Source organism: Stenotrophomonas sp. STEN035 (assembly GCF_056759935.1).
This window is the reverse complement of record NZ_JBRRDY010000028.1, coordinates 1-55,920: the sequence shown is the minus strand read 5'-3', so window position 1 is coordinate 55,920 and position 55,920 is coordinate 1. Positions and strand designations below refer to the sequence as shown.

The window sequence follows — 55,920 nt, the reverse complement described above, 5'->3', positions numbered from 1 at the left end:
GCTGTTCATGGCCTTCGGCTCGGGCAAGGATGCCGCGATCGTCTTCAGCGGTGTGCCATTGGCACTCACAGGCGGCGGACTGGCACTGGCAATGCGGGGAATCCCGCTATCCATCTCAGCGGGCGTTGGCTTCATCGCTCTATCCGGCGTCGCGGTGCTCAACGGCTTGGTGATGATCAGCTTCATCAAAAAGTTGCGCGAGGACGGCGCCTCTCTGGAACACGCCGTACATGAGGGGGCGATTACCCGCTTGCGGCCGGTGCTGATGACGGCGCTGGTGGCCAGCCTTGGATTCCTGCCCATGGCCCTGAACGTCGGCGCTGGCGCAGAAGTGCAGCGCCCGCTGGCCACAGTCGTTATTGGCGGAATCGTGTCATCCACTTTGCTGACCCTGCTGGTGCTACCGGCGCTCTATCGCCTCATCCATCGCGATGGGGACCTCAACAACACGGAGCGCGCATGAGCGCTCCTTCAATTCCGAAAGTAAAGGAGAGTTTCTTGCGCAACATCAAGCTACCTGCGGCCGCACTCGCAGGCCTTGCGCTGCTGACCACAACAGCAGCTGCGGTGGCCCATGGCGTCAGCGAGGGGGACGCCGCCTTCCTCGAAGAAAGTTCCGGCCGCAATCTGCTGGCATTCACCTATCTGGGTGCCAAGCACATGTTCACCGGATACGACCACATCCTGTTCCTGCTGGGGGTGGTGTTCTTCCTGTACCGCATGAAGGATGTGGGCATCTACGTCACGCTCTTTGCCATAGGGCACAGCATCACGCTGCTGCTCGGCGTGTTGGGCGGCTTCCACGTCAATCCATACATTGTGGACGCCCTCATCGGCTTTTCTGTTGTCTACAAGGCGTTAGACAACATGGGTGCTTTCCGGCGTTGGTTCGGCTTTCAGCCCAACACGAAGGCTGCAGTGATGATTTTTGGTCTGTTCCACGGCCTCGGCCTTGCCACCAAGCTGCAGGACTTTTCACTGTCCCCGGAAGGTCTCGTCGCCAACATGTTGGCGTTCAACGTTGGCGTGGAGATCGGCCAGATCCTTGCTCTGGCGCTCATCCTGATCGTCATGGGCTTCTGGCGCCGCTCGCCGATGTTTGCCCGCCAAGCCTTTGGTGCCAACGCCGTGTTGATGACCGCTGGTTTCCTGCTCATCGGCTACCAGCTCACCGGCTACTTCGTTTCCTGATCGAGATAATTCAATGTCCATTACTGCAAATCAGCCTCTTCCCAGCACCGGCCGCCTGGTCCGCGCCACCTTCATCGCCGCAGCCGTAGCATCTGTGCTGCTGGTCACTACCGTCATGCCTGCCGAGTACGGCATTGACCCGACCGGTGTCGGTCGGGCGTTGGGCCTGACCAAGCTGGCCGAGACTACTGAGGACAATGCGCCAGATGCCGCGGCTCCGGTCACGGGTTCCAACAACCAGGCCAACCAGACCTTGGCCGAAAAAGCCAAAGCCGCTTTTGGTGAGAACAAGGGGCAGACGTTGGATGCCGCTGCAAACTCACTTACCGCAGGTCCAATGCGTACAGACGCACTTACCGTGACATTGGAGCCGGGCAAGGGCGCTGAAGTAAAAGCACATCTTAAGCAGGGTGCCGGCGCTATCTACCGCTGGAAAGCTACCGGCGACGTGGCGGTGGATATGCACGGTGAGCGCCCGGAGGTGAAGGGCGCTTGGACCAGTTATTCAGTCGAGGCCGCGCAGACCCAAGCCGAAGGCACTTTCATTGCCCCCTTCGATGGGACGCACGGCTGGTACTGGCAGAACCGTGGCACCACACCGGTGGACGTTTCGGTCGAAGTCGTCGGTTTCCAAGCTGACCTGTATCGCCCTTGATCTCCCTACACTTGATTTCAACCCGCGGTGTGTACACCGCATTTTCCGGAGTGTTACCCATGAAGATCCGCAATGTTCTCGTAGCTTGCTTCCTCGCAGCAGCCTCCACCTCCGGAGCTGCAGTCGCGCATGACCCTGCCCTGCATGAGTCCACCCCGGCTCCCGCAGCGGTAGTGAAGAAGCCCAAGCCCACCACCTGCGAGCAGTTGGCTGATGCATCCAAGTATGACGTCAATCACAATGACTCGGCCACCAAGGCGCTGAAGACCTCCTGTGATGCTCAGAAGGCGGGTGCGGCAAAGAAGTAATCTGTTTGAAAGAGCGAGCGGGACCCAACTGGTCCCGCTCTATCTCCTTGCATGCACTTCTCGAGATTCCTTCCATGATCGACGTTCTGAAGAACTCAAGCTTCCGGAACCTGTTTGCCGCCCAGGTCGTAGCTCTGGTGGGCACAGGCCTGGCTACGGTTGCATTGGCCTTGTTGGCCTACGACCTGGCCGGTGCCGAAGCTGGCGCCGTGCTGGGGACAGCACTGGCGATCAAGATGATCGTCTATGTGACACTCGCCCCAGTCTCAGCGGCCGTAGTACCTCCAGCATTGCGAAAGACCGTCTTGATCGCACTTGACCTGGCCCGAGCCGCGGCTGCTCTTACCCTGCCGTTCGTCACCGAAATCTGGCAGGTCTACATCCTGATTGCACTGTTGCAATCCGCCTCCGCATGTTTCACTCCCCTTTTCCAGTCACTCATTCCAGAGATTCTCAAGGATGAGAAGGACTACACCAAGGCACTATCGCTCTCCCGCTTGGCGTATGACCTTGAAAGTCTGTTGAGCCCTGCGTTGGCTGCGGCGTTGCTTACTCTGATCAGTTTCCATGGGTTATTTGCCGGGACTTCTGTTGGCTTCGTACTCTCCGCGATACTAGTTTTCTCAACCGTCTTTCCCTTGATCGCGGACAAGCGAGGAAATGAGGGACCGTACACGCGAGCCATTCGAGGAATGCGCATCTACCTGCACACACCGCGTCTGCGTGGTTTGCTGGCGCTAAACTTGGTCGCTGCTGCGGGCGGATCGCTGGTATTCGTCAATACCGTGGTTGTGGTGCGCAGCGTCCTTCATGGCGGTGAGCGTGAAGTGGCCTGGGCCCTGGCTGCGTTCGGTATCGGGTCGATGACGATCGCCATGCTTCTACCGAAAATCCTGGGAAAAATCTCGGACCGACTGGTCATGCTCGCAGCAGCTGGCCTGATGTGCACAGTACTAGCGGGCCTGCTCGGCACCTGGATTGGATTGAACGGAGTCGTCACCTGGGCCGTAGTCATTCCAGGCTGGGTACTTCTCGGGATGGCTTATGCAGGACTTGTCACCCCCGGAGGTCGCTTGCTTCGCCGTTCCGCTGATTCTGCTGATCTACCATTTTTGTTCGCTGCGCAGTTTTCGCTGTCTCATGTTTGCTGGCTAATCGCATATCCACTTGCTGGCATGGTTGGAGCTCGCTGGGGAATCCCCGTGGCGATCAGCGCGCTGACCGGCCTGGCTGTTTCCGGGCTGATCGCTGCCTGGTATTCGTGGCCGCAACTTGATCCTGATGAGATAGAACATCGTCACGATGATCTACCAGGCGAACACCCACATTTGACGAATCTGGACGGGAACGAAAAGACGCATTCACATCGATTCGTCATCGATGAACTGCACCGTCGATGGCCATCATGATGAACGCACGCCGGTGCCACATAGCGCTTACGTCTTGGATGGCTAGCGACTTCAGGCAGTTGGAATAAGCTAGCGGCCGGCATATGCCCAGAGGGATTTGCTACCGCTGTCGTGCGAACTCTAGATCTCGAGAGAGGGTCTCGCGCACTGGGCAGCTATCAGCAACAGCCTCCAACTTAATGCGCTCTGCGTCACTGATGTCACCGACAATTTCGATTTCGTAGTTGAAGCATGTTCTCGTCTGATCAGGCTTGCTGATCCACACCGTTGTGGAAACGTGATCAAGCGCTATCGAATGCTGATCGGCGTACATCCGGATCGCCATGTTGATGCAGGTGGCGAAGGCTGCCTCCAGCAACTGATGGGCGCCGAATCCAGCTCCGCTTCCACCTTTCGCGGCGGGTGCATCGCAGACAATAACCTGGGTCTCGTTGCTGACTTCTGATTGGTAAGGAGCCGGTAAGCTGTTGACCGTGATCATCAAAACACCTCTCTACAGCATATTTCAGTAACGTCGTGCGACAGACTATCTCGCGTCTATCAGGCCTGGGGGGCCGATACGCCAGATCTAGTCTGTGACGACCTCGAGTCCCGCTGCCTTCCACTCGGGAAACCCCTCCTCCAAACGACGAATGCGGTAACCCTTCATCCGCAATGCGGACACGACCTCGAACGACATCACGCAGTACGGGCCTCGGCAGTAGGCGATGATCTCCTGATCCTTGGGCAGCTCCGCCAGACGGTCCTCCAGTGCCTCGATAGGCATGCTGACGGCTCCAGGTAGATGGCCGAGCGCGAACTCAGCTTCTGGACGCACGTCAAGCACGGTGACCATCCCGCTATGCATCCTCGTGATCAGCTCCTCCCGAGACACCGGCTCCAGTGCGTCGCGGGCGTCGAAATAGTCTCGAACGATTCGATCAACTTCCGCGACATTGCGTTCAGCGAGATGGCGCAGCGTTTGAAGGACGGACACTACTTCAGCATCGCCGGCCAAACGATAGAAGACCTGCTTACCTCGACGCTCGGCGTCCACCAAACGGGCACGACGTAGAAGCTGCAAATGGCGGGACGTGTTGGCAACACTCATACCCGTCAATTCCGCTAGAAGGTCGACACTACGGCGGCCTTGGGCAAGGTGCTCGAGCAGTTCGAGACGGTTGGCGTGCCCGAGTGCCTGAGCCACTTCGGCCAAATGCTCGTAGATCTCGTGCTTCGGAGTGCTTGACATTCCCTACCCCTCCAAACAATCATTCAATTCATTGATTGAATGATGCCATTGTACAAAGAGGGTGGCAAGCCATGGTCCTTGGACAGCACCTGCGAGCAAACCTGGCGTGTCGCTTGCGCGGCAAGCGCGTGGCCGCGCCCGGTTTCGAAAGGCATCACAGCATGGCTACCAGTGCCGTTAACGCCGGTCATCCGGAAGCTGAAGCGATATGAGTACGACGTCGGTGGCGGTTCCCGTTCGGCTTGGCCTCAAGGAGAACTGGCGGCAGTTTTCTTTGCTTGTACTGATCAATGCGTTTGTTGGTGGCATGGTTGGTATCGAGCGCACCGTCGTGCCGTTGATTGGCACAGAAGAATTCCGCGTCGCGTCGACCACGCTGGTCACCTCCTTCATCGTCAGCTTTGGCCTGGTCAAGGCGTTCGCCAACCTGATCTCCGGTCACCTTGCGGACACTTGGGGTCGCAAGCGCGTTCTGATTCTTGGTTGGCTATTGGGCTTGCCTGTGCCCTTCATGATCATCGCTGCACCCACCTGGGAATGGATTATTGCCGCGAACGTGTTTCTTGGCTTGAGCCAAGGATTTGCATGGTCGATGACGGTGATCATGAAGATCGACCTTGTTGGGCCGAAGGGACGCGGATTGGCGGTTGGCTTGAACGAGTTCGCAGGCTATCTGGCCGTTGGCATTACCGCCTTCCTCACTGGCTATCTCGCCAGCCGCTATGGCCTGCGTCCGGCACCAATCTACCTCGGTGTCATCTATGCGATCACAGGCACGCTGCTGTCGATTCTCGTTGTTCGAGACACTCGCGGTCACGTACATGCGGAAGCGGCCGCCACTGAGACCAACTCGCCAACATTGAGCTTTCGGCAAGTATTCGCGCTTACGTCGTTCAAGGATCGGAACCTGTTCGCCGCATCGCAAGCCGGACTGGTGAACAACCTCAACGATGGCATGAGCTGGGGCATATTCCCGCTTTTCTTCACCACACTGGGTTTGGGTGTGGAGCGTATCGGGCTTCTGAAGGCTATTTATCCAATCGTCTGGGGCGCAGGCCAGGTTGTGACTGGGCCACTGAGTGATCGCTGGGGACGCAAGGGCCTGATCGTAGCCGGCATGTGGGTGCAGGCAGTAGGTCTGGTGCTGACGGCCGCTACCGGGCAATTTCGGTGGTGGTTCGTCGCCAGCGTGCTACTGGGCCTTGGCACGGCCATGGTCTACCCGAGCCTGATTGCAGCAGTATCCGATGCCTCTGCCCCCTCCTGGAGGGCGCGATCGCTTAGTGTCTATCGCTTCTGGCGTGACATGGGCTACGCGATCGGCGCGCTGTCGGCAGGACTCATTGCTGATCGTTTTGGTTTCGCGACAGCGATCTACTCAATTGCAGTGTTGACCTTCCTGTCTGGCCTGGTGGTGGCTTTCGCAATGCGCGAAAACTCTGCTGGCCGTGAAGCTGTTACATCCATAACTACGGGTGAGCCATGAATGTTCTTTTCATCATCAATGATCCACCCTACGGCACAGAGCGCATGTACAACGCCCTTCGACTCGCCGGGTCAATCCTGAAGAGTGGGAAATCCACAGTGAATGTTTTCCTGATGGCCGATGCAGTACTTGGAGCGAAAGCGGGGCAGAAGACGCCTAACGGGTACTACAACATCGAGCGCATGGTCCGCCAGGTTGTGATGGCACGTGGTGAGGTTCTGCTTTGCGGTACATGCATGGATGCCAGGGGGATCACTGACAATGAAGTCATGCAAGACGCTCGACGCAGCACGATGGAGGAGCTGACAACCGCCACCCTTGCCGCAGACAAGGTCTTGGTGTTCTGACGTGCCTCAGATGCATCTCGATTACGACGCCACCACATCAGCTGCCTCTTCCGTTGAAGCAACGAGAAATCGCCACGCATTGACATCCGAATCCGTCTATTTTGCACGAGCATAAGTACGCACACATGAAGAACCACGCACACCGCCAAGTGCTGATCCTGGCTAGTGCCCAGGCCTTGTTCCAGATCGTTTCCGTGATGGTGATGACGATCGGTGGGCTGGCCGGCGCACAATTGGCTGATTCGCCCAAGTGGGCAACGCTTCCGATCGCCACCATGTTCCTCGGAACGGCCATCGTGACCTTTCCGGCCTCGATGTGGATGGCTCGCGTCGGACGCAGAACCGGCTTTCTGTGCGGAACTGCGATGGGCCTCGTTGGAGGCCTTATCGCGGCTTTCGGCATCTGGAAGCAATCGTTGCCGATTCTGGTGTTCGGTACCTTCTTCATTGGTGCCTATCAAGCCTTTGCGCAGTTCTATCGTTTCGCCGCCGGCGAAGTGGCTGATGATGCATTTCGACCGCGCGCGATATCTTTGGTACTGGCCGGCGGCATCGTCGCAGCTTTGGTAGGACCGACGCTCGCTCGTGCTGGCGGACCACTATTGGCGCCCGAGTACCTGGGTTCGTTCCTGATTCTGGCGGTTGTATCCGTGGTAGCGAGCGGCGTCCTGCTCGGCTTGAGGATTCCCCCTGCTGTGGGCCACCTCATAGAGCCAGAGAACAGGCGACCCTTGCGTAAGATCGTGCTGCAGCCCACCTATCTGGTGGCTTTGTTTGGTGCGGCGACTGGCTACGGCATCATGATCCTCGCAATGACCGCTACGCCCATTGCGATGATCCACCACCATCATGAGCTGGCGAACGCAGCTACCGTTATCCAATTGCATACGTTGGGTATGTTCCTGCCCTCTTTCTTTACAGGCTCGTTGATCGCCCGATTCGGTACAGTTCCGATCATGCTCGCCGGCGCGGTAATTTTCATTGGCCATGTCCTCACGACGTTGACAGGAACAAGTTTCGGTTCCTTTGCGACCGCATTGGTCCTCCTCGGCGTGGGTTGGAACTTCATGTACGTCGGAGGCACCACCCTGCTGACCAGCACCTACACAGTCGCCGAAAAAGCGCGAGCGCAGGCCGTCAATGACATGACGATCTTCTTCGTAGGGCTGGCGTGCTCGTTCAGTGCCGGTGGGCTGCTCGACGCAATGGGCTGGCAGAGAATGAATCTTGTTCTGCTTCCCTGGTTGCTCATGGTCGTCGCTGCGCTCAGCTGGCTTGGATTGAGGCAGAGACGCACGGCCGTTGCAGAGTCCGCATAGTGTTGCCGCGTGTGAAGTGGATACGCGAGGTTCGTGTAGACCAAATGGATCAAGCACCGCCTCGGGATAGTGGGACGGAATGCCGCAGCAGTCTCCCAGGACCTGCGATAGGACGATGATCTACCGTAACCAGCTGTGGAAGCCTGCTTCTAGGCAGGCTTCCACACTTCTATACAGTTCGTCGATCAATCGCGTCCTCGATGAACCCAGCGATAGAGCACTGGCAGAACCATCAGGGTCAGCAACGTGGACGACACAATGCCGCCGATCACCACGGTCGCCAACGGCCTTTGCACCTCCGACCCTGGTCCGACATTGAGTGCCATTGGAACAAAGCCCAATGACGCCACCAATGCCGTCATCAGCACCGGACGCAGTCTGCTGAGCGCACCTTGCCGCACGGCCTGATCTAGGCCCACCCCGCGGTGGCGAAGATCACGGATGAAGCTGATCATTACCAGTCCATTCAAGACAGCTACGCCTGACAGGGCAATAAAGCCGATGCCTGCGGAGATCGAAAGCGGGATATCGCGCAGCACAAGCAGCAGCACGCCACCGGTCAGTGCCAGCGGCACTCCACTGAACACAACCATGGCGTCCTTGAAGGACCCAATGGCCCAATACAGCAGTGCAACGATCAACACCAAGGTGACCGGCACTACGATCGCGAGGCGCTGGCTGGCCGACGCGAGTTGCTCGAAGCTTCCGCCAAACTCGATCCAGTAGCCCGTCGGCACCTTTACCTGTGCATCGAGCGAGGTGCGAAGCTCGTCCACGAAGCTCCCCAGATCGCGATCACGAACGTTGGCGGTCACGACCATACGACGCTTTCCGTTCTCGCGATTGATCTGATTGGCGCCCTCGCTCATCTCGATGCGTGCGACTGCCGACAACGGTACGCTTCGGGCCGCGCTGGGAGACTTACCTGCACCTGCCTCCGCGTCGATAGGGAGTGCAATTGGCAACCGCGCCAATGCATCTGGATCCTGCCGTAGAGGTTCGGGCAGACGAACCACGATGTCGAACCGTCGATCACCCTCGAATATCTGCCCCGCAACTTCACCCCCAACTGCCGTTGCGACAACCCGTTGGACATCCTCTGGGGTAAGACCCAGGCGATTCAGGGCGGCACGGTCAGGGATGACGGACAGGAACGGCAACCCGCTCGCCTGCTCCATCCGCACATCAGAGGCACCCTGCACTGTCTTGACCACGGCCTCGATGGATTTGCCGGTACGCGCCAGCACCTCCAGGTCATCGCCGTACAGATTGATTGCCACATCTGCACGAACACCGGAGATGAGCTCGTTCATCCGCATCTGGATCGGCTGGGTGAACTCATAGTTGTTGCCAGGCACGCGTGCAACGACTGCTTCAATATCCTCTACAAGCACTGTCTTGGTCTTACGTGGATCAGGCCATTGCGAACGCGGCTTGATCATCACAAGCGTGTCAGCCACAGACGGCGGCATCGGGTCTGATGCTACCTCCGCAGTGCCCACCTTTGAGAAGACCCGCTCGACCTCCGGAACTTCGAGAAGTCGCGTCTCCAGAATTTTCTGCATCTGCACGGATTGCGTAAGACTGGTGCCGGGAATGCGCATGGTTCCGATCGTGATGTCGCCTTCATCCAGACTGGGGACGAACTCGCTGCCCATCCGCGATGCGATCACACCGCTACCTGCAACCAGCAGGATAGCCAAGCCACCTACAATCCGCGCATGTCGGAAGCTGGTATCAAGAAGCGGTTCATAGCGCCTGCGCATCCAGGACATCAGGCGATTCTCTTTTTCCTGGACGCGTCCTCCGAGCATGAGTGCGATGGCTGCGGGCACGAAGGTGAGCGCCAGCACCATCGCACCGGTCAGCGCCAGAACAACGGTAATTGCCATCGGGTGGAACATCTTCCCTTCGACGCCGGTGAGGGCAAAGATTGGAAGGTAGACAGCAGTGATGATGCCGAGCCCGAACAGGCTTGGACGGATAACTTCCGCGGTAGCAGCGGCAGTCAACTCGAAGCGCTCTTCAAGCGAAAGCGTCCTGCCGAGCTCGTGCTGACGTTCGGCGAAACGGCGCAGGCAGTTCTCGATGATGATTACCGCACCGTCCACGATCAAACCGAAGTCCAATGCTCCCAAGCTCATCAGATTGGCTGAGACGCCGCCACGCGCCATGCCGGTCAGCGTGAACAGCATGGCAAGCGGGATGACCAGCGCCGTGATGAGCGCTGCACGGAAGTTCCCAAGCAACAGGAAGAGGATGACGATGACAAGCAGTGCGCCTTCCGTCAGGTTCTTGGCAACCGTCGTGATGGTCCGGTCCACCAGCAAGGTCCGGTCATAGACAGGTGTCACCGTGACGCCTGCAGGCAGGCTACGGGAGGCCTCCTCCAACCGTTTGGCGACCGCTTGCGAGACCTCACGGCTGTTCGAGCCCATCAGCATGATGGCGGTGCCCAGAACCACTTCATGGCCATTCTGTGAAGCCGCACCACTGCGCAGCTCCTGCCCTTCACCGACTGTGGCTACATCGCGGACCCGGATCGAAACCCCCTCGCGACGCGTAACCAGGATGTCGCCGATCTGCCCGGGGTCTGCCTGAGCCGGGACCCGCACCAGATACTGCTGACCGCTGCGTTCAATGTAGCCGGCACCTATGTTCTGGTTGGCTGCCTGCAGAGAACGAACCACGTCTTCCAGCGTCAGATTCAACGCACGCAGACGAGCGGGATCAGGCGTGACGTGGAACTCACGCTTGAAGCCACCTAGGGTGTTCACCTCGGCAACACCGGGAACATTTCGCAGCTGGGGACGGATCACCCAGTCCTGCAGGGTCCGCAGGTCCGTGGCGTTGTAAGGACTACCATCGGGCTTACGCGCTTTGGGGTCAGCGTCGATCGTGTATGAAAAAATCTCCCCCATTCCCGTGGCGATAGGCCCGAGCATGGGCTCCATTCCCTGGGGAATCTGCGACTTGGCTTGCTGCAAGCGCTCAGCGACCTGCTGGCGGGCGAAGTAGATGTCGGTGCCGTCCTTGAACACCACCGTGATCTGGGAAAGACCGTAGCGTGAGAACGAGCGGAACGACTCCATCTTCGGCAGGCCGGCCATCGCCGTTTCGACCGGGAAGGTTATGCGTTGCTCAACCTCCAGCGGGGAATAGCCAGGAGCAGCGGTGTTTATCTGCACCTGGACATTGGTGATATCGGGCGTCACGTCGATGGGCAGGTGGCGGAAACTCCAGACCCCAACGGCAACGAGTACAAGTGTCAATGCCATGACCAGCCAGCGGTGGCTGATGGAGGCCCGGATCAAACGTTCCAGCATTCGGGAATCCTCAGTGGTCATGGCCAGCCGCCGACTTCTCGATATCTGCCTTGATCAGGTAGCTCTGTTCCACCACGACCTCGTCACCGGCAGCAACACCTTCGAGTACCTGTACATGCGTCGCGTCGCGCTTTCCCAGCGTCACCGGATGAGAGGTGTAGGTATCTCCAGTGCGAACAAAGACAGCGTCGCGTCCATCCATGCTTTGCACTGCAGATTGCGGAACGACCAGGTCGGCGTTCTCACTTGCAGTGGTGATCCTGACGTTTACTCCCGCACCGGGCCGCCAGTTGCTGGCCGGGTTCTCCAGGACCGCCCTCCCCACCACACTCTGGCTGGCAATCGCTGTCCCGGGAAGAATGCGCTGCAAGCGGCCAACCGAAGGCTCACCGCCATAGAGGTCGACCACTTCGATCTCATCTCCAGGCCGCAGTGATGCGGCTTCTGCACCGAATACGTGCACATCGACCCACACCTGTGAAAGATCGGCTATCTCGAACAGCACCTGCCCTTCCGCAGCGCCCCCACCCACCTGAGCCGCGCGTGTCACCACCACCCCACTACGCGGTGCGTTGATGCTGTAGGCACTCAAGCTCAGGTTGCTGTCGACCGTCGCCAGCACCTGACCCGCCTTTACGTTGTCGCCCACGTTGGCCATCAGCGCTCGCACCGTGCCGGGAAACCTTGCCGTGACCTGCGACTGGGCGCTGTCGCCAGCGATGATCATCCCCTGCACTTCGAGTTGGGTGCGAATTGCGCCGGGCGCAACAGCCGCGACCTCAACCCCGTTGTCCTTGGCGTCCTGCGCGGAGATGGTGGTGTTCTCAAGTGCACCATCTTCGTGATCGTCAGCATGAGCTTCCGTGTGTCCCTCCTCGTGGCTGCCGGAGTCTTCTCCTTCCGCATGACCATGGGGGTCGGTTGGCTGCTGGCTGTCCTCGCCTGCCTGTTTGCCACCACAGGCAGCCAGCGCGGAGGCCAGCGTCGCAACCAGCAGCCAGCGGGGAGCATGCGTCATAAGGAGGGTCATGGGGAGGTCGGGTCCTGTGCGGATGAAGGAGATTTCGTGGAATCAATAATTGGTTGGCCGGTCAGGCGCTGCAGTTCGATCAGTGCACTCTGTGCCGCCAGCGCAGCTTGTAGCTGCCGGCGCATGGCTTGTGCCTGCTGGTCCTGCAGTTGCGCCCACTCCAGGTAACTGGTTGCACCCGCTGCCCAAGCTGCCGCTGCAGACTTTTCTGCGCGCGCCAAGCGCGGCAGCACATCACTGCCCAGACGCGCAGCTTCCAACCGCGATGTCTGGTACTCGCCAAACGCCTGTGCTGCGGCAGCGTGCAAGCGGACTTGCAACGCCTCACGCTGCAACGGAATCAGAGCCAGTTCTGCTTCCGCGGCGCGAATGCCCGGAGCCGCGCGAGCACTGCTTCCAAGCCCCAGTGAAATGCCGGCAAACAAGGCGGTGTCGTCACTGTCCTGAAACCGGCGTGCACCGAGCTGCCAACCGATGTCCGCGCGGGACGCAGTGCGGGCCAGCCGCAATTCGGACTCTCGCACCCTTGCCTCTCCCTGCAGGAGCGCCAGTTCAGGCGATCGGGTGAGTTGCTCGGAGAAAGCTGCGAACTCGCCTGCTGCCGGTAATACCAGCGGATCACCAGTCACGTCTCCCGCAGCAGGTGTGGTGCTGTTCCACAAGGCTGAGAGGCTTTGACGCGCGGCCCGTTCGGCCTGAGCTGCACTATCACGGTCAAGCTCTGCTTCGGCCAACGAAGATTGCGCAGTCAGCACGACCGACTCCGGTGCACCACCCGCCTGGTGTCTACGCCGCGCTGCATCCACCGCACGTTGGCGGTGGGTGATATCCAGCTTGGCGATGCGTTGCTGCTGCACGGCCCCAGCGATGACGAGATAGCGGCGTGCCGTCTCTGCCAGTAGATCCAATCGCGCCATCTCGCGCTGGGGAGCAAGTTGGTCGATATTCGCACTCGCCAAAACTCGGCGAGCATCCAGCTTCCCGCCACGCTCCAGCGTACCCGCCAGGCTGACGCTCAATTCGGCTTGATCGGCCCCCTTGTAACTTCCGCTGCCAAGGACGTTTTCCAGTTCCAATCCCGCGGTCATCTACGGGCGTTGAGCGGCGATCTCGGCGCGAGCATCCAGCACACGCCGCTGGCCTTCAATAAGGCGGAGTTCTGGATGCCCTTGAGCGACGCGTTCGATGGCTGCGTCGAGCGTTAGTTGCTGGTTGTTTTCCGCCCACGCTGGCGCACAGACGAGTCCCAGGCAAAGGAAAAACGAGGTTAGACGAGGCTTCATGCCGGTAGATCCAATGAGAAAGTGGGAGATCAGGGAGTGCGCGAGGCCTTCCAGGCAGGCCATGCTTCAGCGATCACGCTGATGGCCGATCGCAGGAACAGCAGGCCGATGACCACGCCGGCAAGAACATCCGGCCAACCCTGGCCCGTCAGCGCAACGCCCCCCGCAGCGACCAGGACCCCCAGATTTGCCGCGACATCGTTGCGCGAGCATTCGAAGGTGCTTTTCATGTTGATGTTCAGCTTGCGGAACCGCCACAGCAGCGCAAGGCAACTGAGGTTTGCGACAAGGGCGACTGCACCGAAGATAAGCATCAGTGAGCTCGACGGCGGCACGCCGTTGATCAGTTTGTTGATGACCTCGATCACGATGAATACGAAGAAGCCAAGGATCAGCAAGCCCTTGGCGAGCGCAGCACCTGCTTCCCAGCGAGCGCCCCGGTTGACTGCCCATAGGCTCAGCCCATAGACAATGGCATCGCCGAGCATATCGACCGCATCCGCCTGCAGTGCGCTGGACCGGGCAATGAGGCCAGCCCCGAACTCAATGAAGAACATCGCCAGATTGATGATCAGCACCGCTATCAGCACCCGCCGTTGAGCGCTATGCAGGGCGAGACTTTCCAACTCTTGGCGCTTGTTTCCACAACAATGGTCCACGGGGGCCTCCGCCGGGGCCCGCCCGGACTTGAAAAACGAATCAGGCGCCTTTATCAACCCTGTAGCTACTACAAGGTCAAGTCATGAATGAATTTTTCACCATTGGCCAATTGGCCCGGCATACGGGAACCAAGGCGGAGACGATCCGGTACTACGAGAAAATCGGGCTACTGGAGGAGCCGCAGCGATCGGAAGGCAACTACCGGCACTATGGAGAGCAGGCACGGCGCAGATTGTCGTTCGTCCGTCGTGCGCGTGAGCTTGGCTTCTCGATCGAGCAGATTCGAGAGTTGATCACCTTTGGCGAGCAACGCGAACACGAGTGCAGTTCCGTGGACGATGTGGTGAAGGCACACATCGCCGAGATCAAACGGAAGGTAGTCGACTTGCTTGCATTGCAGACCGAGCTGCAACGCATGCTCGGGAACTGCCCTGGAGGTCGCGTCGCCGACTGTCGGGTGCTGGAGGCACTGCAACCGGCGACATCAACTGAAGCGAAGCCAAGGCGCTGATGGTGCTGCCAAGCGTCGGGCAGTTGTGATACCCGTGGTAACCCGCCCTAATCCCCGGCCCCGCTCACGTCCGCTTCCGGCCAAAAGCAGACGCAGCGGAAAAGAGAAACGACTGCCCCATACAGCAGGCCAAAATGGCGCCGTGACAAATCGCGACTATGAACTTTACATCGAGACGCTCGGGTTGTGGCTAAACCCGAAATCGTCGGTCTTCGGCGCTCGCGTCCATCCCACCGAGCAGCCTTCCCTCGAACAATGCTGCGACACCGGCAACTACAGGCAATCAGCACCGACACTTTTAAAGATTCTTACTTCATGAGATAGGCCGGCCAGCTATCATTAGCGGTTCACCTATGAAATGGAAGCCAAGGTAAATACATGCTTCACAGTGACAACAACGCTCTCATCCTTGAGAAGCCTACTAGCTGGAAAATGGACTCATCTGTTCAACCGTTGGTCGCGACCACACTGCACCCATCCAATCAGCGGCCAACTGGGAAGTACAACAGCAGCGGTATGCTCCCAAACATGGGCATGTTATTTGATCATCTACTTAGCATGATCAGAAGCGCGCATGAGAACAGACAGTACCAGCCAAGCCCGTTTCCAGCACTTTGGGAGAGAACGTGTACGCGCCTAGAGAAACATAAAAACGCCACCACATATGAGAAGTGGAAGCTTACAAGCATTTTAAATAATGCCGATGAACTCAGGAAGATCGACGACGAGATCGCTGATGTGTGGGCTTACGTACAAAGGACGCGCAACAAAAAGAAGCATGGTGCGCATAGAAAGGTCGCAGCTGGAAGGCTCAAAGAACTCCGCCTCAAACGCCAGTCTTTCAAGCCTAAGGCTGAAGTAGAAATCGACGGCGCACTAGAGATATCCATCGCCTTCTGGATTGAAGCGCGAAATGCCTACAACGTCAAAGATGAGGAGCGGGCATTGCACTCGCTTCTCCAATGCAGCTTCTATCTGGGAACCACTCACTCTCCCGTTACCGAGTCCGAAGCTCAGCGCGGACGGCGACTTGCAACAACGAGAGACAAGCCAAGATTGGCCATCTTGCAAGCAGCTATTGAGGTGATCGAGACCTTTAAGGTTACCAGGATCATCCGTCACCAAGAAACGCTATGCGGAGAGATCTCACTGCTGATCGCAAATGACCCAAAGTATTCGAAAGCGGTAATCGACTTCGCTAAGTGGAACAACAAGGAACCGTCGACTCAAGAACAAGTTAGTGAACGCATGCAGGAAACGCTCTTCCAATGTGCCAAGGGGAGACGTTCAGGCACCTACGCCGAATTCAAGGAGCGGCTCAATCAACTCTTCAAAGTGGCAAGCAAGTTTGGCCTATCAAATCGGACGAAAAAAGTAAAGACGCCTACCGGTTGGTGAGTTTTTTGCCGATTTAATAGCACGGATCCTCTTTGGACCGCGGAGCACACCGCGGCCACCTAAGGAGATATCCATGTCGTACCGTTCCACCGCTAACCACGGCCGTATCAAAGCTTCCAGTTCGAAGGAAGCGCTCAACAGCGCGCCCAATGGTGACGCACTGGTCGTAGACCAGTCCGCCCTGCAGCGCCTGCAGGAGATTCTTCAGTCGCTCCAGGGCGCACCTGCCCTGGACCAGGCAATCCGTCTGCCCGAGGTCCTCTCGATCGTCGGCCTGTCCAAGAGCACCTGGTATGCCCGCCTCAATGCGCGCCTGCCGGCGTATGACGCCCGCGCTCCGAAGCCCTTCAAGCTCGGCACCTCCGACCGTTCGCCTACCGCGTGGTGGCGCTCGGAAGTGATGGCCTACGTCTTGGCCTGCGCTGCCGCGCAGCCGGCACGCTGAGGGTCAGCCAATGAACACGAAAGTCACCCCTGCCGTTCCTCAGGACGCACCCTTGCTTGCGCAGGCGCAGCGTTGCACCGACGCGCTGAAAGCGTTGCAGCCCAATCCGCAGCACAAGAATGCCCAGCTGTTCGCCCTGCTGTATCCGACCATCTTGGAACTGCTCGACAAGAAGGTAAGCCAGAAGGCCATCCTGGAAGTCCTTCAGGAGCATGAGCTGAAGCTGCACCCTGCGCGCTTCAAGGAACTTCTGGCCGCACAGAAGAAGCAAGCGCCTTAAGCACACAACAAGCTTAAGAGCCCAACTCCCTTACTCGCCCTCGGCCTCCGGGCCGAGGGCAGACATTTCCGGATGAAATCCAATGACTACCTTCGAACACCATTTCCCGTTCCACCTGCTTCCTAAGCTCCGTGAGCTTCCTTTGCGCCGCTTTGATGCGGCAGCGGAAGAATGCACCCTTGATCGTCAGGTTCCGCCCGAGCTGGCTTATTTCACTGCAGCAACTGCCTGCTGTGCAGCAGCGCAGGCGTTGGTTGACGTCACCAAGCCTGCCGGCGGTATCGTCGGAACCAACGTGTACGCCCTCATCAGCGCCCCACCTGGCGAACGTAAGACGGATGTACGGCGAGACTTCTTTGGCGCCTTCGACCAAGTCGATGTCGAGCTCAAGGCAGACTTCACCCAGGAAAACGCAAACTACGAAGCCAACCTTCGCCAATGGGTGCGTAAGGAGAAATCACTTGCGCACGACTCGAAGTCGGCAAAAGGTCTCGACAACGACGAGATACTTAAGCAGATGGATGACCATGACATGCGCAAACCTGCCCCTCCGATTGAGATTCGCGCTTCACTTAAGGAGCCAGGAATAGCATCACTCAAGCGTGCTTTGACCAACTTCCCTTGCCTATCGATCGTATCTGGTGACTGCGCCGTCTACCTGCGCGACGTTGTTCTTCCTAACGACACCATGCTCTGTGACACGTGGAGCGGCGAGAAGATTGACGACCCTCGCATCACTGTCGCTAGCTACTACTGTGAGCAGCCACGCCTCACTATCCTGCTTATGATTCAGCCAGACAAGTTCACGCCGATTCTGAATTCCAAAAGCGGCCAAGGTGCCATCGCCTCAGGCTACTTCGGCCGAACGCTTTACTGCGAGGCCGTCTCAAAAGGAGGCCGCTTCTTGGACTTTGAGAACAACACCAAGCCTATCGGGAGCACCCACCGCGACGAGTTCACTCGCAATATCAAAGCGCTACTGCTGGACGGCGTTGCCGCCATGCGCGCCACCACGTACAAGCGCAGGATGCTGCGCTTTGACGCGGAAGCTAGCACGGCGTGGACGCTGTACTACAACTACGTGGAAGAGCAGAGACGCGCTGATGGTCGCTATCACCGTGCAGGCGACTTCGCTTCGAAGCTACCTGACAACGTCGCTCGAATGGCTGCAGCTTTCCACGTAACTGAACGCCTCGATGGTGATGAGATAGGTATGGAATGCTTGATGACCGCGATCCTTATCTGGGATTACTCATCGGACCAGTACGTAAAGAAATTCGCGAAAGCCTGCCAGGACGAGGCTGATGCTGACTATTTGTACGATTGGCTGTACAAGAAGCTACGCAGCGAACCCGTCGGCGCCGGTGAGCGCGTCGCAAGGGAGCACACCCTCCAGCACGTAAGCACGCTCTCCCAGTACGCTCCGTGCAGACGTATGCGTGGAAGAAAAATTCATGACCTGCTTTCAATAATGGTCCGCAAGGGTCTGATTTCGATCCACGTTTATCCGGTTGGCCGTGGTCAGACAGCCGAGAAGATCCGCCTCCTCACCCCTCCGCCCCAGTAGGATCGACAGGAAAAGGGGGGGGCGTAAACGTGCTAATGGTGCAAAGGGTTTGCACCATTAGCACGGACTAGGGGGGCGGGGGCAGCGGAGCATCGCCCCCCGATCCTACCGCCCTAGGGGAAAATGCAATCGTCCCCTCTGGGCAATATCCAAGAAGCACGCTACCCAGCCCTGCGCTCGACGGCCCCCCGCCATTCTTGCTCCGACAGTGATCTTTCGTGAACCGTTTGCGGTCCCTGCCTTCAATTGATCTCGCGCGTGAAGCAGCTTCCCTGACTTCCACGCTGATCTCTGATCTTCGACCACCCAGTCGGTCATAGCCACTCTTCAGACCGCATCGATCGCCTTGCATCGACGTAGGCACTTCTTTCGCTTGGCGCCATCTCCCGGATACGAAATGCCCCCAAGTGCCGCTCCGGCCTGCGTCTAATGCCCTGCTCCTCCAGTCTCCGATGATCAACACGTTCTGCGATGCCATTGCGCTGCAGGTGCTCGTTAATGATGTGCGCAACCATGTGCCGCGTCTCGATCAAACTTTCACGTACCTGCACGCTCGTTCTTCCGCATGCATCCTTTCTGCACCCACCCGCTTCAGGCCTCGCAGGGTTGTACCTGCGGAACATCTGCGATGCTGATCGGTTGATTCCATCGGGCAAGCGATCTGACACCATCAAGTGCAGGTGCAAGTTCACTCCTCCTTCGAGCGATGCGACAGGCGCATGGACTGCGAACTCATAGGGCTTAGCACCTGCTAAGAAGCGAATGAGATCCTTCACCAGGTCTCTCGATCTGGGGTCGATAAGCTCATTGGGGAGCGCAACGATGAACTCCCTGTACGCGGCTCCATTTATCCGCTCATTTGCATCTGCCGCTGACCAGAATCTTCCTATGTCGTCCTCTGCCCAGTCAGGCAAGTTTCCGTACCCCGTATCGACGAGGTCTTCCCGGGACCCGTACTTGCCATCTCGGCGAATGTAAGCGCCATGCCCAGTCGCTTTGCCTTTGGAACCAGATTTGAGCTGTAGATGGAAGATTGCCATGGTTGACCTCAGTCTCAGTAATAAAAAAGGCCAGTGACGTCGGTCACTGGCCTCTATGGCTTGGCTTGATAGCCGCTTAGACAGCTGTTTATGAGAAACGGTAAGTGCGCGCTCTGCATTCCCCCCTACTACTAGCTACTTAGTCACTACCAGCAGGGATCACTCTGAACACCCTGTGCAACTTGCCTTCTCTCATACCTTATGCAACTGCACGTAACGTTTTACGCATCACTACCGTTTACTGGCCCCATGCCGTCGGGCTAAGGGCCATCAGCTTTCCGCTGTGCACGAGATAGCGGACCGTCACCTTCACAGATGGACAGCATGCAGCGTCGTCCGCCCCCTGTTCGAGCTTGACCATATTCACCACGCCATCTAGAACCATCAGCTCGTCCACCGCTTCTTGATACCCCGCGACGATCATCGAGTTGGTGGGCTTCAGTACACCACCCTCTCGCGTGAAGGCCACCATGTGCGTTGCATACGAGTTCCCGCCGTCGGTGGCATTGAGCATGTAGACCACTATCAGGTCTTCTATGCCATCTCCATTCAGATCAGCGGAGAATGAGCGCCTGACTTCAACATCCTCTTCCGATTGGCCGTACACGAAGGCCTGTCGAGCTATGGCTTCCTTTATCACCTGGTCATCTGTAGTTGCGGCTCCTTGCGTAACTGGCTTACCTGCCTCTTTCTCAGGCATGCAGTCCACCCCCTCTGCCTGAGTTGCCGTCAGGCCTGCAGGCACCTCACAGCCAGCCAGATTGATGTCACCAGCCTGCGTCAATGACTCTTCCTTCTTGCAGCTTGCCAGTGTCGTCACTGCTGACACCAACAACAGCACTACTCCTATCTTTTTCATGAGCATTCCTTCTCTATGCCTGCGTCTATGAGGAAAAACAAAATCACGGGGTAGAGGCGGGCGTGCTTGCGCACGTCCGCCCTTGCCGAACGACTCAAACGGCGCTAGCGCTTATCGGATCCGTCACAGACCCAGCAGTCCGGATCCAGACCGCGAGCGATCTTGTCAGCCCGAATAGCCTCTTCCTGCGCCTTGGAAGCCGCCTCGCGCTGCGAGGGTGTCTTCAGGCGAGGCGTTCCAAAGCGCTTCTCAGCCTCTGCCAGCAGCGCGTCTTGTTTTGGCGTCAGCGTGAAGTCATCGCTCTCGGAGATCGAACGATGAAGCGCCCACATTTCGGGCTTCGTCAGATACTCACTTCCGTCCTGCAAATAGTTGGTTCGCGAGACCAGTTTGCCGCTCTCATACACCACACGTTCTGAGACTGCCCCGTTCTGCTCCCAGTAGCCCTCCCACACGCCCGTCGGGACGCTTCCTTTGAAACTCCCCCTTGCCTTTGGCTTCCCGTCCGGGTAATAAACAACAGCCTCGCCCTCCAGCGCGCTGTTGATCGCAGCAGCTTCATAGGAGAGCTGCTTCGGGTTATCAGCGAAATAGATCTGGATACGTCCGTTCACCTGTCCATCCTTCATCCCAAGAACAACACCAGGATTTCCAGCCTTGGTGTGGAACACCGTCTCGCCATCAAGGCCGCCATCTGTGCGTCGACCTTCATATGCCACCACCTGTGATTGCGGGTAGCGGCAAATGTAGTGGCGTCCTACCAGGCCTTCCTCCACGTCCACGTCGCAGACGTAGTCCATGTTCCCTAGCAACGCCGTCATGCTCGTGGGCTGATTGGTATTGAGGTTCTGGAAGATCTTCCGCAGCGGCCCCAGCAGTGGTTCGATCTGGCTGTGAGGTACACCCGTCACCTGACCATCGAACGGCTCGTTGGCACCGGCTTCGTAGATCTTGCCGTTACTCAGGTCCGCGTTACGCCAGTCCAGCACTGGCTTGCTGCACCCAGCTAGAAGAAGCGCCGCCGTCACTGCGGCTACGTATTTGATGCCTTTCATGAGATTCCTTGTGAATGTGTTGTCTGCGCAGGCGGCACAGCAGAGCGAGAGCGGTCACGCTTTGTTATGGCCGGCACAGCAGTCGGTTTGCCAGGGATGGCCTGTCAGCGACTCCGACACTGGTTGGCTGCTATTCCGAGCTGGTCCACGAAGTCCGCCGGGGGATAGCCCTGCTCGTCGATCAGCAATAGGCCGTGTTCACCGTAGTGGTCCTGCAATTTGTCGATGGCGCATTTGCAGTTGGACTTGGATCCACCGGAGCTCATGCAGCTATCGATGAACTGCCCTCGAACCTTGTCCAGCTCACTACTACACGCGCACAGGCCGAGCGCTATGAGTGCAACGATGAGCATTTTTTTGGCTATTGACTCCATGCTTATCGCCTCCTCACAAACACGAGCAGGCAGAAGATCACTACTATCCAGATCAGCCCGCCGATCATCTTCCCTAGCGAAGGGAAAACCACCGCAGGCCAGATAAGACCCTGTCCTAGGTTGTAGAAGAAGCCCTTGTACGCGTAGCGGCCCCAGATATCGAAACAGATGGCCGCGATTAGCACGCTCACGCCATACAGGCCTATCAGGTACCTCATGTCATTCCTTTGTTGGTTGGAGTCAGTTGGTTTCTTGCAGGTACCGGCTGACAGCCACGAACAGGGTTCGCAGGTCATCAGGGTTGGGGATGCTCAGCGAGGCGTAGTGCTCGCCATGGATCCGGATGTGCGCACCGTGTGCGGTGATCTGGGTCAGACAGCTCAATAACCGAATCTCCACCCCTTCAAACTTGGCCTTGCTCCGGATCTGGGCCTCGGTGATCAGTGCCCCTTCCCTGGCGCCACCGAATACGGTGTCGTCGATGAGCGCGACCACGTCCTGCGCGCGGATACCGCCGCCGTAGCTATCCAGGGCGCCTAGGAGCTTCTTCCGCGGGATGTGAGGCGCCACGAACACCCGTTCGAAGGGCTCGTTAGTGAACTCCAATCCCTCCAGGGCCTGGCGCAGCGACCGCAGCGGCGGAGGCTGAGCGGGCCTAGCCTGCTGAGGACGGGGCTCGGGAGTTGGTTTCGGTGCAGGCCCCGCCTTGGTTGAGGCGGATGCCTGGGCGCGGTCAAACCTTTCTCGTTTCTCTGGATCCTTGAGGACGACGTAGGCCTTATTGACGGCCTGCATTCTCGCCGTCGCCCATGCGACGGCGGACTCATCTCCTGCGCTGTAACGGTCAGGGTGGTATTGGCTCCGGCGGCCCTTGTAGGCCAGTTCTATTTCCCAAAGTGGTGCCTCGGGGCGTACCCCGAGGACTTCGTAGTGATTTTCATCCGCCATCAGGCCCTCCCCTCAGGACGAGCCATCGATGTGCCTCCATTGGTTGTGCCGGCTATCTCCATGGCCATAGCTCTCCCACTTCTTCCTTCCTCAACATGACCGCTCGATTCCCCTACAACGCCAGTAGCGAACACAGAGCCGAGCTCAAGACTTGCAATGAACTTACGTGATACGTAGAGTCTACCCGGGGCGTAGATCATCCGTCATCCTGTTGGAATGACTACATCGGTCACCTCCTGCTAATGGCCGGCCCTACCCTCGAACCCCGAGGCGTGGTGGCTGCGCGCCTGCGCCAAGCCCGACTGCTTCGAGGGCTTAGCCAACGCGAAGTCGGAGTTCGAATGGGACTTGATAAGGACACTGCTTCGGCACGCATAAGCCGCTACGAGAGCGAGTCCATGGCCATAAGCTTGGAATCACTGTTTTCGTTGGCTGACGCTCTTCAGGTGCCAGCCGCATACTTGCTGGCGTCATCCGCCGCTATGGCAGACGCGATCCTTTTGATAGGAGATGAAAGCGAAGTACAGCAGGCTCGTCTCGCTCAGGCCTTGGCCGCTTTTGCTAGCCTTCCAGCAGCACGCCGGAAGGCACTACTCGAAGAGATCTTGGGTAAGCCGGGTATCTAGCCCTTCTTCGAGTTTCAGGGCCTTCACCAAGTAGCGGCCTGCCATTCGCCGTAGAGGTTCCGCAGCCTCTCTACCCCGCGCTCTCATGCGCCAGTTTCCATCGGCAGCTGAGCGCTCTACCTCCCGGGCCTGTCGGTCTAGATCAGCCGCTTTGGCACGAGCTATTGCCGCCCTGGTCGATGACCAGGACGTCTCCGTTTCCTTCATGCTGTTCTCCTGAGTATCCGGGCCCTCAGATCTGCCCGAGCTGAGCCAGCGAAGTACCTTGGCTTGCCGACACCACAAGGTGGTCGACGACCCTCACCTCCACCATCGCCAGTACTTCCTTCAACCGCTTGGTGATGGCTCGATCCGCTGCTGACGGCTCGCAATGCCCGCTAGGGTGGTTGTGAGCCAGTAGGACCGCTGCTGCGTTCAGGGCCAAGGCACGCTGGACCACAATCCGCGGATGGATCTCAGCACCATCTATGGAGCCTGAGAACAGCCGTTCTACGGCGATCAGGCGGTTTCGGGTATCAAGAAACGCCACCTCGAAGTGCTCGCGGATCTCATGTCCTAGACGCAGGCGGAAGAACCTGCCGGCAACATCCGGATCTCCCAATAGAAGGCCACTGACCATTGCTCTGCTTTCAAGGATTTCCAATGCCTGTGAAAGGATGGAGCTGTCACGATCGCTCAAAGTTCCAGGCAGCTCTTCCAAGCGTTGCCTCTGCAGCGAGACGTTCATGCGGCTTCCCCTAACAGTTCCTTCCAAGCCTTCTGCTTTAGCAATGCCCCCTGGCCGAACCACGCCGCATCCAAGCGGTTCTCCGCACTCTGCGCCCGCCGATGGTGGTCCACGAACTCGGTAATGCTATTGAGGAGGCCAAACACCGTGCCCTTGCTGGTCTTCAAGCTAGCTCCTCTTCCCTGCCCGTCGTACAGCGCCCGCACCTTGGCTACAGCCTGCTCATTCACGACTGCCTTCCCATTCTGAGCAACTGGATACGTGAGCAAATTCCGTAGCACCCCATCGACCGAATCAGGGTTCACGGGTGTCTCACAGAGGATCCGCATCCGCTCCACGAAGCCATGCCAGCCCTCAACAGCAATACCCAACTGGCTTTTGACCCTGTCAGCATCGAAGGCACTGCGGTGCGGGACCTTGATGGCACCGGTTCGATCCCCAACAGCGACCTGCAGCGTGTTGTTGCAAACCACACGGACTGAGGTGAACTGGGCGGTGGTAGCCAGCGTTCCGTCACAGGCCGTAGCCAGAAGAAGATACCCATTGACCTGATCTTGGCCCTTCAGGGCCACACCTTGCCCAGTACGGGCCAATGCCCAGAACTTCCGCCCTCCACGAAGCACGCCTGCCGTTTCCAGCTCAAAGCCGCTGTACCGCGTCAGGTCGCGGTAGAACTCCAGGATCTCCCGGGGCTGTACTACTTGATAGCGCTTAGACACCACAGCCAAAGGTCGTTTGGTGTCAGAGCGATAAAGCACCTTCTGTCCGGGGAACGCCCGAACGGGATACTGATCTTCAGCCTCGGCGGCGAATCGTACTTCAGCCTCTTCCAAAGACCAATTCATGCCGGCGCGCTCGCGCCATACTTCAATGGACTGGCCTGGAGCCAACTGGCTTCCGACGCCATGCCATGGAACTTGGCCTGCATAGGCCATGGTTTCAACGTGATGCATCTCGGTCTCCTTTTATTGACGGCATAACGCACAAGGCCCGGACAACGCCGGGCCTTGTGGGTCTATCTGGATGGTTGGTTTAGTCGTAGGAATCCCGGCCGAACTGGTCGGGGCGGGTGAACGAACAACGGGCTACGGCCGACAAGATGGCCGCAGCCACGATGAAGACGCAGTAGAGGAACTCGGATTTATCCTTCATGCCTAGCACTCGAAGCGATACGCCGATGCGCGGCGCACACGCAAAGCAGGAGGATCCTGCTTCAACCTAGTACTAAGGGTCTGAAATGAGTTTCAATCAAAGACAGCATCTCGATGAGGCCCAACACTCAAGCTCGACACGCCGAACGGCAACTCCCGGCCAGAAGCCTAGATCCGCGATCCAATAACACTTGCGCAACCAAATGCGACCTTCGGACAGCAATCGTTAGTTAAAATTGCTTATCTCGCAATAAGGGATGTGATCGCCATCGTAAGAGTCGCGCTGCCATTGATCAGATTGCCAGCCTAGTGGAAATTAAAGAACCAAGACTATCTAGTCCTAGCCACACCCCCATTGACCCGCATGAAGGCGACTGAGAGACTCCAAAAGAAGATCAGAAGCTGAGGAATCAAGGGAATGACGTCGCAGACAATTTTAGAAATACAAGCAGCTTTGACAGCCGTTGAGCAAAACATTGATGCCATCGATCTCTCTAAATTTCGAGGGCAGAACTTTGGCGAAGAGCAGGAGTTCACCGCGAAGTCCCTGATCACAGGGGCGCGCGCTCTGGCTTCAGATATTCGAGGGCAAGTCGAAAAGCCCGAGCGATTTCTGAAGGTGACGATCCCAAGCGAAAGGCGCGCAATAGCGTCAAATTTGAACGTTTTAACGACTGCACTGATAGAAGAGCAGCTGCAGTCAATCGCTACCGTATTGCAAGAACTTAAAATAATTCTTCGCCCTTTCAACCTCCGCAGTTCATCGGAGACTAGACAGCAACTGGAAAGGGCGGTGGACGAGTTGCACAGGCAAGTTGCAGCTATAAAAGAAGAGCGCAAAACAATTTCAGACGATCAGCAGAAAATCTTGGAACTATCGTCGGAAATTTCCAAAAGGCTGAATGATTCTTCTGAGCGGTTGGGTGCCATCGATGAGGCACGCGCAGCAATGGCTGATTTGGTTACTGCTTCGCAAGCAAACGCAAATGAAATTGAGAGATTGAAGCAAACCGCAGCATCTGCCTCAATCGCAGCGGAGGAGTACAAGGGAAGCTCAGAAAATAGTCGCGACCTAATTGATGAATTCTTCAAGAAAATAGCCACCCGAGAATCTCAACTATTGGATCAAGAGGTTAAGACCGCGACATTCACAACGACAATGGAGCAACATCAGTTGTCTATGGATGCAATTGAGGCCGAAGCCAATAGAATTATCGAATCGGCAAGAACGGCACTATCGTACAAGACCGCGGAGGGCATCAGTGCCGCATTTATTGAGCGTTACAATGAGACAAAAGCTGACTCACTTAGAAGCAAGTGGATAATTGCTGCCGGCATCTTGGTTGCAGCTGCCATTGCATTGGGAGTGTGGATCACCTGGGATACTAGCGTAACCGTTGCAGTAGTCGCCGGAAGGGTGTCACTCATACCAATCCTAATCGCTGGCGCATGGTTCTGCGCGCACCAGTACGTGAAGCTATCTAATATATCCGAAGAATATGCCTATAAGAGTGTCCTTTCGAAATCAATTGTCGGCTTCTCCGAACAGATGTCGCGAGACAATGACGCAGAAAGTGATCACTCACATTACATTCGCACTGTACTGGCAGAGATTCATACTAATCCTCTAAGGCCGCAAGGAAAGTCCAGCCACGCACCCTCTGACAAGTTGAGTGACATTGAAGGGGCAGAGAAACTACTAAGATTTGTCACTGAAATGCAGAAAATTGCGAGGCAAACCTGAGTGAAATTGTAGATTGCATTTAGCGCCCAAGGTTTTCTCGTGCATCGAATTGCCACATTTGGTTGTAGAACGCCTTACGGCCAGAAGCGACACTTCAATGTCTAGCAAGACAGGGGCAAGTCAATGAGAGCTACCGCTCGAACCCCACTCTTACACCGTATATTGCGCGCGGGCGATGCTGAGCCCAAAACATCTTGTTGCTTTACTCTGACGAACCTAAAATCGACAAGGCAGAGCGAAGAAATTTGGTCTCCTCAGGCACGTAGCTCTGAGCTGGCTGAGCGCCATAAAGCGCCAAAGTTGCGGCCAAGTACCCAATCACGCCACCTCCTCCACATGGCTTGATGTGCTTGCTATAAAGACCCCAAACGTGGTGACGCTACCCCATGCTGAGATTTGACCCTCCAGAACTCGAAACTGCATTGCGGGACGCAATTGTCAGGCTGGGCACCTCCTTCGGAATCAATTGGGAAGGAACCGAATTGGACTCAGATCTAGATCTCGACTTGGAAGAAAGCGCTACGTTCTCTTGGGAAACCGAGGTGGCGCTGCATTTCCCGCGATCAGAAGAACACGCCAACCTTACCATCCAGACGTTGATAGACCTATCAATCGAGGTAACCGATCGCACAACCGCCTGCGACGGCCTGACCTACCACTCAACTCACCGAACAGTGCTCAGGATGAAGTCTTGGGACATGCGATCAGAAGGGTTCGTCAGTGGGATCGAGTCGTTGGAGAATGATGCCGGGAAGATTGTTGGCGAGATTGCTGGACGTCCGGCCTCAATCTCGCTGTTGTCATCCTCCCCTCACTTCGGTGCCGCTGTCGTTGTTAAAGATCATTTCTATGACAAGCACAACCCCCCAATAGGATGGGAAGAGTCCTATATCGAAGTGCATCACCCGCATGGAGCGACTGCAGAAGAAGCAAATTCCCTAATCCAAGCTTACTTGTTTGAGCTAAACGTGACTCTTGGCTTGGAATTTTTTGAAGCCCCTCGTCCTGTCGACTTCGACTCTGATTATCCCGAGGATGAAGAGATCAGCGACTTGGTTCAGCGTGCACGAAACATGAGGCCCCTGCTCAGAGGCCCCGGACTTCCGGCAGTTCTCTCCGAGTTTAATGTTGTGAATGGATCACCCGGCGGCCAAGCTGCACTTCTCGCGTACGTCAAGTGCATCGAGTACGTTTCGGCCACGGTGGTGCGGGAGAAACAGTACGAAGATCTTCGCAAGCGCTTACTGACAAAAAATGCTCTCAATCCAGATGCAGAGTTCATGGATGGGCTACTCGTCCTCTTCGAAGAGAATAGGGTCTTCAGTCGCGATGCTGAGGCTTTGCGCTTGTCGATAGAACGTTGCTGCGACCCACTACCTATGAAAGCACATGCCCCGCCGTTCCTTCGCGCCTTTTCTAAGATCGCGCCGTCCAGCTCCGCAGAACAGCGCAAGCAGGCGCTTGTTGAGCTAGCGTCTGCACTGTCTGCCTCCAGGAATCAACTTGCTCATGCCAAGGCAAACTTTCGTACCACTGGCAAGGAGTGCCCGCCTGAACAACTTCCAGGCTTAGTTGCATGCGCGAGAATTGCCGCGGAGCAGTGCATTCGCTGGTATGCCTCGCGCTCAGAAGATCTGCGCAGGAGCTGAACGATTCTTTAGCGCCGCGTTGCCAATGGCGCCAAGAAGCCCCAATTCAGTGAAGATATTGATCGAGATGAAAAGCAAATCGACCATTCCCTCCAGCGTACTTAGCCGTGAAGAAGAGATGCCTCTCAATAATCTCGCGACTAGATGCTTCAGGAATGTTGCAGATATGGACTACATCAATGCACAGCTTAAAGAAAAGCGCCACCCATCGCGTTCTGCCCTAATCTGGAAGAACCTGTATTCGGCGACACCCACCGTAATGTGGTGACCCACAAGACTTGGTCTCGGTCGGAGAATTCACCGCTACTGATGTACCCGAAGCTTCTCGCTTTGATCGAGAACTGCGCACTGATTCCCAAGGGTATCGGCGCAGCTTATCGAGACTACTTCAGCACACTGGATTGCTCGTGATCGGTGTAGAACTCAGGTCAGACTCTGCGCATCTCTGCAACAGCCACTAGCCAAGTTCGTGCCAAAGCGCGACATTTCTGTCAGGCCATTGACCGGTCCATTGCTGATGGCGGAACTCCATTCTGCCTTTCCACTCGATGGAGAATCCGAGACATAAGATATCCGCTTTGGGTCGCATAACGCCCTGCGGCCAGAAGCGGCCCTTCGTGGCCTAACTGTTCAACGAGCTTAGCGCGGAACTCTGAACATCGGCGGGCCGCGACCATAGGGTCTCTCTTTAGATCTTTTCAGATTCGTTACGGACGCCGTCAGGTCCAATCGCCAATTCCTGCCATTGATGCACGGTTCCGGGAAATGATGGCTACGGTGCAGTTGGCGGGCCATAGCTCAATAGTCCCGGCTTGCCTGCTCCAGGAGCGTCTCGGATACTGATAGGGCATCGTGTCAAGGTAGTTTGTCCCCTTTCGCCCGAGCTAGTCCGTCGAATATGGCCACCCCGACAGAATCCGAACAACCTAATCTCTTGTCCAAGAACGACACTACGAATAACCCGCCGGAGCCTCTCCCATCCAAGGAGTCACCCCAGCGGAAGTGGTTGCGAAAACTGCACTGGCAAGCCCACTGGCTCCTGCCTAATCTGATCCCCGGTCCATATCGGATGGATCGTGAGTACGAGCGCGAGCACGACCGGAAGGAGAACGAACGCCTCCGCGTGCCACTCGAGTTGGAACTCCGGGTAAACATGATCTGGGGCGTCGAACTCTATGGGGCGGCGGAAGTAGAAGGCCTGTATAGCGGACTGGAGAAGCTTGGCTGGAAAGGCGTGGCTGCCTGGAACGAGAAGGACAGCGTGCTGAGGTGGGTCCGCGAGAGACGCTCCATTGGCGCAGAGGCCTGGTTGAACGTGGGGCCGGTGCTAGGAAAAGAGCGACGTGGCAACGCACCATTGATCCACAACTTCGCAACGCTGCCGGCGGGTGTGGAATCGTTGACGGTTAGTGTCCATCAGATCACCTCGTCCCTCACTGCGATGCTCGTGGGATTCGAGTTAGGTGAGTCCTTGACTCTTCGCTATGCGTCGGAGCTCAACCAGGATCACACGACCTATCTTCGGCGCAGTTTTCGGTCTCGCCGATCAATCGAATCCATAGGCCCGGAGAACCAGAAGCGGGAAGCCATCGAGGTAGCGCGGAGAGACCTTCGCCGCATGGTCGGGCACTGGTTCGGCCAAAACATTCCGGGGTTCTTCAGTGGATTGAATCGCCCCGAAAAGTTTCCAACAATGGAATTGCTGACGTCCCAGAACGGCCCAATTTTCCATGAACCAGAGCATTCCCCACGCAACGGATTTCTTGGGTGGCGCTGGGCATAGGCCAACGTTTCTCGGCATGAAACATGGGCCTACAAGGATATGCCTGAGCTTCAGCTCTCGATGAGCCGATTCAGGGAGGAAGAGGAAGGGCTGCATATCCTGACTGCCTTAGATGTTGCGGCCTACCCAGAGGAGAAGATGAAATTCTACGGGGGTAAGACCATGAATGCCTTTCGCTATGTGTGCCACGAGAAACTTCGCGGATTTCTCATCCATGCATCGACGCTCGAATATCTGAAGGAGCAATCACGTGACATCAACGTCACGCGAGAGAATCTAAAGAAAGCACGATCAGGTCGACGTAGCGTCGAGCGTTCGCTGCACGAAATCAGTCAATTCTTCGATCGAACACTGGGGTCACCTGCAATCGCAAGGGAGCTTGCTCGGAAGTCCAAAGATGCTGGTTGGTACAATCACGATTGCCCATCATTCACCACACCAGGCTGGAGGGACGGGGACAAGCCGCGAGAATTGACTGAGGAAATTCGAGGCGGAGTCAATTATCTGGCGAATCGGCTAACGGAGGACGAGGTTTCGATTCGTGAGCATTTCGAGCAAGTATCTGCAGTCCTCAGCGTCCGCGAGAGCATCAAAGCCCAACGCCGTATGGAATGGCTGACAGTTCTCGCACTGATCGTAGCATTCGCTTCGCTGATGGTCGCCTTCCTGCCACGGGACAAGCTCGCCCAGGATCTCGACGCCTTCAGGAAAGAAGTCGTTTCGGCGTTCTGGCAGGTCGCGGGGGATTAGCTCAAAAATTTTCCGGTTAATAATTCCAATGCGCTATTCGACGTTCGGTCGCCGGGAAAACTCAGTCGCAACAAAATGCATAATCAAAGAATTTTTGGCCAGAGGCGGATGCCTATCAGCAGACCACATCCTCCAATCTTCCGTAGACATCGAACGACTGTTGGGTCGCATCGCGCCGAACTTCCTAGACTGAAAGCAGAAGCATCGCTTCCTTTAACGAGGGAACGGTCATGACAGTTTTCCGAGCCTGGGCCACGCCGTTTGGCCTGAAGCGCTGCTAGAGTTCGCACAGCACGTTGCGAATGACGGCTCGCGCTATCCCTCATGTCACCGGCCATCCCATGTCCAGTCGATCCGACGACCTGTTTGCACGCCTTGCCGCTGCCGAAAACGACGCGGCAGCATTGCGGTCGGTTCTAGCCGAGATCGCCGCGCTCGCGGCGACTCCGGAGTCGTTTGAGTTCACCCACTGCATTCAGTCGATCGCGCAATCTCCGGCACTTACCAGCGCCGCCTTGGGGGATTGGCTGATCACCGCGACGCAAATGGACGCGGTGCGTCCCCTGTTGCAGGAGATGAACATCTCCAATTTAGCGGGTGAACAGTTGGTTGCCTTCGAGCCAGCACGTCTAGAAGCTGCGGACGCAGTACTGGTGGGATATCGCTTGGCCGCCTTCGATGCGGCCCCGGCTGTTGTACTGGGCTGGATCGTTGCTTGCTTCCAGGCCGACGTGGACCCGAATGGAGAACGGCTAGTCGCGCTGTTGAGTCATGAGGCACAACAGTACCCCGGAACGACCAGACGACTGCTGGAGAGCCTAGACCCGGGCCTTGTCGCCCGCTATCCCGTGTTGGAGGAGATTCGTCTGGCGATGGCTGCGGCTTACGCTGCGCGCGTGGCGGCTCCTCGGCTGAAAGAGCTTATGCTGTCGGTAGATGATCAGGAAGTTCTGCGTCGACATCGATTGCGCGAGCAGCGAGACATTCACCGGCAAGCCGAGGAAGCCTCAGTGCTCATGCAGTTCATGAAGCTCTCACACTTTAAGTACGCCTCCGAGGTCTCGCTCGAGTTCGATGCGGGTGGCGCAACTGCCGAGCAGTCGCTTGCGATGCAGGAGCATGAGTTAGCGACGGAGTTGCCGTTCCTAGCGATGACTGATCCCCTGAGGCTGCTGTTCCTTCGCAGGAAGCTTCTGCGGGGACAGGCGCCATGAGTATCCGTTTGGTGCTGACCCATTACCTGGCCACGCTGCGCGAGCGCAACGAGCTAGATGCGCTGTTGCCGGAATTGCTAGTCGCTATGGGTCACAACGTACTTAGCCGAGCGCAGGTCGGCGTGCCACAAGGCGGCGTTGACGTGCTCTCGAGCCTAGCAGCACCGGACGGCCCGGAAGAAGCATTCTTGTTCGTCATTAAGTTCGGCGACATCGGTCGTGAGGATTTGTACGCCGGTGCGCAGTCCATCCAACCGTCCGTGCGCGAGGCGTCTACGGAGTATGTGCAAAACCGCTTACCGGCCAATCTGCGCGGCGGGCGCAAACGGTTGATCGTGTTGTCCAATGGCGAATGGAAGCAGGCCGCGCAGGCTGGCTTCAAAGTGCTGAGCGACGAGGTTGCGACACAGGCGGGGTGTTCACTCGAGTTCTGGGGCATTGATCAGCTCGCCACCCTGATAGAAGCGCACCTGCTCGATGAGTCGCTTCTGCTGAAGGCCGGGCGCGATCACCTGCGTGCCGCCATCGCGACGCTGGACGATAGCCATGCCGCCGAGCGTAGTTTCCGCCGGTTCGTTGACGACGTATTCGATGGCAGTTCAGCTGGTAATTCGGCGACAAGACGCCGCGCGTTCCTTAAGCGCTGCGCTGCGGTCGAAATGGGCTGGGCCGTTTTCGACATATGGGGGCAATCCGAGTCCAACCTCAAGCCCAGTGTCGCCGGCGGCGAGTACCTGCTGCTGAAGATTTGGTCAGAGGCGGTCGGGGCCGGGCTCGACTCTAATGCGGAGTTCTTGACTCGATTCGAAGGTTTCAAGGTACGTCTCTGGGTGGCGATGGGGCGGTACTCCGACAAGGTCTGGCCACAGCTGCAAGACCCCTATGCAGTCATGAGCTACGCAGGGCACGAGGTGCTCTACAACCGGTTGGTCCTCGACGAGGCGGGTAGGCTGGGCTTGCTCCTGCTGATCCCACCACACTCGTCAGAGTCGCAGGCCGGCCGCACCGCGGCGCATGAGCGCCTGGTAGCGCTACTCAACGCCCATCAGGGTGCGCGCCTTCCCGCATTGGATGGCCAAGCCATCGACCTATCTCTCGCGTTGGCGGGCCTGATGTCCGAGGGCGACTTCGCGAGCATGGACTCGTTGGTCATGGATGTGGCGCATCGATTGGTGCTGGCCGCACGCGACGGGCGCCTCCTCCCCGTTACCACCGACTTGGTGGAGGACGCGATCGCTCTGCGGGCCGGCGATGTTGAGTCCGGTGAGGTCTGCCGAACTAGCACCCTTGTACCAATGCTGGCTGCGATCGTCGCTTTCGTCGATAACGAAGTCGCACTGCACAGCCTGCGCGAGACCCTGAGACCGCTCATGCCCGAAGCCACGCTTGAGCGTTGGTTTCCGAAGGCCGAGATCGACCAGATCGCCGCGCGTCGACCGGATGGCTTACCTGGCGTATCGCGAGGACTCCGCGCGCTCGGTGCGACGTGTGCTGCCGAAGCGGCTGCAGCGGTCGCCTTACCGCCGGGAGCTGCTGCCCCCGGTGACGTCACCTGCGTTGCACGTAACCAAGCGGTAGTCCTGGCACTTTCGGCGCGGGTGTTCCGACATCCACTGCCGAGTTGGTTCCTCGAGCAGTTTCGCCGTCCATCTGCACCGCCCGTGGGAGCACCTGCACCGACCGAGCCAGCCGCCTAGCGAACGAAACGGCTCGGCCAGCCGGCGCGATTCAATGCAGACATCGACGTGGTACAGGTTATCGAGCCCAAAGCTGGCGCGCTATTCGCGCAGGCAGACTGTTAGAAGGATCGAGTATCCGCTTTGGGTCGATAACGCCCTGCGCGACAGCAGCCGCGCAGGGCAATCAAGGACATAAAAGCGGAAAGTCAGCCCACCAACTTTAGGTGCGACTGACCTTTCTCCTTCAACTTATCCAAGTAGTCTGCCCACGCCTGCATCATCTTCCTGCGCTCAGGCAAGTGCTCCGCCCGATTGTAGGCAGCCTTGATAGGATTTCTTTCAGAGTGAGCAAGCTGTCTTTCGATCGCATCTGATGTCCAACCCATCTCATGGAGCAGAGTGGAGGCCATGCTCCTGAAGCCATGCCCAGTCATGTCGTCCGTTCCGTATCCCAAGCGACGAAGTGCGGCATTGACTGTGTTCTCGCTCATTGGATCCCTTGAACTCCGAACGGACGGAAACACGTAACGTCCATTTCCCGTGACCGGTCGTAGTTCCTCAAGTACTGCAACTGCCTGCTTGGATAGCGGAACAACGTGAGCTACGCCCATCTTCATTTTCGTCGCAGGGATGTTCCATTGCTTCGCAGCAAGATCGAACTCCTCCCATTCCGCCTTCCGCAGCTCACCAGGACGAGTGAAGACCAGGGGAGCAAAGCGGAGCGCACACTGCGTGACGAGCTGCCCCGTGTACCCATCAATTGCTCGCATCAGCTCACCGACCTTCGCTGGATCGGTTATTGAAGCGTAGTGCCTGTTCTTCGCTGTCTTCAGAGCACCACGAAGAGCGCTGGTTGGGTCACGATCTAACCTTCCGGTGGCCACCGCGTAGCGAAATACCTGCCCGCAGATTTGGCGAAGGCGCTGCGTGGACTCGATCTTCTCCTGAACCTCCAACCTACGCAGGACTGCCAACACCTCAGCGGTGCTGATCTCATGGATCTGCCGCTTACCTAGCCAAGGGAAGGCATAGGTCTCCAGCATCCATGCCGCCTTCTCCCGCGTTGACTGCGCCAAGTCTCCCCGTGACTCAAGCCATTCCATGGCTATCGCTTGGAAGCTGGTATCCACTGACAACTTGGACGTGAGCTTGCTCAGTTGCTTGTGCTCGGAGGGGTCATGCCCAGCGCGAAGCCTGGCTCTCGCCTGATCCCGGGCCTCACCGGCTTCCTTGAGCGAGACCTCGGGGTAGACCCCGATCGCGAGTAGTTTCTCCTTACCATCCCAGCGGTACTTCATCCGCCAGTACCTCGCACCATTGGGCATCACGTGCAGGTAGAGACCTGCTCCTGCTGCCAACTTGTAAGGCTTGTCCTTCGCCTTCGCGTTACGCGCGGCCATATCTGTCAATTGTTTAGCACCCATTGGGGGTACATCCTCCTTGCTGAACTCCATTTTCCGAAATGTACCCCCACTTGTACCCCCAGCGTCGCTGGATGTACGTGGACAAGCTCGGACCAAAGCGCACAAAAAAGCCCGCATTTCTGCGGGCTTAGTATGAATTCTGGACTTACCTGGACGCCATAGGATCAGGCGATGGTGCCGCTTATCCGAATCGAACGGATGACCTACTGTTTACAAGACAGTTGCTCTACCAACTGAGCTAAAGCGGCAAGGCGTGTGACGTGCTGCGGTTGCGCGATGGTAGCGCTGCAACCAGAGGAAAGCTGGTCAAGACCGGTGCTTCCCGATCCCCGCCGTGGCGGGGCGCGCCATTCTACCGCAGACGCGCGCAATCCAACGACTGTTGTTGGGCGGCAGCTGCACGCTGCTTCAAGCTGGCCGGGGTCGCGGCGCCGGCGGTGGCGGTGTCCACCCACCAGCTGGGGGCGATTTCGGTGCCGCTGGCGGCCAGTTTGGCCGGGAAACCGGCTGCGGTGAGGGTGGCCAGGCGGCGCTCGGCGCCTTCGCGGTTGCGGTACTGGCCCAATGCGACGGCATTGGCCTCCTCGCCCTGGGAGACGATGAAGTAATCGCTGAAGCCGGCCTCGACGATGCGCTTGACGGTGGCCTGGGCTTCCTCACGCGAGGCGGCCGGGGCAATCAGTACCCGATAGCTGTTGGCGGCCTTGCCGGGCACTTCGCGCAGACGCGGGCGTGCGGCATCAGCACCCAGTGCGGTCAATGCCGCCTGCGCCTGCGCCTGTGTGGCGTAGGGACCAAGACTGGCGCATTGCACGACGGCTGGCGGCTTTACTTCGGCCGGCTTGGCCTCGTCGGGTTTGGCTTCGACCGCTGCAGTGGCAACTGGCGGCAGCTCGGCCGGCTTGGCTTCTGTAGCAGCTACCGCAGGCGCCACCGCGAGCGAGGCAGCATCCGTTGCCGAAGCAACAGCAGTTTCAGCGGCAGCCGGGGCAACGGGATTGGCATTGCTCGGCGCCGGTGACGGCAGCACTTCCAGACTGGCGACGCCGGGCTCGGTCCGTGGCGCAGCGACGACCGGTTCGGCGCGCGGCGCCATCCACCACAGCGCGACACCAACATTGAGGATGGCCAGCAGGACGATAAGGAGACGGGTCAGCATGCGGTGATCCTACCGGGCGCACGCGCCGTGGTGAACTGCCCAGCGCGCCAGACCATCCAGCACCAGTGCCGGCCGGTAGTCGGCATCAGGCAGCAACGGCAGCAACGGCAATGCGCCGCCGCCATGCACTACAAGTGCCGGTTCGCTGCCGAGCAACAGCTGCGCCTGGCGCAGGCTGCGTTCGACCAATGCCACCGCCGCGCCATCGCAGCCGGAAGCCAGCGCGTCAGCAGTGTCGTTGGCGAATTCGGCGTAGTCGCCGCCAGTGGGGGGCAACTGCACAGCGCGCGCATGCAAGGCTTCGCGCATCACCGTTGGCGAAGCGCCGATGCGGCCGCCACGGTGCAGGCCATCAGCATCGATCAGGTCGATGGTAAGAGCGGTGCCCACGCCGACCACCAGCACCGATTTCTGCGCTGGCGCAACCGCCAGCAAGCCGAGGAAGCGATCCACGCCGAACTTCTCCGGGCGTGCGTAGGCCACGGTTACGCCCGCACACTGCGGCAGGGTTTTTGCCACCTGCACCGTGGTGAAGCGGGCCTGCAGAATCTGCATGACTTCTTCGGTCAACGCAGCCGAGGCAACGCTGGCCACCCATGCGGTATCGCCTTGCGGCAGGGCTTCCAACGCACTGGCGGTGATCGCCTCGGCGCCATGCGCCCAGGCCTGCACGCTGCCGGCGCGATTGCCATGCAGCGGCGCAAATTTGAAACGCGAATTGCCCAGATCAAACAACCAATCGCTCATGCCGCCCTCACGCTGACTTCGCCGGCATGGAAACAGGTTTCCCGCCCATCAATATTCACCCGCAATGCGCCGTCCTCGGCCAGCCCGCAGGCCAGGCCATCGTGCAGCACGCCGGCCTCTTCCACCCGCACCGCGCGGCCCTGCAGCACGTCCATGCCCGCATAGCGCGGCAGGAACGGGGCCAGACCGTGCTGCTCGAATTGTTCCAGCGCGGGCAGCAGGGACGCCAGCAAAGCCGCCACCACGGTATTACGCGACACCTCGACACCGGCCAGCGTATCCAGATCGGTCCACGGTTGGGTGATGTCGGCGGCACTGGCCTGCGGCATGCGCACGTTCAAGCCCAGCCCGATCACCGCCCGTGCCGGCCCGGCAAATTCGCCGCCGCCCTCCACCAGAAGGCCGCCTAGCTTGTGCCCGTCCACGACCACGTCGTTGGGCCATTTCAAGCCGGCGTTGCGGAAACCCAGCCCGTGCAGGGCTTCGACCACCGCCACCCCGACCGCCAGGCTCAGCCCGCCCATCCGCGACAGGCCGCCGCCAAAGCCGCGCGACAGTGAAAGATAGACATGCGCAGCCAGCGGCGAGGCCCAATGGCGGCCACGGCGACCACGGCCGCCGGTCTGGCGTTCGGCCAACAGCACAGCGGTTCCGCGCTCAGGCGCGCTGCGCTGCAGCAATTCCGTGTTGGTTGAGCTCAATGTCCAGCCTATTTCCAGCTCGGACAACAGCGGCAATACCGCCCCTGGCAGGCCGGTGCGGATCTGTGCCGGGTCCAGCAACTCCACCGGCTGGGCCAGCCGATAACCGTCGCCAGCGCGACCCTCGATCATCACGCCAGCGGCGCGCAGCCCTTGAATACGCTTCCAGACAGCCGCCCGGGTCAGCCCAAGCTCACGCGCCAGCGCGTCACCGGACAACGCTCCGGTACCCAGCTTGGCCAGCAGTTGGCGGTCATCCACGGCAGTTCCCTCACAACAGACCCGGAAATTATGCGGCATGCCCCGAGGGCCGCCCAGCACCGCTCCCCTTTTCTGGAGAAAAAGCAGGCTAGAATCGGGAATTAGCCCGCCTTTGGATGTTGACGATGCGCCACCTCGCTCATTGCCTGATCCTGTTGCTGGCGCCAGTTGCAGCGCAGGCTTCGGATGCGCTCGGCGGCGCTGGCCAAAGTGCGTGCAGCTACGCGCCGGCCGAAGTGGAGCGCGTAGCCGCCCCGGCCGCGGCCGTCAGCATCGCCAACGCCCCGCCGGCGACTCCAGTGCCGGCCAAGACCGCCACCCCGCGTGCCGGTGGGGGCAGCGACGATGATCTGTTGCCGCGCCTGCGTGCACCTCGCTGGCATCGCCTGCTGCCCGGGATGTTCCGCTGATCCAGTCGTTGTTGCGCTGGTGGCAGCGCACACCGCCTCCGCTTGATGACGGTCTCTGGCAGCAAACCTGCCGGCAATGTCTGTGGCTGTCCGTATTGTCCGCCGAACGCGAGCGCAAGCTGCGGGCGCTGGTGGAGTTGTTCCTGCAACGCAAGACCATCACTCCGGTTGCCGGGCTGGAACTGGATGAGGGCCAGCGCATGTTGCTGGCCGCCCTGTGTTGCCTGCCGTTGATCGAGTTTGGCCGCGAGGGCCTGCACGGTTGGTCGGAGCTGGTGGTGTATCCGGATGCGTTCCGCGTACGCCATAGCCATACCGATGCTGCCGGCGTACTGCATGAGTGGGATGACGAGCTGATCGGCGAGGCCTGGGGCAGCGGCCCGCTGATCCTGTCGTGGGCCGATGTGCAGGGCGACATCGCCGATCCGCAGGCCGGCTTCTGTGTGGCCGTGCATGAGATGGCGCACAAGATCGATGCACTGGATGGCGCCATCGATGGCACGCCGCCGCTGCCGCGCGAATGGCAGCGGCAATGGGCGCGGGATTTCCAGCAGGCCTATGACGCGTTCTGCGCGCAGGTAGATGCGGATATAGAAACCGTGATTGATCCGTATGCGGCGGAAGCGCCGGAGGAATTCTTCGCGGTGGTCAGCGAGTACCACTTCTCCGCGCCGGAACTGCTGGAGCAGACTATGCCGGCCGTGGCGGAGCATCTGCGGCGGTTTTATGGGCCGGTTGAAGCTGGGCAGCGGTAGCGGTAGCGGTAGCGCAAGAGCAAGATCAAAAGCGAACCCCTCCCCAACCCTCCCCTTGGCTACGCCAAAGGGAGGGAGCCAAGCACGCGCTCTGCTCCCTCCCTTGCGCACGAAGTGCGTAGGGGAGGGTTGGGGAGGGGTCGGATTCTGACTTTGGCTTTGGCTCCTCAAGCAAACAGCGCGGAGCACAGGCAGGCGGCCTGCTGAAGCCATGATCCAGCGCGGAATCAGATACCCGGCGGCAAGGTCACTTCAAACCGGGCGCCGCCCAGTTCTTCGGAACGCTTGACCTGCAGTTCGCCGCGATAGGCCTTGATCAGGTCCTGCACGATCGACAGACCGATGCCGTGGCCCTGCACGCGCTCGTCGCCCCGCACGCCACGCTGCAACACCTTGGCGATGTTGTCCTCGGCGATACCCGGACCATCATCATCGACTGCCAGTATCAAACCAGCGCGCTTGCCGTTACCTGCGGTGATCGGCTTGGCCGTCAGCAGCACGCGGCGGTTGGCCCACTTGAAGGCGTTCTCCAGCAGGTTGCCCAACAGTTCCTGCAGGTCGCCCGGCTCGCCGTAGAAGTTCACCCCCGGCGTTACCTCGAACTCGCAGAACACACCCTTGGCGGCGTAGACCTTTTCCAGCCCACGCACGATTTCTTCGGCGGTGGTTTCGATCGGCACCGGTGCGGAGAACAGCTTGTGCCCGGACGATGCCGCACGTGCCAGCTGGTAGGACACCAGGTTGTTCATGCGCTGCAGCTGCACACCTACTTCTTCGCGCAGCTCGGCATCGTTGCTGGTACCGCTTTCCAGCTGTGTACGCAGCACGGCCAGCGGGGTTTTCAAGCTATGCGCCAGGTCGGCCAGCGTGTTGCGCTGGCGTTCGAGGTTTTCGCGTTCGCTTTCGATGAAGGCGTTGATGCTTTCAGTCAGCGGTTCCAGCTCGCGCGGATGCAGTTCGCTCATGCGCTCGCGCTCGCCGCGCTGCACGCGGGTCAGTTCATTGATCACGCGCTTGAGTGGACGCAGGCTCCATTGCAGCACCAGCGTCTGCAGCAACAGCAGGATCAGGCCGGTGACGCCCAGCCAGAACCACACCGCGGCACGGAAGCTGCGCAACTGCATGCCCAGCGCACGCGAGTCCTCAAGCACATAGATGGTGTACGGAAATTCGGATTCGGGTGCGCCATCGCCGCCCCATACCAGGCCCATGCCATAGCGATAGACCTCGCCGGGCGTGCCGTCGATCTGGGTGATGGGCAAGGGGCCTTCGAACACTTCCTCGCGCGGCTTGAGCGTACGCTCGCTCACGTCCGGCAGCATCGGGCCTTCGGCCGACATCGAGTTTGCTACATGGCCGGGCATGACGACCTGCAGGTACAGACCGCTGCCGGGAAAATCAAAACGCGGATCCGGTGGCTGTTCGCGGATGTACAGCGAGCCATCACGGGTGAAATCGATGCCACCGGCATAGGCGGTGGCGTAGTTCTTCAGGCGTTCGCTGAGGTTGTCACGCGCGGTCTGGCCGAAGGCCGCATCCAGCGCGTAACCGGCCAAGGCCAGGAAGGCCACCAGACCCACCGAGGCAGCCAGCAGCTGGCGGGCCTGCAAAGAGCGGGGCCGCCAACGCTTCAATAGCCACTGACGGCCCGTCATGACGCTATGCCCCTACGGGGCTCAGCCCTCGTTGCGCGGAATCGCGAAACGGTAACCGCGGCCACGCACGGTTTCGATCGGCTTCAGTTCGCCATCCGGATCGAGCTTCTTGCGCAGGCGGCCGATGAATACTTCCAGCACGTTGGAGTCGCGGTCGAAGTCCTGCTGGTAGATGTGCTCGGTCAGGTCGGCCTTGGAGACCAACTCACCGGCATGCATCATCAGGTACTCCAGCACCTTGTACTCGTAGCTGGTCAGGTCGACATTGCTGCCGGCCACGCTCACCGTCTGTGCGGCCAGATCCAGCGCCACCGGGCCACATTCCAGAGTCGGCTTGGACCAGCCAGCGGCGCGGCGCAGCAGCGCATTGACGCGAGCGAGCAGCTCTTCGACGTGGAACGGCTTGACCAGGTAGTCATCGGCGCCCTGCTTCAGGCCCTCGACCTTGTCCTGCCAGCTGGAACGTGCGGTCAGGATCAGCACCGGGAATTTCTTGCCCTCGTCACGCAGCGCGCGGATCAGCTCCATGCCCGACATCTTGGGCAGGCCCAGATCGATGATGCCCACGTCGAACGGCACTTCGCGGCCCATATACAGGCCTTCTTCGCCATCCTGAGCGGCATCCACGGCGAAACCTTCGCGCTTGAGGCGTGCCGCAAGGGTTTCCCGCAGCGGGGCTTCGTCTTCAACCAGAAGGATACGCATGAACTCTCCCTAGTACTTTGGGCCGGCCTGGCGGCCAGCGTGTGTATTCAAAAACCACAACCACTATCGCTGTTCAGGAGTTATCGCCGCGTGGTGGCAGCTCCGCCCGCTGGTCGCGCGGGTGGTCTCGTGAAGGCGCAGGGTCGTCCATGTAGCGTACGCGCCCACGGTCATCCATGTATTTGACACGATTGATGTCGCGGCCGTCATACGGCACGCGCTCGGCCCCAAGAATGCGCCCACCGGTCTCGCGTTGCACGCGCCGCACGGCGTCGGACAACGAGCGGTCTGTACCCGCCTGGCGGCCAGCACGGGCAACGCGCTCACCACCCTCAACACCACGGGCGCTGTCGCCCCGCGACTGCTGCGGCTGCTGCGCCGACGCCACGACCACGCCCGGACCAACCACGACCAACGTGGCAATCAGGGCGACCAGCAGACGACGACGGGAAAGCGAATGCATGGGACAGATCCTAGCGGACGGCGAGGCAACGTTCAAAATTCGTAAACCACGACCCGCGAAAATTTTCCGGAGGCCTTACGAAATTGAGCCAAATTCTTGATTTTTAGGGGTGAATCCGATCTGAATCCGGCCCCTGTCCTGCGCACTCGTTCAGCAAGCTGACCGGACAAATGCCGAACAACCGCCCTAGTGGACGCTTCACGCCACCCGCTCTGCCTGACGACGGGTGACCTGCAACGCCTGTTCGACCAAGCCCCAGTCGGCACCGGGCCGGTGTGCGCCCTCGCTGAGCACCTGACGGAAGCCACGCCCGCCCGGCTGCCCATGGAACAGGCCAAGCAGGTGCCGGGTGATGTGCTTCAGGGCCAGGCCGCCGGCCAGCTGTGCTTCAACATACGGACGCAGCGCGACCAGCAGCTCCTCACGCCCGCGCAGCGGCTGCCCTGTCTGGGCACAGTCCAGCGCATGCAGCACATAGGGATCGTGATAGGCCGCCCGGCCGAGCATGACCCCGTCCAGGTGCTGCATATGCTCCTGCGCGGCCTCTACCGTGGCGATGCCTCCATTGATCACCAACGGCAGGGTCGGGCGCTCGCGCTTGAGCTGGTAAGCCCATTCGTAGCGCAGCGGCGGAATTTCGCGGTTCTCCTTGGGCGACAGGCCCTTGAGCCAGGCATTGCGGGCGTGCACCACCACCATCGCCGCGCCCGCCTGTACCTGCCGGTCCACAAAACCGGCAAACACGTCGTAGTCCTTGTCCTCGTCCACGCCCAGGCGGCACTTCACCGTGATCGGGATATCCACCGCAGCGACCATCGCCGCAACGCATTCAGCAACCAATTCAGGTTCGCGCATCAGGCAGGCGCCAAAACGCCCGGCCTGGACCCGGTCGGACGGGCAGCCACAGTTGAGGTTGACCTCGTCATAGCCCCAATCGGCGGCAATGCGCGCAGCCTGCGCCAGCGCAGCCGGATCACTACCACCCAGCTGCAGCGCCAGCGGCTGCTCGACCGGATTGAAACCGATCAGCCGCTCGCGGTCGCCATGGATCACCGCGTTGGCATGCACCATCTCGGTATACAGCCGCGCACCCGGCGCCAGCAGCCGGTGGAATACCCGACAATGCCTGTCGGTCCAATCCATCATCGGGGCAACGGACAGGCGCAGGGAGTCGTCGTAGCGGGAGTTTTGAGGCAGGGAAGGCATGCAGCGCGGGATCTTGTGGTGCGTGGATCGGCTATTTTCGCCCAAGTCCCGGCTTCACGCTGGCATACCGATGCTGGCTTTCAGCTTGCGACCGGGTTTGTGTGCGGCCGTTTGGCTGCAAGCGGCTCCAAAAGCTGGCGGATCACGGCAGCAGGGACAGGCCGCAGCGATCCGCCTGGATCAGGACTGCCCAAGGCAAACACCGGGGCGTTGATCAAGGCAGATCCGGCATCAGCAACAACAACGCCAGCCATAGCACCTTGCAGGCCACGTGCAGGGCCTGATCCAGGTTGTAGCTGATGCGGTGCCCGCACTTGAGATCGTCGATCAGCATGTGGCTCAGGGTTTCCAGCACCGCGAGCACGATGCTGCCGGTGATCCAGCCCACGGCACCGCCATGGATGACACCATGCGCGGCCAGTGCCTGGTACCAGGGCACATCGGGCACCGGCGCATGCCGGTTCTTGGCGCGCGACAGAAACTCACCCTGCAAGGGGTAGTCGGCCACGGCATGGGCGACGATCAACAACCCAAACATCTGTAACAGCGCGTAGTAGGCCATCTATCGTTTGCATCGGGATGTGGATCGGAGTCTGGCACCACTTGGGGCATTGGCGCGATCTGTGCTGCACAAACGTCCGGGGATTTACACCCGACAACGCGCAAACCCGGCACTCAAGCAATGGCCCGCTCGCGGTCGCCACCAGATCCGCCTGCCGGCACGCCCCCTGCGTGCCCACTGCAAACCGACTCTGCAGCACTACCGCCCTTTGGCTCCTTGCTCGCTGTTCCTTGTGCTTGTTGTCCTGGCGCCTGCCATGCGGACCTGGGTCGATATGGCAGGCCCAGTCTAGATCGATGACGTAAGAGTTCGGTGACGTAAGAACTGCGCCGCTAGAATTGGCGGACATTTCTTCGAGCACCGTCATGAACGCCTATGCCCTGCTGGCCTGTGCCATCGCACTGGAAGTGCTCGCCACCTCACTGCTCAAGGCTTCTGATGGCATGAGCCGACTATGGCCAACCGTTGGCGCCCTGGCCGGCTACAGCGTGTGCTTCTGGTTGCTGGCGTTGGTGATGAGAACCATCCCTACCGGTATCGCTTATGCGATCTGGTCTGGTGTCGGCATCGTGTTGATCTCCCTGATCGGCTTGTTCGTGTTCAAGCAGAAGCTTGATGCGGCCGCCATCGTCGGTATCGGCCTGATCTGCGCTGGGGTACTGGTGATCAACCTGTTCTCGCGCTCGTCGGCGCATTGAACTGGCATGGCTCCGGCGGGGATCGCTGGTAACGCCCCTGCCGAGCATGCCTCGGCACTACCGCCGTTGCCCCCTCCCTTTTGCGTAGCAAAGGGGAGGGTTGGGGAGGGGTGCTCTGGCTCTTGCCTGCTTCGCAGCTTACGCCGCTCCACAGGTGCCTTGGAAAGCCCCTGCCGAGCATGGCTCGGCACTACCTTGCTTCGATCGGCGCTGGCTTAAACTGTGCGCCCCCCGCGTCAGGAAGTTGTCGATGTACGGAACAGACGTTGCGTTGTTGGTTATCGATCTACAACCGGATTTCATGCCCGGCGGTGCCCTGCCCTGCCAGCATGGCGATGCCATCGTGCCCGCCATCGCCGCGCTGCTGAACGCGCGTGAATATCAAACCGTAGTTGCCACCCAGGATTGGCATCCCGGCGATCACGCCTCGTTCGCCAGCCAACATGCCGGCCGTAAACCGTTCGACGCCATCGAGCTGCATGGCCAGCCACAAACGCTGTGGCCGGACCACTGCGTACAAGGCACAGCCGGTGCGACGCTGGATGCACGCGTGGACTGGAAGCATGCCGACCTGATCCTGCGCAAAGGCAGCCAACGCGAAGTGGACTCGTATAGCGCGTTCCGCGAAAACATCGGCCCACAGGCAACACGCGCGCCAACCGGTCTGGCCGGCTGGCTACACGAGCGCGGCATCCGCGAAGTCCATGTCTGCGGACTGGCGCGCGATTACTGTGTGCTGTGGAGCGCGCAGGATGCCGCCATCAGCGGGTTTGCCGTGCGCTTCCTGTGGGACCTGACCCGTCCGGTTTCGGCAGCCAATGATGCCTCCACCCGCATCGCCTTGACCGAATGCGGCATTCACATCGACTGAGCCAGACCTGCTGATCCGGCTCGACTGCTCAGCGGAACACCACCGTGCGGTGGCCATTGAGCAGTATGCGATGCTCGACATGACGGCGTACCGCACGTGCAAGCACCTGCGATTCGGTATCACTGCCCAGCTGCACCAGGTCACGCGGCGTCATCGCATGATCCACGCGTGCCACGTCCTGCTCGATGATCGGGCCTTCGTCCAGATCCGAGGTCACGTAGTGCGCGGTGGCGCCGATGATCTTGACCCCACGCGCATGTGCCTGGTGGTACGGCTGCGCACCCTTGAAGCTGGGCAGGAAGCTGTGATGGATGTTGATCGCGCGGCCGGAAAGCGCCTGGCACAGGCGCGGCGACAGGATCTGCATGTAACGCGCCAACACCACCAGATCAATACGCTCGCGCTCGACCAGGTCGATGATCTGCTGTTCCTGCTGCTCGCGGTTATCGGCATCCACCGGCAAATGATGGAACGGCACATCGTAGGAACCGGCCAGCCCGGCGAAGTCATTGTGGTTGGACGCAACCGCAGCGATATCCACCTTCAGCTGGCGGCTGTGGGTGCGGAACAGCAGGTCATTGAGGCAATGGCCCTGTTTGCTGACCAGCACAAGCAAGCGCGCGCGGCGGCGCGCATCGTGCAGCTTCCATTGCATCGCGAACTCCTCGCCCAAGCCCTGCAGGCGCGCGCGCACCGCCGGCTCGTCACCGGCTTTGTGCATGTCGAAATGAACACGCAGGAAGAAGCGACCGCTTTCGTCGTCACCAAACTGCTGCGCATCGAGGATGTTGCAGCCCGCCTCGAACAGCAGGCCGGACACGCGATAGACGATGCCGGTGCGGTCCGGGCAGGAAAGGGTGAGGATGAAATCAGGACGCATGGCCAACAACATTTATCAGTGGGGTCGTGGAAAGTAACCGTTCCGGTCGATTCCCGGCAAAGACAGTTGCAGCTGACACGATTCACCCATCGGCCGGCTCAGTGCGGATGCACCGTCAGCGCCACCAGCCGCATCACCAACGGCCGCACCACCAGCACGCAGCAGAAGGCGGTCGGCATCGCCAGGCAGTAAGCCGACAACACCCGCGCCGGGAACTGGCCATCGATGCCGGCATTGGCGGCGGTGATCACCAGGCACATCAGCATGGCCATGATCGAGGCCATGAAGAACGCGAAAACAACAGGCGTGGTGCGCGCATGCAATTTCCAGCGGGCAACGGCGACGGAACGGGGGTCTGGCATCCAGCGAGGTCCATGCATGCAGCAATCAGGCGCTGCGGGCCGGGCACGATAGTCGGCGAGCCGGGGAACGGCTAGATCGCGTCGGCTTGGGGCTTTATAAAGATTTACTTTGCAATCCTCCCGGAAAATGCCAACCGGCATGAACATTCTCCACTCCATCCGCAGCTTCATCCGCACCGCCGACGCCGACGCCGGCAGCCTGGCCGCTGCCGCGCGCACCCTGGGCATCAGTGCGGCAGCGGTGGGCCAGAACATCGCCCGTCTGGAAGCCCATCTGGGCGTGCGCCTGTTCAACCGCACCACCCGCCAATTGGCCCTGACCGAGCGTGGCGCGCTGTATCTGGCGCAGGTGCGGCATATCGAGCGCGACCTGCAGCGGGCCCAGGCAGCGGTGACCGACCCCGACGCGATACCGGCGGGCCGCCTGCGCATCGCCAGCAGCGCGGCGTTCGGCCGGCATGTGCTTGCGCCATTGCTGCCGGCCCTGCAACAACGCTATCCGCGGCTGGAAATGGAGCTGCTGCTGGCCGACCGCAGCGTCGATCACGCCCATGAGGACGTGGATGTCAGCATCCGCATCGAGCCGCAGCTGGAAGAGGGATTGGTGGCACGGCCCATCGCGCAGGTGCCGTTCGTGTTCTGTGCCGCACCGGCCTACCTGGCCATCGCCGGCACGCCGCGTACACCCGACGAGCTGCGCGAGCATCGCTGCCTGTTGTTCCGCTATCCGCTGGATGGGCGCTACCTGCGTTGGGGTTTCGTCCGCGATGGCCTGCGCTTTGATGCCGAAGTACAACCGGCACTGGTCAGCGACGACATCGATGCACTGGCGGCGATGGCGGCCCGCGGCGGCGGCATCACCCGGTTGGCAGCCTTCGTCGCCGCGCCGTATCTGGCCCGCGGCGAACTGCAGGCCTTGTTCCAGGATGAGGCCAGCGGCGATGCGCGGGCCTCGCCGGAGCCGATGCGCTTGTTCCTGTGTGTCAGCGACCGCCGCGACCTGACCCCGAAAGTCCGCGCGCTGCTGCAGCACATCCTCGATGCCCTGCCGCCGGCCTGGCGCATCGGCATCGACCACGCCTGAGCGCCAGCTGCGGTATACCGCTGGCCCCTCCGCCGAACGTCAGCCCTGCCTGGCGGGCTTGAACAGACCGCGCACTTCATGTGGTTCGCAGCGCAGGTACTGCGGCGACACCGTCAACTGTGCGCCCAACGCTGCGGCCGCATGCCACGGCCAACGCGGGTCGTAGAGGATGCCGCGGGCGATGCCGATCGCATCGGCCTTGCCGTCGACGAGGATTTGCTCGGCGTGCGTCGGCTCGGTGATCAGGCCCACCGCGATCACCGGCGTGCCAATCTCGGCCTTGATCGCAGCGGCCTGCGGCAGCTGGTAGCCGGGCTCCACCGGGATCTGCTGGCGCGGGTCCAGCCCGCCACTGGAGACATGCAGGAAATCGTTGCCGCGTGCTTCCAGCGCCTTGGCCAGCACGATGCTCTGGGCAACATCCCAACCGCCTTCCACCCAATCGGTTGCAGAGATGCGTACACCCAGCGCAACGCTGCTCGGCACCACCGCGCGCACGGCATCGAATACACGCAGCAGCAAGCGCATGCGGTTTTCCAGCGAACCGCCGTAAGCATCATCGCGCTGGTTGCTCAGCGGCGACAGGAACTGATGCAGCAGGTAGCCATGCGCGGCATGCAGTTCGATCAACTCCAGACCAAGCCGCACCGCGCGCCTGGCGGCAGCGACAAAGTCTTCGACCACCGCATCGATGCCGGCGCTGTCCAGTGCTTCCGGAATGGGATCACCGGCCTTGAACGGCAATGCCGACGGTGCCAGCACCTGCCAGCCGTGCTCCTGTTCCGGCGCGATCGCGCCACCGCCATCCCAAGGGCGCGCAGTGGATGCCTTGCGCCCGGCATGGGCCAGCTGCACGCCGATCGGCATGTTCGACCAGCGTCGCGTCGATGCCAGCACCTTGGCCAGCGCGGCCTCGGTAGCGTCGTCCCATAAGCCCAGATCGGCCCAGCTGATGCGCGCACCCGGCTCAACCGCAGTGGCTTCAATGATCAACAAGCCGGCGCCGGACTGCGCCAACTGGCCCAGATGGATCGTGTGCCAATCAGTGGCCTGCCCATCCTGCGCCGAGTACTGGCACATCGGCGCGATGACGATACGGTTGGAAAGGGAAAGCGGGCCTAGCGACAACGGTGAGAAAAGCTGGCTCACGTGGGGAACGTCCATCAACAGTGGGGGCGCTCATTGCACGCCGCGCCGGCCGTTGATTCAACCGGCGAGATGGATCACTGCGTCTTGATGCCGTCCAACAGGAACGCAAGTGCCTGCGCGCAGGGCATTTCCACCTTCAACGACAACAGGTGATCGGCACGGGTGCGACCGAGATTGACAGCGGCTATCGGCAAACCGGCCTTGGCGGCGGCATCGACGAAGCGGAAACCCGAATACACCATCAGCGACGAACCCAGTACCAGCACCGCGTCGGAACGCTGCAGGTGTTCATGTACGGCAGCAACGCGCTCGCGTGGCACGTTCTCGCCGAAGAACACCACGTCCGGCTTCAACACACCGCCACATGCGTCGCAGGCAGGCACATCGAACGAAGAGAAATCAGCCTCCAGATCGGCATCACCATCGGGCGCGATGCCCGCTTCCAGTATGTCCCAACCAGGGTTGGCGTCCAGCAGGCGTTGTTGCAGCAACTCACGCGAGCTGCGTGCTTCGCAGCCCATGCAGCGCACCTGGTCCAGCCGACCATGCAGGTCGATCACGGTCTGGCTGCCCGCTGCCTGATGCAGGCAATCCACGTTCTGGGTCAGCAGCAGCTCGATACGGCCATCGGCTTCCAACGCCGCCAGTGCACAGTGCGTGCCATTGGGCAAAGCCTGACCGAAGCGCGGCCAGCCCAGCAGGCTGCGCGCCCAGTAACGCTTGCGGGTTGCTTCCTCGCCCATGAAGGCCTGGTAAGTCACCGGCGGCGTGCGCTTCCATTGCCCGTCGCGGTCGCGATAGTCAGGGATGCCGGAATCGGTGCTGCAACCGGCGCCTGTGACGACGAACAAGCGCCGGTGGCCGGCGATGAACTCCGGCAACTCGGTGATCACTGCCGGCGACAAATGCCCGGCCTGTGCCGATGAAGTGCTCATCGCCGTGCGGCTCAGGCCTGCGTCGGCAGTGTCGGCACAGTGGTCGGATGACCTTCGCCATCGAGTGCGATCATCACGAACGTACCCTTGGTGCAGAGCGCGCGTTCGCCGTTGTGCAGGTCTTCGGCAATCAGCTCGACTTCCACATGCATCGAGCTGCGACCGACCTGGACCACCCGGCCAATGGTTTCCACCATCTGTCCGATGCGGATCGGCAGCTTGAAGTCGACCTGGTCCGAGCGTGCGGTCACCACCGTGCAACGCGAATAACGGGCGGCGGCGAGGAAGGCCGCCTTGTCCATCCACGCCAGTGCCTGCCCACCGAACAGCGTGCCCATGTGATTGGCATGGTTGGGAAATACAATTTCCGCCATGCGGACTTCAACCGGCGGATTGGTTTCGACGATGGGGGTCATGGAGGCATCACCTGTAAGTTGGCGCAGATGATACGCCCGCAAAGCTGTGCAGCCGGTGAGTGCTCTACCCTCTCCCTTCGGCGCAGCCGAGGGGAGGGCTGGGGAGGGGTGCCTTTGCTGTTGCTGTTGCCTATGGTTTCCGCAAAAACTGCAATCGAGCGCTACGTGTAGAGCCTAAAAGCACCCCTCCCCGACCCTCCCCTTCACCTGCGGTGAAAGGGAGGGAGACCAGCGCCCTCCCCTGCGTTGCGTGCAAGGGAGGGCGTCGATCAGAACGCCATATCGAACGCAACTTCGCCCTGCACGCCAACCTGGTAGGCAGAGGCGCGGCGCTCGAAGAAGTTGGTCAGCTCCTGCACGTCCTGCAGCTCCATGAACGGCAGCGGGTTGCGCACGTTGTACTTCTTGGCCATGCCCAGCTTCAGGAAATGGTTGTCGGCGCAGTGCTGCAGGTACTCGCGCATGTCGCGGGTGGAGATGCCGGCCACGCCGCCGGACAGCACGTCCTCGGCGAACTGCACTTCGCAGTCGATGGCCTCTTCCAGCATCTGGTAGACCTCCTGCTCCATCTTCGCGTCGAACAGATCGGGTTCTTCAGCGCGGATCTTGCGCACGCACTCGAACGCGAACTCCATGTGGCAGCTCTCGTCGCGGAACACCCAGTTGGTGCCCGAAGCCAGGCCCGGCAGCAGGCCACGCGAACGGAAGTAGTACACGTAGGCGAAGGCGGCGAAGAAGAACAGGCCTTCGATGCAGGCAGCGAAGCAGATCTGGTTGAGCAGGAACTGGCGGCGATCGTCGCGGGTTTCCAGACGCTTGGTTTCCTGCAGCGCATCGATCCACTTGAAGCAGAACGCCGCCTTCTTCTTGATCGAGTCGATGTTCTCCACTGCGGCAAAGGCCTTGAAGCGCTCTTCCGGATCCGGCAGGTAGTTGTCCAGCAGGGTCAGGTAGAACTGCACGTGCAGCGCTTCTTCGTACAGCTGGCGCGACAGGTACATGCGCGCTTCCGGCGCATTGAGATGCTGATACAGGTTCAGCACCAGGTTGTTCGACACGATCGAGTCGCCGGTGGCGAAGAACGCGACCAGGCGATGGATCAGGTGCTGGTCGGCCGGCGACATCTTCTGGTGCAGGTCGGTGATATCGATCTGGAAATTGATCTCCTCCACCGTCCAGGTGTTCTTGATCGCGTTGCGGTACATCTCGTAGAAGTCCGGGTAACGCATCGGACGCAGGGTCAGCTCGAAACCGGGATCGAGCAGCATTTGGCGGGATTCATTGGACATGGGGGTATCTCCTTTCCCTTCTCCCTGCGGGAGAAGAGCCTGTCCCCGCGAAGGCGGGGATGCCCCAAAGGGGCGGATTAGGGTTGGTTCTTGAAGGGTTGGGTCTGCTTGCTTTCAAAGCGCCCTCACCCCAACCCCTCTCCCGCAAGCGGGAGAGGGGCTTTGAGCTTTACTGGCAGGCTTCGCAGGCTTCCGGGTTTTCCAGCGAGCAGGCCACGGCTTCCACCGGGGTGTAGCTGCTGACCGTGGTCTTGGCGATCTTGGTGGCCGGACGCGAACGCAGGTAATACGTGGTCTTGATGCCCTGCTTCCAGGCGTACATGTACATGGACGACATCGCGCCGATGTTCGGGCTTTCCATGAACAGGTTGAGTGAGGCCGACTGGTCGATATAGGCACCGCGTGCGGCGGCCATGTCGATCAGCGAACGCATCGGCAGTTCCCATGCGGTGCGGTAGATGTGACGCAGGGTTTCCGGGATCTGCGGCAGGCTCTGGATGGAACCGTCGGCCAGCTTGATCGCATCGCGCACTTCCGGCGTCCACAGGCCGAGCTGCTTCAGCTCGGCAACCAGGTGGCGGTTGATCTGCAGGAAGTCGCCCGACAGGGTCTCGCGCTTGAACAGGTTGGACACCTGCGGCTCGACGCACTCGTAGCAACCGGCGATCGAGGCGATGGTCGCGGTCGGCGCGATCGCGATGATCAGCGAGTTGCGCAGGCCGTGCTGCTTGATGCGCTCACGCAGTGCGTCCCAACGCTCGACGTCGTCCGGCACCACGTTCCAGGCGTCGAACTGCAGCTCGCCGTGGGCAGCGCGGGTATCGTTGAACGAGGGGTGCTTGCCACGTTCCTGGGCCAGTTCACAGGACACTTCCAGCGCGTGGAAATAGATGGCCTCGGCAATCTTGGTCGACAGCGCGCGTGCTTCGGCGGAGTCGAAGGCCATGCGCTTGCGGAAGAACACGTCCTGCAGGCCCATGCAGCCCAGGCCAACCGGGCGCCAGCGCAGGTTGCCGCGACGTGCGGTCTCGATCGGGTAGAAGTTCAGGTCGATGACGCGGTCGAGCTGGCGCACGGCCAGGCGCACGGTCTCGGCCAGCTTCTCGAAATCGAAATCGCCATGCGCGTCGAGGTGGTTGCCGAGGTTGATCGAGCCCAGGTTGCAGACTGCGGTCTCGTCGTTGGAGGTGATCTCCAGGATCTCGGTGCACAGGTTGGACAGGTGGATCACGTTGCCGGCGCGCAGGGTCTGGTTGCTGGCCAGGTTGCACTTGTCCTTGAACGTCATCCAGCCGTTGCCGGTCTCGGCCAGGGTGCGCATCATCCGCGAGTACAGCTTGCGTGCCGACACGGTCTTGCGTGCCTTGCCCTGGGTTTCGGCCTGCACATAAGCCTGCTCGAAGGCCGGGCCGAACAGATCGGTCAGCTCCGGCACCACGCGCGGATCGAACAGCGACCATTCCTGGTCGGCCTCGACGCGCTGCATGAACAGGTCCGGCACCCAGTTGGCCAGGTTGAGGTTGTGGGTACGGCGCGAGTCATCACCGGCGTTGTCGCGCAGTTCGAGGAAGTCCTCGATGTCAGCATGCCAGGTTTCCAGGTAGACGCAGGCCGCGCCCTTGCGCTTGCCGCCCTGGTTGACCGCAGCCACCGAGGAATCCAGCGTCTTCAGCCACGGCACGATGCCGTTGGAGTGGCCGTTGGTGGACTTGATCAGCGAGCCGCGCGAACGCACGCGGGTATAGCTGACACCGATGCCGCCACTGAACTTGGACAGCTGGGCGATGTCGGCATAGCGGTCGTAGATGGATTCCAGCGAATCCTGCGGCGAGTCCAGCAGGAAGCACGAGGACAGCTGCTCGTGGCTGGTGCCGGCGTTGAACAGGGTCGGGCTGGACGGCAGGTAGTCCAGGCTGCCCAGCCGCTGGTACAGCGCCAGTGCTTCGGGCACGTCCTCGCTCAGCGCGCTGGCGATGCGCAGGAAGAACTGCTGCGGGGTCTCGATGACCTTGCGCGAATGCGGATGCCGCAGCAGGTAGCGGTCATACATGGTGCGCAGGCCGAAGTAATCGAAGTTCAGGTCGTAGGCCGGATCGATCGCGTCGTTGAGCTTGCGTGCATTGACCTGCACGAAGTTGAGCAGGCGGTCGTTGATCAGGCCGACTTCGTGGCCACGGCCGACCGACTGCGAGAACGCATGGATTTCCTGGCCGGAGACTTCCTTGCCGATGAAGTTGGCCAGCAGGCGCGCGGCCAGGCGGCCGTACTCGGGCTCTTCGCCGATCAGCAGGGCGGCGGTACGGATCGACAGCTCGTCCAGTTCCTGGGTGCTGGCGCCGTTGTACAGGCCGGAGATGGTGCGCGTGGCCACCCGCATCGGGTCCACCGCATGCAGGCCTTCGCAGCAGCGCTGGATGGCGCGGACAATCTTGTTGAGGTCTACCGGCTCGGTGCTGCCATTGCGCTTGGTCACGCTCATGGCGGTGGCGGTCGGCGGCGGGGTCAGTTCAAAACCGGCTTCAGCCGGAGCGACGTCAGTATGAGTGGCAGTCACGACGATGGTGTCCTTGCAAACGTTATGCACGCAGCTCCTGCCCGCGCAGGAAGCAGAGCCGGTACGGGGCAGCGAGCATGGAAGGACGGCGTCGCAGCAGCCGCGACAGCGCACGACCAAAAGTCGGCAGCAGCCACGGCACCACGTCACCAGCCGTCTTCCCCTCGAAGACACCGCAGCCGGCACCACGCGGTGTGCATCGCGTGGCTGTCGGCAGGTCTTCGGACTCATGGGCAGGAAGGCGGGGGCCTTCTCCTACTCCGCCGCTTCCCAAGGCCTGTGCCTCAGTGCTGTTGGCGGGGTCGTTCCCAATTACCGCTGCGGGGCAGTGCCGGACTAGCCTTGAAGGCATCACCAGCTTCCCTATTAATCCGACGGAAAACTCCGCCAGAACCGACGGAGCACAAGATAGTGGGGGTGTATGACAGGGTCAACACCAAATCTAGTATTTCTTTGCCAAGCCTTGCGGCACAAGGCTTGGACTGGCTGGCGCCCGGGCCGGACACTGCAACCTGCTGGAACGGAGTGCGCAGTCAAGCCTTTTGCAGAGTTTTTTTGTAGGGAAACAACCTGTCTTGATAACGTAAATTTCTGATGAAATTTTCGGGTATGACTTCCGGCCGACGCAGCCCTTGCCGCGAGCGGCCAAGCTGGTCGCAACCTCCCGCCACGAGCTCGCCGCCATGCGCCTGCTGCCCATCGCCACTTCGCTGGCCCTGCTGCTGCCGCTGGCCGCCCACGCCGCTACGGTAAAGGCGCCGGAACTGTCGGCCGACCAATGCGGGGTATCTACCGACTACAACGTGCTGGTCGACGGCGGCGGCATCTGGTTGCGTCGCGATACGCTGCCGATGCGCGAGATCGTGTTCCACGACGGCCAGTTGAGCATCGATAACCGCATGCAGACGGTATCGCCTGCCGATGCACAGCGTCTGCGTGCACTGGAGAACGGCGTGCGCCAGCTGATGCCGGCGGTGACCGGCATCGCCACCGAGTCGGTAGGCATCAGCTTCGATACGTTGGACTCGGTTTACGAAGGTCTCACCGGCAACGCCAACTCCCGCAAAGTGCGCAAGTTGCGCAAGGAGGCCGAACGCTTTGTCGAACAGACCATCGGCCGCGGCCGCTGGGACCAGGACCTGTTCAATGAAGGCTTCGAAGCACGGGTACAGGATGCCGCCGAGAGCCTGAGCGGCTCCATCGCCCGCAGCATGCTGTGGGCGGTATTCACCGGCGGCGAGGACAAGCTGGATGCGCGCGCAGACAAACTCGACGCCGAACTGGAGCAACGCCTGGAAGGACGCGCTGCCGCCCTGGAGCAGCACGCGCGGTCGTTGTGCACGCAGGTGCAGGCTTTGGATCGGCTGCAGTCGGCGCTGGAGTTCCGCCTCGATGGCCAACCACTGCAGATGATGCACGTGAGCGGCGATGGCGCGACGATGGCGGCGCGCGAGCAAGGCCAGGACGACAGCATTCCGTTGCCGACGAGGTAAAAGCGCGCCATCGGTAGTGGGGGGGCGCGCGCCCGGGGCGGGGGGTGCGGGGGGGGCGGCGCGGGGGCGGCGGGGGGGGGGCCCGGCCTGGGCGGG

The 55,920-nt window shown here is 60.0% G+C and carries 55 protein-coding genes, 1 tRNA gene, 1 pseudogene and 1 riboswitch (1 of these 58 only partly in view); of the genes and pseudogenes, 26 read left to right on the top strand and 31 right to left on the bottom strand.

Annotation, left to right across the window (positions count from 1 at the left end; genetic code table 11):
- The 5 genes from ACVOLL_RS15065 to ACVOLL_RS15045 all read left to right on the top strand — a co-directional run.
- Positions 1–463, top strand: the 3' end of a protein-coding gene (locus ACVOLL_RS15065) for an efflux RND transporter permease subunit (protein WP_296247992.1). The gene continues 2,669 nt to the left of window position 1, outside the view; 463 of the gene's 3,132 nt are visible here — the last part of the coding sequence; its start codon lies off the left edge, out of view; it ends in the stop codon at positions 461–463.
- 44 nt (positions 464–507) lie between these two features.
- Positions 508–1,191 (top strand): HupE/UreJ family protein, encoded by a 684-nt coding sequence (locus ACVOLL_RS15060; RefSeq protein ID WP_481513629.1) that lies wholly within the window; start codon positions 508–510, stop codon positions 1,189–1,191.
- 13 nt (positions 1,192–1,204) lie between these two features.
- Positions 1,205–1,846, top strand: a complete 642-nt coding sequence (locus ACVOLL_RS15055) for a hypothetical protein (protein ID WP_296247990.1) — start codon at positions 1,205–1,207, stop codon at positions 1,844–1,846.
- 59 nt (positions 1,847–1,905) lie between these two features.
- A complete protein-coding gene (locus tag ACVOLL_RS15050) occupies positions 1,906–2,154 on the top strand; it encodes a hypothetical protein (protein ID WP_296247988.1) in 249 nt (82 codons plus the stop codon).
- Positions 2,155–2,228: 74 nt separating this feature from the next.
- Positions 2,229–3,563 (top strand): MFS transporter, encoded by a 1,335-nt coding sequence (locus ACVOLL_RS15045; protein WP_296247986.1) that lies wholly within the window; start codon positions 2,229–2,231, stop codon positions 3,561–3,563.
- Between the two features lie 100 nt (positions 3,564–3,663).
- On the opposite strand, the gene ACVOLL_RS15040 is transcribed toward ACVOLL_RS15045, so the two are convergent.
- Positions 3,664–4,044 carry an OsmC family protein gene (locus ACVOLL_RS15040; protein ID WP_296247984.1) on the bottom strand — a complete coding sequence of 127 codons (381 nt, stop codon included), beginning with the start codon at positions 4,042–4,044 and terminating at the stop codon, positions 3,664–3,666.
- Between the two features lie 87 nt (positions 4,045–4,131).
- On the bottom strand, positions 4,132–4,794 hold the full coding sequence (locus ACVOLL_RS15035; RefSeq protein ID WP_296247981.1) for an ArsR/SmtB family transcription factor: 663 nt from the start codon (positions 4,792–4,794) through the stop codon (positions 4,132–4,134).
- A gap of 208 nt (positions 4,795–5,002) precedes the next feature.
- Between ACVOLL_RS15035 and ACVOLL_RS15030 the strand changes: the two genes are divergently transcribed.
- The 3 genes from ACVOLL_RS15030 (at position 5,003) to ACVOLL_RS15020 (ending at position 7,946) form a co-directional block, all read left to right on the top strand.
- Positions 5,003–6,280: an MFS transporter gene (locus ACVOLL_RS15030; RefSeq protein ID WP_296247979.1), complete on the top strand. Its 1,278-nt coding sequence runs from the start codon at positions 5,003–5,005 to the stop codon at positions 6,278–6,280.
- Complete coding sequence (locus tag ACVOLL_RS15025; protein ID WP_296247977.1) at positions 6,277–6,627, top strand: DsrE/DsrF/TusD sulfur relay family protein; 351 nt, start codon at positions 6,277–6,279, stop codon at positions 6,625–6,627. The genes ACVOLL_RS15030 and ACVOLL_RS15025 overlap by 4 nt, the downstream gene beginning before the upstream one ends.
- 125 nt (positions 6,628–6,752) lie before the next feature.
- Entirely contained in the window at positions 6,753–7,946 is a 1,194-nt protein-coding gene (locus tag ACVOLL_RS15020; RefSeq protein ID WP_481513622.1) for an MFS transporter, read from the top strand.
- A gap of 185 nt (positions 7,947–8,131) precedes the next feature.
- Here ACVOLL_RS15020 and ACVOLL_RS15015 read toward each other — a convergent pair whose 3' ends face one another.
- The 4 genes and pseudogenes from ACVOLL_RS15015 to ACVOLL_RS15000 all read right to left on the bottom strand — a co-directional run bounded on the left by ACVOLL_RS15015 (position 8,132) and on the right by ACVOLL_RS15000 (position 14,211).
- The gene (locus ACVOLL_RS15015) at positions 8,132–11,272 is read right to left on the bottom strand and encodes an efflux RND transporter permease subunit (protein ID WP_481513621.1); all 3,141 of its coding nucleotides are present in this window, start codon (positions 11,270–11,272) and stop codon (positions 8,132–8,134) included.
- A 10-nt stretch (positions 11,273–11,282) separates the two neighbouring features.
- Positions 11,283–12,302 (bottom strand): efflux RND transporter periplasmic adaptor subunit, encoded by a 1,020-nt coding sequence (locus tag ACVOLL_RS15010; RefSeq protein ID WP_481513620.1) that lies wholly within the window; start codon positions 12,300–12,302, stop codon positions 11,283–11,285.
- Positions 12,299–13,585: pseudogene (locus tag ACVOLL_RS15005) on the bottom strand (TolC family protein). Before ACVOLL_RS15005 ends, ACVOLL_RS15010 begins: the two are co-directional and overlap by 4 nt.
- Positions 13,586–13,614: 29 nt before the next feature.
- On the bottom strand, positions 13,615–14,211 hold the full coding sequence (locus ACVOLL_RS15000) for a cation diffusion facilitator family transporter (RefSeq protein ID WP_481513619.1): 597 nt from the start codon (positions 14,209–14,211) through the stop codon (positions 13,615–13,617).
- 116 nt (positions 14,212–14,327) lie between these two features.
- On the opposite strand from ACVOLL_RS15000, the gene ACVOLL_RS14995 reads away from it, so the two are divergent.
- From ACVOLL_RS14995 to ACVOLL_RS14975, 5 genes are all read left to right on the top strand, one after another.
- On the top strand, positions 14,328–14,756 hold the full coding sequence (locus ACVOLL_RS14995; protein WP_481513618.1) for a MerR family transcriptional regulator: 429 nt from the start codon (positions 14,328–14,330) through the stop codon (positions 14,754–14,756).
- A 378-nt stretch (positions 14,757–15,134) separates the two neighbouring features.
- The gene (locus ACVOLL_RS14990) at positions 15,135–16,154 is read left to right on the top strand and encodes a hypothetical protein (RefSeq protein WP_481513617.1); all 1,020 of its coding nucleotides are present in this window, start codon (positions 15,135–15,137) and stop codon (positions 16,152–16,154) included.
- 73 nt (positions 16,155–16,227) lie between these two features.
- Positions 16,228–16,599, top strand: coding sequence for a helix-turn-helix transcriptional regulator (locus tag ACVOLL_RS14985; protein WP_481513616.1), 372 nt, complete (start codon positions 16,228–16,230; stop codon positions 16,597–16,599).
- Between the two features lie 10 nt (positions 16,600–16,609).
- Complete coding sequence (locus ACVOLL_RS14980; RefSeq protein ID WP_481513615.1) at positions 16,610–16,879, top strand: hypothetical protein; 270 nt, start codon at positions 16,610–16,612, stop codon at positions 16,877–16,879.
- Between the two features lie 82 nt (positions 16,880–16,961).
- Positions 16,962–18,446: a DUF3987 domain-containing protein gene (locus ACVOLL_RS14975; protein ID WP_481513614.1), complete on the top strand. Its 1,485-nt coding sequence runs from the start codon at positions 16,962–16,964 to the stop codon at positions 18,444–18,446.
- Positions 18,447–18,760: 314 nt separating this feature from the next.
- On the opposite strand, the gene ACVOLL_RS14970 is transcribed toward ACVOLL_RS14975, so the two are convergent.
- From ACVOLL_RS14970 to ACVOLL_RS14945, 6 genes are all read right to left on the bottom strand, one after another.
- Positions 18,761–19,486 (bottom strand): MobA/MobL family protein, encoded by a 726-nt coding sequence (locus tag ACVOLL_RS14970; RefSeq protein WP_481513613.1) that lies wholly within the window; start codon positions 19,484–19,486, stop codon positions 18,761–18,763.
- Between the two features lie 238 nt (positions 19,487–19,724).
- Positions 19,725–20,345, bottom strand: a complete 621-nt coding sequence (locus tag ACVOLL_RS14965; protein ID WP_481513612.1) for a hypothetical protein — start codon at positions 20,343–20,345, stop codon at positions 19,725–19,727.
- 104 nt (positions 20,346–20,449) lie between these two features.
- Complete coding sequence (locus ACVOLL_RS14960; RefSeq protein WP_296247963.1) at positions 20,450–21,400, bottom strand: toxin-antitoxin system YwqK family antitoxin; 951 nt, start codon at positions 21,398–21,400, stop codon at positions 20,450–20,452.
- A 104-nt stretch (positions 21,401–21,504) separates the two neighbouring features.
- The gene (locus ACVOLL_RS14955; protein ID WP_481513611.1) at positions 21,505–21,666 is read right to left on the bottom strand and encodes a hypothetical protein; all 162 of its coding nucleotides are present in this window, start codon (positions 21,664–21,666) and stop codon (positions 21,505–21,507) included.
- Between the two features lie 110 nt (positions 21,667–21,776).
- Positions 21,777–21,992, bottom strand: coding sequence for a Sec62 family protein translocation protein (locus tag ACVOLL_RS14950; protein WP_296247960.1), 216 nt, complete (start codon positions 21,990–21,992; stop codon positions 21,777–21,779).
- Between the two features lie 22 nt (positions 21,993–22,014).
- On the bottom strand, positions 22,015–22,722 hold the full coding sequence (locus ACVOLL_RS14945; RefSeq protein WP_296247958.1) for a J domain-containing protein: 708 nt from the start codon (positions 22,720–22,722) through the stop codon (positions 22,015–22,017).
- 242 nt (positions 22,723–22,964) lie between these two features.
- Between ACVOLL_RS14945 and ACVOLL_RS14940 the strand changes: the two genes are divergently transcribed.
- Entirely contained in the window at positions 22,965–23,348 is a 384-nt protein-coding gene (locus ACVOLL_RS14940) for a helix-turn-helix domain-containing protein (protein WP_296247955.1), read from the top strand.
- A gap of 232 nt (positions 23,349–23,580) precedes the next feature.
- On the opposite strand, the gene ACVOLL_RS14935 is transcribed toward ACVOLL_RS14940, so the two are convergent.
- Both ACVOLL_RS14935 and ACVOLL_RS14930 read right to left on the bottom strand, forming a co-directional pair.
- Complete coding sequence (locus ACVOLL_RS14935) at positions 23,581–24,075, bottom strand: JAB domain-containing protein (protein WP_481513610.1); 495 nt, start codon at positions 24,073–24,075, stop codon at positions 23,581–23,583.
- Complete coding sequence (locus ACVOLL_RS14930; RefSeq protein ID WP_481513609.1) at positions 24,072–25,028, bottom strand: DUF932 domain-containing protein; 957 nt, start codon at positions 25,026–25,028, stop codon at positions 24,072–24,074. The genes ACVOLL_RS14935 and ACVOLL_RS14930 overlap by 4 nt, the downstream gene beginning before the upstream one ends.
- A 616-nt stretch (positions 25,029–25,644) precedes the next feature.
- Between ACVOLL_RS14930 and ACVOLL_RS14925 the strand changes: the two genes are divergently transcribed.
- From ACVOLL_RS14925 to ACVOLL_RS14900, 6 genes are all read left to right on the top strand, one after another.
- Positions 25,645–26,970, top strand: a complete 1,326-nt coding sequence (locus tag ACVOLL_RS14925) for a hypothetical protein (RefSeq protein WP_481513608.1) — start codon at positions 25,645–25,647, stop codon at positions 26,968–26,970.
- A gap of 386 nt (positions 26,971–27,356) precedes the next feature.
- The gene (locus tag ACVOLL_RS14920) at positions 27,357–28,619 is read left to right on the top strand and encodes a hypothetical protein (protein WP_481513607.1); all 1,263 of its coding nucleotides are present in this window, start codon (positions 27,357–27,359) and stop codon (positions 28,617–28,619) included.
- A 1,069-nt stretch (positions 28,620–29,688) separates the two neighbouring features.
- Complete coding sequence (locus tag ACVOLL_RS14915; RefSeq protein WP_481513606.1) at positions 29,689–30,402, top strand: hypothetical protein; 714 nt, start codon at positions 29,689–29,691, stop codon at positions 30,400–30,402.
- A 60-nt stretch (positions 30,403–30,462) separates the two neighbouring features.
- Positions 30,463–31,152 carry a hypothetical protein gene (locus ACVOLL_RS14910; protein ID WP_481513605.1) on the top strand — a complete coding sequence of 230 codons (690 nt, stop codon included), beginning with the start codon at positions 30,463–30,465 and terminating at the stop codon, positions 31,150–31,152.
- Positions 31,153–31,493: 341 nt separating this feature from the next.
- Positions 31,494–32,366: a hypothetical protein gene (locus tag ACVOLL_RS14905; RefSeq protein ID WP_481513604.1), complete on the top strand. Its 873-nt coding sequence runs from the start codon at positions 31,494–31,496 to the stop codon at positions 32,364–32,366.
- Positions 32,363–34,063, top strand: a complete 1,701-nt coding sequence (locus ACVOLL_RS14900) for a hypothetical protein (RefSeq protein ID WP_481513603.1) — start codon at positions 32,363–32,365, stop codon at positions 34,061–34,063. Before ACVOLL_RS14905 ends, ACVOLL_RS14900 begins: the two co-directional genes overlap by 4 nt.
- 188 nt (positions 34,064–34,251) lie before the next feature.
- Here ACVOLL_RS14900 and ACVOLL_RS14895 read toward each other — a convergent pair whose 3' ends face one another.
- The 5 genes from ACVOLL_RS14895 to birA form a co-directional block, all read right to left on the bottom strand.
- On the bottom strand, positions 34,252–35,469 hold the full coding sequence (locus ACVOLL_RS14895) for a tyrosine-type recombinase/integrase (protein ID WP_481513602.1): 1,218 nt from the start codon (positions 35,467–35,469) through the stop codon (positions 34,252–34,254).
- Between the two features lie 172 nt (positions 35,470–35,641).
- Positions 35,642–35,717: transfer RNA gene (locus ACVOLL_RS14890), tRNA-Thr, on the bottom strand.
- 104 nt (positions 35,718–35,821) lie between these two features.
- The gene (locus tag ACVOLL_RS14885; RefSeq protein ID WP_481513601.1) at positions 35,822–36,628 is read right to left on the bottom strand and encodes an SPOR domain-containing protein; all 807 of its coding nucleotides are present in this window, start codon (positions 36,626–36,628) and stop codon (positions 35,822–35,824) included.
- A gap of 9 nt (positions 36,629–36,637) precedes the next feature.
- Entirely contained in the window at positions 36,638–37,375 is a 738-nt protein-coding gene (locus ACVOLL_RS14880; protein WP_481513600.1) for a type III pantothenate kinase, read from the bottom strand.
- Positions 37,372–38,337, bottom strand: a complete 966-nt coding sequence (gene birA, locus ACVOLL_RS14875; RefSeq protein ID WP_481513599.1) for a bifunctional biotin--[acetyl-CoA-carboxylase] ligase/biotin operon repressor BirA — start codon at positions 38,335–38,337, stop codon at positions 37,372–37,374. Before birA ends, ACVOLL_RS14880 begins: the two co-directional genes overlap by 4 nt.
- Before the next feature lie 125 nt (positions 38,338–38,462).
- Here birA and ACVOLL_RS14870 point away from each other — a divergent pair, with 125 nt between their 5' ends.
- Positions 38,463–38,747: a hypothetical protein gene (locus tag ACVOLL_RS14870; protein ID WP_481507829.1), complete on the top strand. Its 285-nt coding sequence runs from the start codon at positions 38,463–38,465 to the stop codon at positions 38,745–38,747.
- Positions 38,714–39,502 carry a M90 family metallopeptidase gene (locus tag ACVOLL_RS14865; RefSeq protein WP_481513628.1) on the top strand — a complete coding sequence of 263 codons (789 nt, stop codon included), beginning with the start codon at positions 38,714–38,716 and terminating at the stop codon, positions 39,500–39,502. The genes ACVOLL_RS14870 and ACVOLL_RS14865 overlap by 34 nt, the downstream gene beginning before the upstream one ends.
- Before the next feature lie 227 nt (positions 39,503–39,729).
- On the opposite strand, the gene ACVOLL_RS14860 is transcribed toward ACVOLL_RS14865, so the two are convergent.
- From ACVOLL_RS14860 to ACVOLL_RS14840, 5 genes are all read right to left on the bottom strand, one after another.
- Positions 39,730–41,157, bottom strand: a complete 1,428-nt coding sequence (locus ACVOLL_RS14860) for an ATP-binding protein (RefSeq protein WP_481513598.1) — start codon at positions 41,155–41,157, stop codon at positions 39,730–39,732.
- 21 nt (positions 41,158–41,178) lie between these two features.
- Positions 41,179–41,862: a response regulator transcription factor gene (locus tag ACVOLL_RS14855; RefSeq protein WP_057627010.1), complete on the bottom strand. Its 684-nt coding sequence runs from the start codon at positions 41,860–41,862 to the stop codon at positions 41,179–41,181.
- Between the two features lie 73 nt (positions 41,863–41,935).
- Positions 41,936–42,325, bottom strand: a complete 390-nt coding sequence (locus tag ACVOLL_RS14850; RefSeq protein WP_481513597.1) for a PepSY domain-containing protein — start codon at positions 42,323–42,325, stop codon at positions 41,936–41,938.
- Positions 42,326–42,523: 198 nt separating this feature from the next.
- Positions 42,524–43,531: a tRNA dihydrouridine(20/20a) synthase DusA gene (gene dusA / locus ACVOLL_RS14845; protein WP_481513596.1), complete on the bottom strand. Its 1,008-nt coding sequence runs from the start codon at positions 43,529–43,531 to the stop codon at positions 42,524–42,526.
- 214 nt (positions 43,532–43,745) lie between these two features.
- Positions 43,746–44,093, bottom strand: a complete 348-nt coding sequence (locus ACVOLL_RS14840; RefSeq protein ID WP_481513595.1) for a DUF3307 domain-containing protein — start codon at positions 44,091–44,093, stop codon at positions 43,746–43,748.
- Positions 44,094–44,458: 365 nt separating this feature from the next.
- Between ACVOLL_RS14840 and ACVOLL_RS14835 the strand changes: the two genes are divergently transcribed.
- Together ACVOLL_RS14835 and pncA are read left to right on the top strand one after the other, a co-directional pair.
- A complete protein-coding gene (locus ACVOLL_RS14835; protein ID WP_343229761.1) occupies positions 44,459–44,791 on the top strand; it encodes an SMR family transporter in 333 nt (110 codons plus the stop codon).
- A gap of 250 nt (positions 44,792–45,041) precedes the next feature.
- Complete coding sequence (gene pncA, locus ACVOLL_RS14830; RefSeq protein WP_481513594.1) at positions 45,042–45,662, top strand: bifunctional nicotinamidase/pyrazinamidase; 621 nt, start codon at positions 45,042–45,044, stop codon at positions 45,660–45,662.
- A 28-nt stretch (positions 45,663–45,690) separates the two neighbouring features.
- On the opposite strand, the gene purU is transcribed toward pncA, so the two are convergent.
- Together purU and ACVOLL_RS14820 are read right to left on the bottom strand one after the other, a co-directional pair.
- Positions 45,691–46,542, bottom strand: coding sequence for a formyltetrahydrofolate deformylase (purU, locus tag ACVOLL_RS14825; protein WP_481513593.1), 852 nt, complete (start codon positions 46,540–46,542; stop codon positions 45,691–45,693).
- Between the two features lie 98 nt (positions 46,543–46,640).
- Positions 46,641–46,904: a DUF2798 domain-containing protein gene (locus ACVOLL_RS14820; RefSeq protein WP_282267564.1), complete on the bottom strand. Its 264-nt coding sequence runs from the start codon at positions 46,902–46,904 to the stop codon at positions 46,641–46,643.
- Between the two features lie 139 nt (positions 46,905–47,043).
- Between ACVOLL_RS14820 and ACVOLL_RS14815 the strand changes: the two genes are divergently transcribed.
- Positions 47,044–47,988, top strand: a complete 945-nt coding sequence (locus ACVOLL_RS14815; protein WP_481513592.1) for a LysR family transcriptional regulator — start codon at positions 47,044–47,046, stop codon at positions 47,986–47,988.
- Between the two features lie 39 nt (positions 47,989–48,027).
- On the opposite strand, the gene ACVOLL_RS14810 is transcribed toward ACVOLL_RS14815, so the two are convergent.
- The 5 genes from ACVOLL_RS14810 to ACVOLL_RS14790 all read right to left on the bottom strand — a co-directional run bounded on the left by ACVOLL_RS14810 (position 48,028) and on the right by ACVOLL_RS14790 (position 54,256).
- The gene (locus tag ACVOLL_RS14810; RefSeq protein WP_481513591.1) at positions 48,028–49,137 is read right to left on the bottom strand and encodes an NADH:flavin oxidoreductase/NADH oxidase; all 1,110 of its coding nucleotides are present in this window, start codon (positions 49,135–49,137) and stop codon (positions 48,028–48,030) included.
- Positions 49,138–49,211: 74 nt separating this feature from the next.
- A complete protein-coding gene (locus ACVOLL_RS14805) occupies positions 49,212–50,072 on the bottom strand; it encodes an NAD-dependent protein deacetylase (protein ID WP_481513590.1) in 861 nt (286 codons plus the stop codon).
- An 11-nt stretch (positions 50,073–50,083) separates the two neighbouring features.
- A complete protein-coding gene (locus tag ACVOLL_RS14800; RefSeq protein WP_481513589.1) occupies positions 50,084–50,488 on the bottom strand; it encodes an acyl-CoA thioesterase in 405 nt (134 codons plus the stop codon).
- 269 nt (positions 50,489–50,757) lie between these two features.
- Positions 50,758–51,777, bottom strand: a complete 1,020-nt coding sequence (locus ACVOLL_RS14795; RefSeq protein WP_282267574.1) for a ribonucleotide-diphosphate reductase subunit beta — start codon at positions 51,775–51,777, stop codon at positions 50,758–50,760.
- Positions 51,778–51,946: 169 nt separating this feature from the next.
- Positions 51,947–54,256 carry a ribonucleoside-diphosphate reductase subunit alpha gene (locus tag ACVOLL_RS14790; RefSeq protein ID WP_481513627.1) on the bottom strand — a complete coding sequence of 770 codons (2,310 nt, stop codon included), beginning with the start codon at positions 54,254–54,256 and terminating at the stop codon, positions 51,947–51,949.
- 271 nt (positions 54,257–54,527) lie between these two features.
- Positions 54,528–54,744, bottom strand: a riboswitch (cobalamin riboswitch).
- 270 nt (positions 54,745–55,014) lie between these two features.
- Here ACVOLL_RS14790 and ACVOLL_RS14785 point away from each other — a divergent pair.
- Positions 55,015–55,824, top strand: a complete 810-nt coding sequence (locus ACVOLL_RS14785; protein ID WP_481513588.1) for a DUF2884 family protein — start codon at positions 55,015–55,017, stop codon at positions 55,822–55,824.
- Positions 55,825–55,920: the final 96 nt, after the last annotated feature.

Bases quoted from the DNA above. Each gene is read 5' to 3' on its own strand.
- ACVOLL_RS15055 (WP_296247990.1), top strand. From the start codon at position 1,205: ATGTCCATTACTGCAAATCAGCCTCTTCCCAGCACCGGCCGCCTGGTC.
- ACVOLL_RS15050 (WP_296247988.1), top strand. From the start codon at position 1,906: ATGAAGATCCGCAATGTTCTCGTAGCTTGCTTCCTCGCAGCAGCCTCC.
- ACVOLL_RS15045 (WP_296247986.1), top strand. From the start codon at position 2,229: ATGATCGACGTTCTGAAGAACTCAAGCTTCCGGAACCTGTTTGCCGCC.
- ACVOLL_RS15040 (WP_296247984.1), bottom strand. From the start codon at position 4,044: ATGATCACGGTCAACAGCTTACCGGCTCCTTACCAATCAGAAGTCAGC.
- ACVOLL_RS15035 (WP_296247981.1), bottom strand. From the start codon at position 4,794: ATGTCAAGCACTCCGAAGCACGAGATCTACGAGCATTTGGCCGAAGTG.
- ACVOLL_RS15030 (WP_296247979.1), top strand. From the start codon at position 5,003: ATGAGTACGACGTCGGTGGCGGTTCCCGTTCGGCTTGGCCTCAAGGAG.
- ACVOLL_RS15025 (WP_296247977.1), top strand. From the start codon at position 6,277: ATGAATGTTCTTTTCATCATCAATGATCCACCCTACGGCACAGAGCGC.
- ACVOLL_RS15020 (WP_481513622.1), top strand. From the start codon at position 6,753: ATGAAGAACCACGCACACCGCCAAGTGCTGATCCTGGCTAGTGCCCAG.
- ACVOLL_RS15015 (WP_481513621.1), bottom strand. From the start codon at position 11,272: ATGCTGGAACGTTTGATCCGGGCCTCCATCAGCCACCGCTGGCTGGTC.
- ACVOLL_RS15010 (WP_481513620.1), bottom strand. From the start codon at position 12,302: ATGACCCTCCTTATGACGCATGCTCCCCGCTGGCTGCTGGTTGCGACG.
- ACVOLL_RS14995 (WP_481513618.1), top strand. From the start codon at position 14,328: ATGAATGAATTTTTCACCATTGGCCAATTGGCCCGGCATACGGGAACC.
- ACVOLL_RS14990 (WP_481513617.1), top strand. From the start codon at position 15,135: ATGCTTCACAGTGACAACAACGCTCTCATCCTTGAGAAGCCTACTAGC.
- ACVOLL_RS14985 (WP_481513616.1), top strand. From the start codon at position 16,228: ATGTCGTACCGTTCCACCGCTAACCACGGCCGTATCAAAGCTTCCAGT.
- ACVOLL_RS14980 (WP_481513615.1), top strand. From the start codon at position 16,610: ATGAACACGAAAGTCACCCCTGCCGTTCCTCAGGACGCACCCTTGCTT.
- ACVOLL_RS14975 (WP_481513614.1), top strand. From the start codon at position 16,962: ATGACTACCTTCGAACACCATTTCCCGTTCCACCTGCTTCCTAAGCTC.
- ACVOLL_RS14970 (WP_481513613.1), bottom strand. From the start codon at position 19,486: ATGGCAATCTTCCATCTACAGCTCAAATCTGGTTCCAAAGGCAAAGCG.
- ACVOLL_RS14965 (WP_481513612.1), bottom strand. From the start codon at position 20,345: ATGAAAAAGATAGGAGTAGTGCTGTTGTTGGTGTCAGCAGTGACGACA.
- ACVOLL_RS14960 (WP_296247963.1), bottom strand. From the start codon at position 21,400: ATGAAAGGCATCAAATACGTAGCCGCAGTGACGGCGGCGCTTCTTCTA.
- ACVOLL_RS14955 (WP_481513611.1), bottom strand. From the start codon at position 21,666: ATGAGCTCCGGTGGATCCAAGTCCAACTGCAAATGCGCCATCGACAAA.
- ACVOLL_RS14950 (WP_296247960.1), bottom strand. From the start codon at position 21,992: ATGAGGTACCTGATAGGCCTGTATGGCGTGAGCGTGCTAATCGCGGCC.
- ACVOLL_RS14945 (WP_296247958.1), bottom strand. From the start codon at position 22,722: ATGGCGGATGAAAATCACTACGAAGTCCTCGGGGTACGCCCCGAGGCA.
- ACVOLL_RS14940 (WP_296247955.1), top strand. From the start codon at position 22,965: ATGGCCGGCCCTACCCTCGAACCCCGAGGCGTGGTGGCTGCGCGCCTG.
- ACVOLL_RS14935 (WP_481513610.1), bottom strand. From the start codon at position 24,075: ATGAACGTCTCGCTGCAGAGGCAACGCTTGGAAGAGCTGCCTGGAACT.
- ACVOLL_RS14930 (WP_481513609.1), bottom strand. From the start codon at position 25,028: ATGCATCACGTTGAAACCATGGCCTATGCAGGCCAAGTTCCATGGCAT.
- ACVOLL_RS14925 (WP_481513608.1), top strand. From the start codon at position 25,645: ATGACGTCGCAGACAATTTTAGAAATACAAGCAGCTTTGACAGCCGTT.
- ACVOLL_RS14920 (WP_481513607.1), top strand. From the start codon at position 27,357: ATGCTGAGATTTGACCCTCCAGAACTCGAAACTGCATTGCGGGACGCA.
- ACVOLL_RS14915 (WP_481513606.1), top strand. From the start codon at position 29,689: ATGGATCGTGAGTACGAGCGCGAGCACGACCGGAAGGAGAACGAACGC.
- ACVOLL_RS14910 (WP_481513605.1), top strand. From the start codon at position 30,463: ATGAGCCGATTCAGGGAGGAAGAGGAAGGGCTGCATATCCTGACTGCC.
- ACVOLL_RS14905 (WP_481513604.1), top strand. From the start codon at position 31,494: ATGTCCAGTCGATCCGACGACCTGTTTGCACGCCTTGCCGCTGCCGAA.
- ACVOLL_RS14900 (WP_481513603.1), top strand. From the start codon at position 32,363: ATGAGTATCCGTTTGGTGCTGACCCATTACCTGGCCACGCTGCGCGAG.
- ACVOLL_RS14895 (WP_481513602.1), bottom strand. From the start codon at position 35,469: ATGGGTGCTAAACAATTGACAGATATGGCCGCGCGTAACGCGAAGGCG.
- ACVOLL_RS14885 (WP_481513601.1), bottom strand. From the start codon at position 36,628: ATGCTGACCCGTCTCCTTATCGTCCTGCTGGCCATCCTCAATGTTGGT.
- ACVOLL_RS14880 (WP_481513600.1), bottom strand. From the start codon at position 37,375: ATGAGCGATTGGTTGTTTGATCTGGGCAATTCGCGTTTCAAATTTGCG.
- ACVOLL_RS14870 (WP_481507829.1), top strand. From the start codon at position 38,463: ATGCGCCACCTCGCTCATTGCCTGATCCTGTTGCTGGCGCCAGTTGCA.
- ACVOLL_RS14860 (WP_481513598.1), bottom strand. From the start codon at position 41,157: ATGACGGGCCGTCAGTGGCTATTGAAGCGTTGGCGGCCCCGCTCTTTG.
- ACVOLL_RS14855 (WP_057627010.1), bottom strand. From the start codon at position 41,862: ATGCGTATCCTTCTGGTTGAAGACGAAGCCCCGCTGCGGGAAACCCTT.
- ACVOLL_RS14850 (WP_481513597.1), bottom strand. From the start codon at position 42,325: ATGCATTCGCTTTCCCGTCGTCGTCTGCTGGTCGCCCTGATTGCCACG.
- dusA (WP_481513596.1), bottom strand. From the start codon at position 43,531: ATGCCTTCCCTGCCTCAAAACTCCCGCTACGACGACTCCCTGCGCCTG.
- ACVOLL_RS14840 (WP_481513595.1), bottom strand. From the start codon at position 44,093: ATGGCCTACTACGCGCTGTTACAGATGTTTGGGTTGTTGATCGTCGCC.
- ACVOLL_RS14835 (WP_343229761.1), top strand. From the start codon at position 44,459: ATGAACGCCTATGCCCTGCTGGCCTGTGCCATCGCACTGGAAGTGCTC.
- pncA (WP_481513594.1), top strand. From the start codon at position 45,042: ATGTACGGAACAGACGTTGCGTTGTTGGTTATCGATCTACAACCGGAT.
- purU (WP_481513593.1), bottom strand. From the start codon at position 46,542: ATGCGTCCTGATTTCATCCTCACCCTTTCCTGCCCGGACCGCACCGGC.
- ACVOLL_RS14820 (WP_282267564.1), bottom strand. From the start codon at position 46,904: ATGCCAGACCCCCGTTCCGTCGCCGTTGCCCGCTGGAAATTGCATGCG.
- ACVOLL_RS14815 (WP_481513592.1), top strand. From the start codon at position 47,044: ATGAACATTCTCCACTCCATCCGCAGCTTCATCCGCACCGCCGACGCC.
- ACVOLL_RS14805 (WP_481513590.1), bottom strand. From the start codon at position 50,072: ATGAGCACTTCATCGGCACAGGCCGGGCATTTGTCGCCGGCAGTGATC.
- ACVOLL_RS14800 (WP_481513589.1), bottom strand. From the start codon at position 50,488: ATGACCCCCATCGTCGAAACCAATCCGCCGGTTGAAGTCCGCATGGCG.
- ACVOLL_RS14795 (WP_282267574.1), bottom strand. From the start codon at position 51,777: ATGTCCAATGAATCCCGCCAAATGCTGCTCGATCCCGGTTTCGAGCTG.
- ACVOLL_RS14790 (WP_481513627.1), bottom strand. From the start codon at position 54,256: ATGAGCGTGACCAAGCGCAATGGCAGCACCGAGCCGGTAGACCTCAAC.
- ACVOLL_RS14785 (WP_481513588.1), top strand. From the start codon at position 55,015: ATGCGCCTGCTGCCCATCGCCACTTCGCTGGCCCTGCTGCTGCCGCTG.